General features: G+C 65.8%; 64 protein-coding genes (2 of these 64 running past the window's edge). 32 read left to right on the forward strand and 32 right to left on the reverse strand.

All coding sequences use genetic code 11. The annotated features are described in order from the left end of the window. The 7 genes from C6A82_RS10725 to C6A82_RS10755 form a co-directional block, all read left to right on the forward strand. Positions 1-839, forward strand: the 3' portion of a protein-coding gene (locus C6A82_RS10725; RefSeq protein ID WP_105346017.1) for a bifunctional riboflavin kinase/FAD synthetase. 136 nt of this gene lie to the left of the window's left edge; 839 of the gene's 975 nt are visible here — the last part of the coding sequence; its start codon lies off the left edge, out of view; it ends in the stop codon at positions 837-839. Positions 840-968: 129 nt separating this feature from the next. Then, positions 969-1238, forward strand: coding sequence for a 30S ribosomal protein S15 (rpsO, locus tag C6A82_RS10730; protein ID WP_105346015.1), 270 nt, complete (start codon positions 969-971; stop codon positions 1236-1238). Positions 1239-1295: 57 nt separating this feature from the next. Continuing rightward, positions 1296-2111 (forward strand): class I SAM-dependent methyltransferase, encoded by an 816-nt coding sequence (locus C6A82_RS10735; protein WP_105346013.1) that lies wholly within the window; start codon positions 1296-1298, stop codon positions 2109-2111. Positions 2112-2406: 295 nt separating this feature from the next. Further along, the gene (locus tag C6A82_RS10740) at positions 2407-4659 is read left to right on the forward strand and encodes a polyribonucleotide nucleotidyltransferase (protein WP_105346012.1); all 2253 of its coding nucleotides are present in this window, start codon (positions 2407-2409) and stop codon (positions 4657-4659) included. Then, positions 4640-5992, forward strand: a complete 1353-nt coding sequence (locus tag C6A82_RS10745) for a pitrilysin family protein (protein WP_105346010.1) — start codon at positions 4640-4642, stop codon at positions 5990-5992. Before C6A82_RS10740 ends, C6A82_RS10745 begins: the two co-directional genes overlap by 20 nt. 18 nt (positions 5993-6010) lie before the next feature. After that, complete coding sequence (gene bla / locus C6A82_RS10750; protein ID WP_105346008.1) at positions 6011-6913, forward strand: class A beta-lactamase; 903 nt, start codon at positions 6011-6013, stop codon at positions 6911-6913. A gap of 7 nt (positions 6914-6920) precedes the next feature. Beyond that, a complete protein-coding gene (locus tag C6A82_RS10755) occupies positions 6921-7742 on the forward strand; it encodes a rhomboid family intramembrane serine protease (protein WP_105346006.1) in 822 nt (273 codons plus the stop codon). On the opposite strand, the gene C6A82_RS10760 is transcribed toward C6A82_RS10755, so the two are convergent. Further along, positions 7739-8293, reverse strand: coding sequence for a DUF4334 domain-containing protein (locus C6A82_RS10760; protein WP_105346004.1), 555 nt, complete (start codon positions 8291-8293; stop codon positions 7739-7741). The genes C6A82_RS10755 and C6A82_RS10760 overlap by 4 nt on opposite strands. A gap of 54 nt (positions 8294-8347) precedes the next feature. Here C6A82_RS10760 and C6A82_RS10765 point away from each other — a divergent pair, with 54 nt between their 5' ends. After that, a complete protein-coding gene (locus tag C6A82_RS10765; RefSeq protein WP_105346003.1) occupies positions 8348-8734 on the forward strand; it encodes a YchJ family protein in 387 nt (128 codons plus the stop codon). A gap of 4 nt (positions 8735-8738) precedes the next feature. Here C6A82_RS10765 and ald read toward each other — a convergent pair whose 3' ends face one another. After that, the gene (gene ald, locus C6A82_RS10770) at positions 8739-9854 is read right to left on the reverse strand and encodes an alanine dehydrogenase (protein ID WP_105346026.1); all 1116 of its coding nucleotides are present in this window, start codon (positions 9852-9854) and stop codon (positions 8739-8741) included. Positions 9855-9947: 93 nt separating this feature from the next. Between ald and C6A82_RS10775 the strand changes: the two genes are divergently transcribed. Together C6A82_RS10775 and C6A82_RS10780 are read left to right on the forward strand one after the other, a co-directional pair. Next, the gene (locus tag C6A82_RS10775) at positions 9948-10463 is read left to right on the forward strand and encodes an Lrp/AsnC family transcriptional regulator (RefSeq protein ID WP_105346001.1); all 516 of its coding nucleotides are present in this window, start codon (positions 9948-9950) and stop codon (positions 10461-10463) included. Between the two features lie 132 nt (positions 10464-10595). Further along, the gene (locus C6A82_RS10780) at positions 10596-11387 is read left to right on the forward strand and encodes a DUF4239 domain-containing protein (RefSeq protein ID WP_105346000.1); all 792 of its coding nucleotides are present in this window, start codon (positions 10596-10598) and stop codon (positions 11385-11387) included. Here the strand turns inward: C6A82_RS10780 and C6A82_RS10785 are convergent, their stop codons facing one another. Beyond that, positions 11388-11855: a hypothetical protein gene (locus C6A82_RS10785; RefSeq protein ID WP_105345998.1), complete on the reverse strand. Its 468-nt coding sequence runs from the start codon at positions 11853-11855 to the stop codon at positions 11388-11390. It abuts the gene before it with no gap. Positions 11856-11924: 69 nt separating this feature from the next. On the opposite strand from C6A82_RS10785, the gene dapB reads away from it, so the two are divergent. The 4 genes from dapB to C6A82_RS10805 all read left to right on the forward strand — a co-directional run bounded on the left by dapB (position 11925) and on the right by C6A82_RS10805 (position 14277). Then, positions 11925-12662 (forward strand): 4-hydroxy-tetrahydrodipicolinate reductase, encoded by a 738-nt coding sequence (gene dapB, locus C6A82_RS10790; RefSeq protein WP_105345996.1) that lies wholly within the window; start codon positions 11925-11927, stop codon positions 12660-12662. Positions 12663-12788: 126 nt separating this feature from the next. Then, entirely contained in the window at positions 12789-13259 is a 471-nt protein-coding gene (locus C6A82_RS10795) for a tetratricopeptide repeat protein (RefSeq protein WP_105345994.1), read from the forward strand. Further along, positions 13256-13711: a flavodoxin family protein gene (locus C6A82_RS10800; protein WP_105345992.1), complete on the forward strand. Its 456-nt coding sequence runs from the start codon at positions 13256-13258 to the stop codon at positions 13709-13711. Before C6A82_RS10795 ends, C6A82_RS10800 begins: the two co-directional genes overlap by 4 nt. Before the next feature lie 86 nt (positions 13712-13797). After that, positions 13798-14277, forward strand: a complete 480-nt coding sequence (locus C6A82_RS10805; protein WP_105345990.1) for a hypothetical protein — start codon at positions 13798-13800, stop codon at positions 14275-14277. On the opposite strand, the gene C6A82_RS10810 is transcribed toward C6A82_RS10805, so the two are convergent. Both C6A82_RS10810 and C6A82_RS10815 read right to left on the reverse strand, forming a co-directional pair. Further along, on the reverse strand, positions 14271-15191 hold the full coding sequence (locus tag C6A82_RS10810; RefSeq protein ID WP_105346025.1) for a CoA ester lyase: 921 nt from the start codon (positions 15189-15191) through the stop codon (positions 14271-14273). The two genes, C6A82_RS10805 and C6A82_RS10810, sit on opposite strands and share 7 nt — an antisense overlap. Positions 15192-15245: 54 nt before the next feature. Further along, positions 15246-15983, reverse strand: coding sequence for a dienelactone hydrolase family protein (locus C6A82_RS10815; protein WP_105345989.1), 738 nt, complete (start codon positions 15981-15983; stop codon positions 15246-15248). Between the two features lie 43 nt (positions 15984-16026). On the opposite strand from C6A82_RS10815, the gene C6A82_RS10820 reads away from it, so the two are divergent. From C6A82_RS10820 to C6A82_RS10835, 4 genes are all read left to right on the forward strand, one after another. Continuing rightward, positions 16027-16827, forward strand: coding sequence for a thymidylate synthase (locus tag C6A82_RS10820; protein WP_105345987.1), 801 nt, complete (start codon positions 16027-16029; stop codon positions 16825-16827). 28 nt (positions 16828-16855) lie between these two features. Next, positions 16856-17338 carry a dihydrofolate reductase gene (locus C6A82_RS10825; RefSeq protein ID WP_105345986.1) on the forward strand — a complete coding sequence of 161 codons (483 nt, stop codon included), beginning with the start codon at positions 16856-16858 and terminating at the stop codon, positions 17336-17338. After that, the gene (locus C6A82_RS10830) at positions 17335-18546 is read left to right on the forward strand and encodes a DNA glycosylase AlkZ-like family protein (protein ID WP_311101783.1); all 1212 of its coding nucleotides are present in this window, start codon (positions 17335-17337) and stop codon (positions 18544-18546) included. The genes C6A82_RS10825 and C6A82_RS10830 overlap by 4 nt, the downstream gene beginning before the upstream one ends. A 292-nt stretch (positions 18547-18838) precedes the next feature. Continuing rightward, entirely contained in the window at positions 18839-19471 is a 633-nt protein-coding gene (locus C6A82_RS10835) for a zinc permease (protein ID WP_311101784.1), read from the forward strand. A 65-nt stretch (positions 19472-19536) separates the two neighbouring features. On the opposite strand, the gene C6A82_RS10840 is transcribed toward C6A82_RS10835, so the two are convergent. Continuing rightward, positions 19537-20124 carry a nucleoside deaminase gene (locus tag C6A82_RS10840; protein WP_105342484.1) on the reverse strand — a complete coding sequence of 196 codons (588 nt, stop codon included), beginning with the start codon at positions 20122-20124 and terminating at the stop codon, positions 19537-19539. An 83-nt stretch (positions 20125-20207) separates the two neighbouring features. Here C6A82_RS10840 and thyX point away from each other — a divergent pair, with 83 nt between their 5' ends. From thyX to C6A82_RS10855, 3 genes are read left to right on the forward strand one after another with little or no spacing between them, the layout of a single operon-like run. After that, complete coding sequence (thyX, locus tag C6A82_RS10845; RefSeq protein ID WP_105342486.1) at positions 20208-20960, forward strand: FAD-dependent thymidylate synthase; 753 nt, start codon at positions 20208-20210, stop codon at positions 20958-20960. Positions 20961-21019: 59 nt separating this feature from the next. Then, complete coding sequence (gene dapA / locus C6A82_RS10850; protein ID WP_105342487.1) at positions 21020-21922, forward strand: 4-hydroxy-tetrahydrodipicolinate synthase; 903 nt, start codon at positions 21020-21022, stop codon at positions 21920-21922. Continuing rightward, positions 21922-23598 carry a ribonuclease J gene (locus tag C6A82_RS10855; RefSeq protein ID WP_105342489.1) on the forward strand — a complete coding sequence of 559 codons (1677 nt, stop codon included), beginning with the start codon at positions 21922-21924 and terminating at the stop codon, positions 23596-23598. Before dapA ends, C6A82_RS10855 begins: the two co-directional genes overlap by 1 nt. A 24-nt stretch (positions 23599-23622) precedes the next feature. Here the strand turns inward: C6A82_RS10855 and C6A82_RS10860 are convergent, their stop codons facing one another. The 4 genes from C6A82_RS10860 to C6A82_RS10875 all read right to left on the reverse strand — a co-directional run bounded on the left by C6A82_RS10860 (position 23623) and on the right by C6A82_RS10875 (position 26210). Further along, entirely contained in the window at positions 23623-24045 is a 423-nt protein-coding gene (locus tag C6A82_RS10860; RefSeq protein WP_142405875.1) for a hypothetical protein, read from the reverse strand. A 141-nt stretch (positions 24046-24186) separates the two neighbouring features. Continuing rightward, positions 24187-25059 (reverse strand): SAM-dependent methyltransferase, encoded by an 873-nt coding sequence (locus C6A82_RS10865; protein WP_105342491.1) that lies wholly within the window; start codon positions 25057-25059, stop codon positions 24187-24189. Continuing rightward, positions 25059-25862: a mycofactocin-coupled SDR family oxidoreductase gene (locus C6A82_RS10870; RefSeq protein WP_105342493.1), complete on the reverse strand. Its 804-nt coding sequence runs from the start codon at positions 25860-25862 to the stop codon at positions 25059-25061. The genes C6A82_RS10865 and C6A82_RS10870 overlap by 1 nt, the downstream gene beginning before the upstream one ends. A gap of 30 nt (positions 25863-25892) precedes the next feature. Next, entirely contained in the window at positions 25893-26210 is a 318-nt protein-coding gene (locus tag C6A82_RS10875) for a putative quinol monooxygenase (protein ID WP_105342494.1), read from the reverse strand. 135 nt (positions 26211-26345) lie between these two features. On the opposite strand from C6A82_RS10875, the gene C6A82_RS10880 reads away from it, so the two are divergent. Next, complete coding sequence (locus C6A82_RS10880) at positions 26346-28847, forward strand: DNA translocase FtsK (RefSeq protein WP_311101785.1); 2502 nt, start codon at positions 26346-26348, stop codon at positions 28845-28847. A gap of 58 nt (positions 28848-28905) precedes the next feature. Beyond that, complete coding sequence (locus tag C6A82_RS10885) at positions 28906-29445, forward strand: peroxiredoxin-like family protein (protein WP_105344562.1); 540 nt, start codon at positions 28906-28908, stop codon at positions 29443-29445. 55 nt (positions 29446-29500) lie between these two features. On the opposite strand, the gene C6A82_RS10890 is transcribed toward C6A82_RS10885, so the two are convergent. Next, on the reverse strand, positions 29501-30025 hold the full coding sequence (locus C6A82_RS10890; RefSeq protein WP_199193718.1) for an amino-acid N-acetyltransferase: 525 nt from the start codon (positions 30023-30025) through the stop codon (positions 29501-29503). Positions 30026-30067: 42 nt separating this feature from the next. Here C6A82_RS10890 and pgsA point away from each other — a divergent pair, with 42 nt between their 5' ends. The 4 genes from pgsA to C6A82_RS10910 all read left to right on the forward strand — a co-directional run bounded on the left by pgsA (position 30068) and on the right by C6A82_RS10910 (position 32842). Next, a complete protein-coding gene (gene pgsA / locus C6A82_RS10895) occupies positions 30068-30664 on the forward strand; it encodes a CDP-diacylglycerol--glycerol-3-phosphate 3-phosphatidyltransferase (RefSeq protein ID WP_105344556.1) in 597 nt (198 codons plus the stop codon). A 97-nt stretch (positions 30665-30761) separates the two neighbouring features. After that, positions 30762-31094, forward strand: coding sequence for a transcriptional regulator ClgR (clgR, locus tag C6A82_RS10900; RefSeq protein ID WP_105344559.1), 333 nt, complete (start codon positions 30762-30764; stop codon positions 31092-31094). A 77-nt stretch (positions 31095-31171) separates the two neighbouring features. Then, entirely contained in the window at positions 31172-31999 is an 828-nt protein-coding gene (pspA, locus tag C6A82_RS10905) for a phage shock protein PspA (RefSeq protein WP_105344554.1), read from the forward strand. An 18-nt stretch (positions 32000-32017) separates the two neighbouring features. Beyond that, a complete protein-coding gene (locus C6A82_RS10910; RefSeq protein WP_105344552.1) occupies positions 32018-32842 on the forward strand; it encodes a phage shock envelope stress response protein PspM in 825 nt (274 codons plus the stop codon). Here C6A82_RS10910 and C6A82_RS10915 read toward each other — a convergent pair whose 3' ends face one another. Further along, the gene (locus C6A82_RS10915) at positions 32843-33280 is read right to left on the reverse strand and encodes a limonene-1,2-epoxide hydrolase family protein (protein WP_105344551.1); all 438 of its coding nucleotides are present in this window, start codon (positions 33278-33280) and stop codon (positions 32843-32845) included. A gap of 41 nt (positions 33281-33321) precedes the next feature. On the opposite strand from C6A82_RS10915, the gene C6A82_RS10920 reads away from it, so the two are divergent. Beyond that, positions 33322-34494 (forward strand): glycosyltransferase, encoded by a 1173-nt coding sequence (locus C6A82_RS10920; protein ID WP_105344549.1) that lies wholly within the window; start codon positions 33322-33324, stop codon positions 34492-34494. Here C6A82_RS10920 and C6A82_RS10925 read toward each other — a convergent pair. After that, positions 34491-35048 carry a hemerythrin domain-containing protein gene (locus C6A82_RS10925; RefSeq protein WP_105344548.1) on the reverse strand — a complete coding sequence of 186 codons (558 nt, stop codon included), beginning with the start codon at positions 35046-35048 and terminating at the stop codon, positions 34491-34493. The two genes, C6A82_RS10920 and C6A82_RS10925, sit on opposite strands and share 4 nt — an antisense overlap. 92 nt (positions 35049-35140) lie before the next feature. On the opposite strand from C6A82_RS10925, the gene C6A82_RS10930 reads away from it, so the two are divergent. Further along, on the forward strand, positions 35141-35335 hold the full coding sequence (locus C6A82_RS10930; protein ID WP_105344546.1) for a DUF3046 domain-containing protein: 195 nt from the start codon (positions 35141-35143) through the stop codon (positions 35333-35335). A gap of 4 nt (positions 35336-35339) precedes the next feature. On the opposite strand, the gene C6A82_RS10935 is transcribed toward C6A82_RS10930, so the two are convergent. The 17 genes from C6A82_RS10935 to C6A82_RS11010 form a co-directional block, all read right to left on the reverse strand. After that, positions 35340-35801, reverse strand: a complete 462-nt coding sequence (locus tag C6A82_RS10935) for a hypothetical protein (protein WP_105344544.1) — start codon at positions 35799-35801, stop codon at positions 35340-35342. After that, complete coding sequence (locus C6A82_RS10940) at positions 35801-36511, reverse strand: DUF6390 family protein (protein WP_105344543.1); 711 nt, start codon at positions 36509-36511, stop codon at positions 35801-35803. The genes C6A82_RS10935 and C6A82_RS10940 overlap by 1 nt, the downstream gene beginning before the upstream one ends. Beyond that, complete coding sequence (gene hypE, locus C6A82_RS10945) at positions 36512-37573, reverse strand: hydrogenase expression/formation protein HypE (RefSeq protein WP_105344541.1); 1062 nt, start codon at positions 37571-37573, stop codon at positions 36512-36514. Beyond that, on the reverse strand, positions 37566-38666 hold the full coding sequence (gene hypD / locus C6A82_RS10950; protein ID WP_105344539.1) for a hydrogenase formation protein HypD: 1101 nt from the start codon (positions 38664-38666) through the stop codon (positions 37566-37568). The genes hypE and hypD overlap by 8 nt, the downstream gene beginning before the upstream one ends. Continuing rightward, positions 38663-38974, reverse strand: coding sequence for a HypC/HybG/HupF family hydrogenase formation chaperone (locus tag C6A82_RS10955; RefSeq protein WP_105344537.1), 312 nt, complete (start codon positions 38972-38974; stop codon positions 38663-38665). The genes hypD and C6A82_RS10955 overlap by 4 nt, the downstream gene beginning before the upstream one ends. A gap of 14 nt (positions 38975-38988) precedes the next feature. After that, entirely contained in the window at positions 38989-41277 is a 2289-nt protein-coding gene (hypF, locus tag C6A82_RS10960) for a carbamoyltransferase HypF (RefSeq protein ID WP_199193717.1), read from the reverse strand. Continuing rightward, positions 41274-41528: a HypC/HybG/HupF family hydrogenase formation chaperone gene (locus tag C6A82_RS10965; protein WP_105344535.1), complete on the reverse strand. Its 255-nt coding sequence runs from the start codon at positions 41526-41528 to the stop codon at positions 41274-41276. Before C6A82_RS10965 ends, hypF begins: the two co-directional genes overlap by 4 nt. Before the next feature lie 3 nt (positions 41529-41531). Then, on the reverse strand, positions 41532-42014 hold the full coding sequence (locus C6A82_RS10970) for a hydrogenase maturation protease (protein WP_105344534.1): 483 nt from the start codon (positions 42012-42014) through the stop codon (positions 41532-41534). Between the two features lie 16 nt (positions 42015-42030). Next, positions 42031-42150 (reverse strand): DUF6893 family small protein, encoded by a 120-nt coding sequence (locus C6A82_RS26955; protein ID WP_396836791.1) that lies wholly within the window; start codon positions 42148-42150, stop codon positions 42031-42033. Further along, entirely contained in the window at positions 42138-43508 is a 1371-nt protein-coding gene (locus C6A82_RS10975) for a hypothetical protein (protein WP_311101786.1), read from the reverse strand. Before C6A82_RS10975 ends, C6A82_RS26955 begins: the two co-directional genes overlap by 13 nt. Then, complete coding sequence (locus tag C6A82_RS10980) at positions 43505-44149, reverse strand: DUF6084 family protein (RefSeq protein ID WP_105344100.1); 645 nt, start codon at positions 44147-44149, stop codon at positions 43505-43507. The genes C6A82_RS10975 and C6A82_RS10980 overlap by 4 nt, the downstream gene beginning before the upstream one ends. Before the next feature lie 91 nt (positions 44150-44240). Continuing rightward, positions 44241-44888 carry a DUF5947 family protein gene (locus tag C6A82_RS10985; protein ID WP_105344102.1) on the reverse strand — a complete coding sequence of 216 codons (648 nt, stop codon included), beginning with the start codon at positions 44886-44888 and terminating at the stop codon, positions 44241-44243. Between the two features lie 67 nt (positions 44889-44955). Continuing rightward, positions 44956-45879, reverse strand: coding sequence for a NifU family protein (locus C6A82_RS10990; protein ID WP_105344103.1), 924 nt, complete (start codon positions 45877-45879; stop codon positions 44956-44958). Between the two features lie 3 nt (positions 45880-45882). Further along, positions 45883-47679 (reverse strand): nickel-dependent hydrogenase large subunit, encoded by a 1797-nt coding sequence (locus tag C6A82_RS10995; protein WP_105344105.1) that lies wholly within the window; start codon positions 47677-47679, stop codon positions 45883-45885. A gap of 91 nt (positions 47680-47770) precedes the next feature. After that, positions 47771-48826: a hydrogenase expression protein HypE gene (locus C6A82_RS11000; RefSeq protein WP_105344106.1), complete on the reverse strand. Its 1056-nt coding sequence runs from the start codon at positions 48824-48826 to the stop codon at positions 47771-47773. Positions 48827-48911: 85 nt separating this feature from the next. Further along, the gene (hypB, locus tag C6A82_RS11005) at positions 48912-49751 is read right to left on the reverse strand and encodes a hydrogenase nickel incorporation protein HypB (protein WP_105344107.1); all 840 of its coding nucleotides are present in this window, start codon (positions 49749-49751) and stop codon (positions 48912-48914) included. Positions 49752-49753: 2 nt separating this feature from the next. Then, on the reverse strand, positions 49754-50083 hold the full coding sequence (locus C6A82_RS11010; RefSeq protein ID WP_105344108.1) for a hydrogenase maturation nickel metallochaperone HypA: 330 nt from the start codon (positions 50081-50083) through the stop codon (positions 49754-49756). A gap of 206 nt (positions 50084-50289) precedes the next feature. On the opposite strand from C6A82_RS11010, the gene recA reads away from it, so the two are divergent. The 3 genes from recA to C6A82_RS11025 are packed head-to-tail and all read left to right on the forward strand — an operon-like array spanning position 50290 to position 52681. Next, the gene (gene recA / locus C6A82_RS11015; protein ID WP_105344109.1) at positions 50290-51330 is read left to right on the forward strand and encodes a recombinase RecA; all 1041 of its coding nucleotides are present in this window, start codon (positions 50290-50292) and stop codon (positions 51328-51330) included. Continuing rightward, a complete protein-coding gene (gene recX / locus C6A82_RS11020) occupies positions 51296-51826 on the forward strand; it encodes a recombination regulator RecX (protein WP_105344110.1) in 531 nt (176 codons plus the stop codon). The genes recA and recX overlap by 35 nt, the downstream gene beginning before the upstream one ends. A 24-nt stretch (positions 51827-51850) precedes the next feature. Next, complete coding sequence (locus C6A82_RS11025) at positions 51851-52681, forward strand: TIGR03560 family F420-dependent LLM class oxidoreductase (RefSeq protein WP_105344111.1); 831 nt, start codon at positions 51851-51853, stop codon at positions 52679-52681. Here C6A82_RS11025 and C6A82_RS11030 read toward each other — a convergent pair. After that, positions 52678-53571: an amino acid ABC transporter permease gene (locus C6A82_RS11030; RefSeq protein WP_105344112.1), complete on the reverse strand. Its 894-nt coding sequence runs from the start codon at positions 53569-53571 to the stop codon at positions 52678-52680. The two genes, C6A82_RS11025 and C6A82_RS11030, sit on opposite strands and share 4 nt — an antisense overlap. Then, positions 53568-54143, reverse strand: partial view of an amino acid ABC transporter permease gene (locus tag C6A82_RS11035; RefSeq protein ID WP_105344113.1) — the 3' portion only. It continues 114 nt past the right edge of the window; 576 of the gene's 690 nt are visible here — the last part of the coding sequence; its start codon lies off the right edge, out of view; it ends in the stop codon at positions 53568-53570. Before C6A82_RS11035 ends, C6A82_RS11030 begins: the two co-directional genes overlap by 4 nt.

Here is a 54143-nt window from a genome sequence, read left to right on the forward strand (position 1 = left end):
GCGTGCCGACGGTGCTGATGACGTTCGATCCGCATCCCATGGAGGTCGTGTTCCCCGGCAGTCACCCCGCTCAGCTGACCACCCTGACCCGACGCGCTGAGCTGGTCGAGGAGCTGGGCATCGACGTGTTCCTGGTCATGCCGTTCACCTCCGACTTCATGAAGTTGACGCCCGAGCGCTACATCCACGAACTGCTGGTCGAGAACCTGCACGCCGTCGAGGTGGTGGTCGGCGAGAACTTCACCTTCGGCAAGAAGGCGGCGGGCAACGTCAACCTGCTGCGCAAGGCGGGCGAGCGGTTCGGTTTCGCGGTGGAGGGCATGTCGCTTGTCTCCGAGCATCACCGCGACGAGACCGTCACCTTCTCGTCGACATACATCAGAGCTTGCGTCGACGCGGGCGACGTCGTCGCCGCCGCCGAGGCGCTCGGCCGGCCGCACCGCGTCGAGGGTGTGGTGGTCCGCGGCGAAGGTCGCGGCAAAGTCCTGGGCTATCCGACCGCCAACGTGGCTCCGCCGATGTACTCCGCCATCCCCGCCGACGGCGTCTACGCCGCCTGGTTCACGGTGCTCGGCCACGGGTCCGTGATGGGAACCGTCGTCCCGGGTGAGCGCTATCAGGCCGCGGTCTCGGTGGGCACCAACCCGACCTTCTCCGGACGCACCCGCACCGTGGAGGCATTCGTCCTGGACACCGACGCGGACCTCTACGGGCAACACGTGGCGGTGGACTTCATCGCCCGGATACGCGGCCAGGAGCGCTTCGACTCGGTGGAGGACCTGATCACGGCCATGGGCGGCGACACAGAACGGGCCCGCACCATCCTCGCTGCGCAGTAGGATTCGGCTTCGGCCCAGATCCGCTGCTAGACTTCACGCCGACCAAGCGTGTGCTGCAGTTCGCGGCGGCTACGTCTTTCGGGGCACCAACGCCCTTCCTCGCGGACCGATTGATGGAGAGATTGTTTCGTGGCGCTCACTGCCGAACAGAAAAAAGACATCCTGGGCTCGTACGGCCTTCACGACACCGACACCGGTTCGCCGGAGGCGCAGGTCGCGCTGCTCACCAAACGCATCGCCGACCTGACCGAGCACCTCAAGGTGCACAAGCACGACCACCACTCGCGGCGCGGTCTGCTGCTGCTGGTCGGCAGGCGCCGCCGGTTGCTCAAGTACGTCGCCCAGGTCGATGTGGCGCGCTACCGCACCTTGATCGACCGCCTCGGCCTGCGTCGCTGACGCAGCCAGTTTCGTCGAACGCAGCTGTGTTTGCTGGAATCGCGCTACGGTCGGCACATGGCAACGTCAAAGTACGTCCTGGGTAGCGAAGACGCCGAAATCGAGCGATTGCAGGCGCAGGCGGCAATCATAGCCGAACCGACAGCGTCGCTTCTTGTGCGCGGCGGAATTCAGCCCGGCATGAGAGTCCTCGACCTTGGGAGCGGCCCTGGCGACGTGGCCTTTCAGGTCGCCGAGATCGTCGGTCCGTCGGGTTCCGTGGTCGGCGTCGAGCAGGACCAGGCGCAGATCGCGGTGGCGACACGGCGACGGGACCACCTCGGCCTGAGCAACGTCGACTTCCGCCAGGGCGATGCCCGCACCTTCGTCGGCGCGGAGTCCTTCGATGCCGCAGTCTGCCGCCTGCTGCTGATGCATTTGCCCGACGCCGCAGCCGTGCTCGCCCACCAGATGCAGAACCTGCGTCCGGGGGGTGTCTTCGTCGCCGTGGACTACGACATGGGCGGCGCGCGTGCTCTGCCCGCGGTCGAGTTGTACTCACGCGTCCGCGAGTGGCTGAGAGCGGGCTTCGAACACGCCGATGTGGACCCGTTCGTGGGCATGCGCCTGCTCGCGATCTTCAACGAGGCGGGCTATGACGAGGTCGGGTCACTCGGGCTGCAGTCCTACTGGGCGCCGGGGAACCCGCAGGCGGCAGGTTACGTCGTCGGTGTGGTGCGTGCGATGAAGGACGCCATTGTCGCCTCGGGCGCGGCAACCGAGGACGAGTTGGGTCTCGATACGCTCGAGCAGCGGCTCGCAGAGGCCATCAGCGCTTCGAATGCGGTGTACACCGTGCCGACGATTGTCGCCGGATGGGGTCGTCGCCCCTGATCGTGGGTGTTTCGGAGCTGTACCTGCGGCAATGTAGGATGGGTCCGTTCGCCTGCCGAATCGGCTCGAACAAATGGGTGCGGTTTCCGCAATTCCGCGTGCACCGCTCCCGCGCGTCCCTGGCGGACCCGCCTGATCGGGCGGTCTTCGGTAGTGGCTGCCGGGGTTTTCACTCCGGCCGCTTCGATCGACGGCCGTAGCCGTATCAAGGCCCGTGGTCTGACAGGCTGCTCAGCGTAATGAGCGCGACGCCGCAAAACAGCTGAACAGATCCAGAGAGGCCATACGGACGTCTATGTCTGTAGTTGAAATCGAAGAAGGCGTGTTCGAATCCACCGCCGTTATCGACAACGGGAGCTTCGGCACCCGCACCATCCGTTTCGAGACAGGTCGGCTTGCCAAGCAGGCCGCCGGCGCCGTCGTCGCCTACCTCGACGACGAGACCATGCTGCTGTCGGCCACGACGGCCAGCAAGACCCCAAAAGACCATTTCGACTTCTTCCCCTTGACGATCGACGTCGAAGAGCGGATGTATGCCGCCGGGCGCATTCCCGGCTCGTTCTTCCGGCGTGAGGGCCGCCCCTCCACGGACGCGATCCTGACGTGCCGGCTGATCGACAGGCCCCTTCGTCCCACCTTCATCTCGGGTCTGCGCAACGAGATTCAGGTCGTTGTCACCATCCTGAGCCTCGATCCCAAGGATCTGTACGACGTGCTGGCGATCAACGCCGCGTCTGCGTCCACACAGATCTCGGGAATTCCGTTCTCCGGCCCCGTCGGCGGCGTGCGCGTCGCGCTGATCGACGGCACCTGGGTCGCGTTCCCGACTGTCGAGCAACTCGAGCGGGCGGTGTTCGACATGGTCGTCGCGGGCCGCAAGACGGCTGACGACGTGGCCATCATGATGGTCGAGGCCGAAGCCACCGACAACGTCATCGAGCTGATCGCCGGCGGTGCCGGTGCACCCACCGAAAGCGTTGTCGCCGAGGGCCTCGAGGCCGCCAAGCCGTTCATCGCCGCACTGTGTGCCGCTCAGCAGGAATTGGCCGAGAAGGCCGCCAAGCCCACCGCCGAGTACCCGGTGTTCCCGGACTACCAGGACGACGTGTTCTACGCGGTGTCCTCGGTGGCCACCGACGAACTCTCCAAGGCGCTGACGATCGCAGGCAAGGAAGAGCGCAACGATCGCACCGACGAGATCAAGGTCGAGGTGCTCGAGCGGTTGGCCGAACAGTATGCGGGCCGCGAGAAGGAGATCGGCGCCGCGTACCGCTCGCTGACCAAAAAGCTTGTGCGTCAACGCATCCTGACCGACCACTTCCGCATCGACGGGCGTGGCATCACCGACATTCGCGCGCTCTCCGCCGAGGTGGCCGTGATTCCGCGGGCGCATGGCAGCGCGTTGTTCGAACGTGGCGAGACCCAGATCATGGGTGTCACCACGCTGGACATGGTGAAGATGGCCCAGCAGATCGACTCGCTGGGGCCCGAGACCAGCAAGCGCTACATGCACCACTACAACTTCCCGCCGTATTCGACCGGTGAGACCGGTCGCGTCGGCTCGCCGAAGCGGCGCGAGATCGGGCACGGCGCACTGGCCGAGCGGGCCCTGATGCCCGTGCTGCCGAGTGTCGAGGAATTTCCCTACGCCATCCGCCAGGTCTCCGAGGCGTTGAGCTCCAACGGCTCGACGTCCATGGGGTCGGTGTGTGCGTCCACCCTGTCGCTGCTGAACGCGGGCGTGCCGCTGAAGGCGCCGGTAGCGGGCATCGCTATGGGTCTCGTGTCCGACGACGTCGAGATCGAGGGTGGCGGCACGGAGCGTCGCTTCGTCGCGCTCACCGACATCCTCGGCGCGGAAGACGCGTTCGGCGACATGGACTTCAAGGTGGCGGGCACCAAGGACTTCGTCACCGCGCTGCAGTTGGACACCAAGCTCGACGGCATCCCGTCGAAGGTGCTTGCAGGTGCGCTGGCGCAGGCCAAGGACGCCCGCACCACCATTCTCGAGGTGATGGCCGAGGCCATCGACGAGCCCGACGAGATGAGCCCGTACGCGCCTCGTGTCACCGCGATCAAGGTTCCCGTCGACAAGATCGGCGAGGTCATCGGGCCGAAGGGCAAGATGATCAACTCGATCACCGAGGAGACCGGCGCATCGATCTCCATCGAGGACGACGGCACAGTGTTCGTCGGCGCTACCGACGGTGCATCCGCACAGGCCGCGATCGACAAGATCAACGCGATCGCCAACCCGCAGTTACCCAAGACCGGTGAGCGTTTCCTCGGAACCGTGGTCAAGACAACGGATTTCGGTGCATTCGTGTCACTGCTGCCGGGCCGCGACGGGCTGGTGCACATCAGCAAGCTCGGCCGGGGCAAGCGCATCGCCAAGGTCGAGGACGTGGTGAAGGTCGGCGACAAGTTGCGTGTGGAGATCGCCGACATCGACAACCGCGGCAAGATCTCGCTCGTCCTGATTGCGGAGGACGACGAGAGCTCAGCAGCTCCTGCTGATTCGCCTGTCGATGCCACGACAGGCAGTTAGCGGGAAGGCGGGCCTGCGACAGGTCCGCCGCGGCGCCGAGTCCGCGACGAAGTCCACAGTGCGACGCACCACCCTGCCGGGTGGTCTGCGCGTCGTCACCGAGTACATCCCGTCGCTGCGCTCGGCGTCGGTCGGTGTCTGGGTGGGCGTCGGCTCGCGCGACGAAGGGCCAAGTGTCGCAGGCGCCGCGCACTTCCTCGAGCATCTGCTCTTCAAGTCCACTCCGACCCGCACTGCGGTGGAGATCGCCCAGGCGGTGGACGCCGTCGGCGGTGAGTTGAACGCGTTCACCGCGCGCGAGCACACCTGCTACTACGCGCATGTGCTCGACACCGACCTGGAACTGGCGGTCGACCTCGTCGCCGACGTGGTGCTGCGGGGCGTGTGTGCGGCCGAGGACGTCGAGCTCGAACGCGCCGTCGTGCTCGAGGAGATCGCGATGCACGACGACGATCCGGAGGACACGCTCGGCGACGTCTTCCTGTCCGCGGTCTTCGGGGCACACCCGGTCGGGCGACCCGTGATCGGCAGCGCGGCATCGGTTTCGGCGATGACGCGGTCGCAGCTGCATTCGTTCCACGTCCGCCGCTACACACCGGAACGAATGGTGATGGCGGTCGCGGGAAACGTCGATCACGATGAGGTGGTCGCGCTGGTGCGCGAGCACTTCGGCGCGCACCTGGTGCGCGACCGCACGGCGGTGTCGCCGCGGAAGGGCACGGGCCGGGTCACCGGCCGGCCGTCGCTCGAGGTGGTCAACCGCGACGCCGAGCAGACACACATGTCGCTCGGCGTTCGCGTCCCCGGTCGGCACTGGAAGCACCGGTGGGCGCTCTCGGTGCTCAACACCGCACTGGGCGGCGGCTTGAGTTCCCGCCTGTTCCAGCAGATTCGCGAAACACGAGGCTTGGCGTACTCGGTGTACTCGACGGTGGACACCTTCTCCGACAGCGGAGCGCTCTCGGTGTACGCCGCCTGCCTGCCCGAGCGCTTCGCCGAGGTGGCCCGGGTGACCACCGACGTGCTCGAGACGGTGGCGCGTGACGGCATCACCGAAGGCGAGTGCCGGATCGCCAAGGGTTCGTTGCGCGGTGGGCTGGTACTGGGCCTGGAGGATTCCGGCTCGCGGATGAACCGCATCGGACGCAGCGAACTGAACTACGGCGAGCACCGCACCATCGACGAGACGCTCGGGCTGATCGACCAGGTCACCCTCGAGGAGGTCAACACAGTCGCGCGCCGCCTGCTGACCAGGCCTTACGGTGCAGCGGTGCTTGGACCGTACACCACCAAAAGGTCTCTGCCGCAGCCGCTTCGGGCGATCGCAGGCTGATCACCTACCGTGGGAGCAGTGAACCGACTCTCCCGACGCGGCGTGCTGGTCGGCGGCTTGGCCGTGGCCGGCCTCGCCGCATGCTCCCAGAAACCCGTACTCGCCGACCCCGCCGAACCCGTGCCGCCGTTGTACGACCGCATCCAGGCATTGCAGCGCAGGTACAACACGAAGATCGGCGTGTATGCCGTCGATTTCGCCTCCGGGCGCACCGTGTCCCATCTCGACGGCGAACCGTTCGCGATGTGTTCGACGTTCAAGGGCTACGCAGCGGCGCGGGTCCTGCAGATGGTGGGCAACGGCGACCTTACGTTGGACCAGCAGGTCTTCGTCGACCCGACGTGGGCGGCGCTGCCGAACTCCCCGAGGACTGCGCCGAACTCCGGTGACCGGATGACATTGGGTGCGCTGTGCGCGGCGGCAGTGCAGGTCAGCGACAACTGCGCGGGCAACCTGCTCTTGCAGACGATCGGCGGGCCTTCTGCCATCACCGGTTTCGCGCGCAGCATCGGCGACGACCGCACCCGGCTGGACCGGTGGGAGATCGAACTCAATTCGGCGATCCCCGGCGACCCCCGTGACACCAGCACGCCGCACGCACTCGGCGACGGCTATCGCACCCTGCTGACCGGCGATGCGTTGCCGCCGCCGCAGCGGCAGCAGCTCGAGGACTGGATGCGCGCCAACGAGACGTCGAGCATGCTCGCCGGCCTCCCCGCGGGCTGGACGAGCGCCGACAAGACCGGCAACGGCGACTACGGCAGCACCAACGACGTCGGCATCGCCTACGGGCCGGCCGGGCAGAAGCTGGTGCTGGCGATCATGACGCGGTCGCAGGGCGACGATCCGAATGCGCCGAACAATCGCCCGCTGATCGGTGAGGTCGCCTCGGTGCTGGTGCCGTGGCTACGGGAAAACTGAGCGACAGATGACCAACCCCGCGCCGACGTGTTACCGCCATCCGGACCGGACGACCTATGTGCAGTGCACCCGGTGTCAGCGCTACATCTGTCCGGAGTGCATGCGCGACGCCGCCGTCGGCCATCAGTGCGCGGAGTGCGTCAGCGCGGGAGCCAAGACGGTACGCCGGCCGACGGCTCGGTCCGGCGGGCCATGGGGTTCGACGACCCCGGTGGTCACCTATGTGCTGATCGCGGTCAACGTGATCGCCTTCGTCGTGCAGATGGCGTCGTCGCGCGTGGAGGCGGAGTTCGTCATGTGGTCGCCCGCCGTGGCGCACGGCGAGCTGTACCGCCTGCTGACGTCGGCGTTCCTGCACAGCGGGATCACTCACATCCTGTTCAACATGTTCGCGTTGTTCGTGGTGGGCCCGCCGCTCGAGATCTGGCTTGGCCGAGCGCGTTTCATCGCGCTGTATTTCCTGAGCGCCATCGGCGGCTCGGTGCTGATCTACCTGTTCTCGCCGCTGGATGTGCCGACTCTCGGAGCGTCCGGGGCCGTCTTCGGGTTGTTCGCCGCCACTTTCGTGGTGGGGAGGAAGGTCAACGTCGACATCCGCTGGGTCGTCATCATGATCGCGATCAACCTCGTCATCACGTTCACCGTGCCCTCGATCAGCTGGCAGGGACACCTAGGCGGGTTGGTGACCGGTGGCGTGGTGGCCTTCGCCTATGCCTACGCGCCTGCGAAGGTCCACATCCAGGTGCAGGTGGGCGCGACGGTCGCGATGGTCGCCCTGTTCGCGGCGTTGATCTGGTGGCGCACAAGCCACCTGCTCGCGTTGGTCTAACGCAGCTGCAGTGAGTTGTCGCGCGTTAGTACGAAGAAGTACGGCTTCTTCGATCCTCGAAGATCCATCGCCCCTATCACCGTCCGGTCGTCCAGCTTGCGGAAGACGTCGTTGACGGGCAGTTGGTCGTAGATCATCGTGGCGGTGTCGACGCCGCGGTAGCGGGTCGTGCGCAGTCTGGCCTTCGGCTCCCTGGTTCTCAGAATGGGGCTCGCGAGGTTGACGATGCCGACGTGCTTACGAGCCCTCAACGCCGGAATCCTCGTCGCGACGCCAAGACCGGAGAAGGCCAGGATCGGGTTGACAGCCCGCAGTTCCCGGCCGTTGGCGGTGGGGAAGAGCAATGGATGCACGGTTTCGGCGTCGACGAACCGCTTTCCCCACCATCCGCTGGCCTCCAGCAGGCCGTCCAGCGGGTGGCCGGTCGGCATCTCGGCACCGTGCCACGTGCCGATCATGAACTCCGGTTCGGTTGCGGCACTGGCGTCGAAGAGGGCGAGGGCGTCGTCCGTCGTCGTCGGGGCGTTCGGGATCACGTCGGCGAGAAGCATGACCTCGACGGTACTTGACAGGTGTCAAGAATCAAATCGATAAGACTGTGATCCATGTCGGCGACCGATGACTGTCCATGCGGCGGCGAAGAGCGATTCTGCCGGTGCTGCCGACCGCTTCACGCAGGGGAACGGCAGGCATCGACCGCCGAAGAGTTGATGAGGTCGCGGTATTGCGCATATGCCGTCGGAGATCTCGACTACCTCTGGCGGACCTGGCATCCACGCACCAGGCCGGAGGCGCTGACGCCTTCGGATGAGGTGTGGACGGGGCTGGAGATCCTCGACGTGGTCGCGGGACAGCAGGGCGACGACGAAGGCGAGGTGGAGTTCCTCGCTCACTATCTCCTGAACCGACGAAGTGGGACGCTTCGGGAGCGGTCCCACTTCGCCGCGAGAGCCCGTCGTTGGTTCTACGTGGACGGGGAGGTGTTCGGTTGACCGGTCAGACCAGGACAGTGGCCGGATCGGTGAAGGGCAGGTCAAGGTCGGCGGCTACCTGCTCAGAAAGCAGCGCGCCCTCATGCGTCGAAAGACCCTTGGCCAGAGCGGGATCGGCGGCGCAAGCTCCTTTCCAACCGCGCTCCGCGAGCTTGACCACATACGGCATGGTGGCGTTCGTCAGCGCGTAGGTCGACGTGCGCGGCACCGCGCCGGGCATGTTGGCCACGCAGTAGAAGAGCGCGTCGTGCACCGCGAAGGTGGGGTCGTCGTGTGTGGTGGGGCGCGAGTCTTCGAAACAGCCGCCCTGGTCGATCGCGATGTCGACAAGCACTGAACCCGGCTTCATGTGCGCAACAGTCGCATTGCTGACGAGCTTGGGCGCCTTGGCGCCTGGTACCAAGACCGCGCCGATGACCAGGTCCGCCTCCTTGACTGCGTCCTCGAGATCAAGGCGCGACGAGTAGCGGGTCTCGATGCTGCCGCCGTACTCGGCGTCGATCTTGCGCAGGGTGTTGATGTTCAGGTCGAAGACGGTGACGCGAGCGCCCATACCCTTGGCCACGGCGGCGGCGTTATCGCCGGCCATTCCACCGCCGATCACCACGACGTTGGCAGGGGCCACCCCCGGGACGCCGCCCATCAGGACGCCGCGCCCCCCGTGGGTGCGCATCAGGTGGTAGGCGCCGACCTGCGCCGCGAGTCGGCCCGCGACCTCGCTCATCGGTGCCAGCAGCGGCAGCGCGCCGTCGGCGGTCTGCACGGTCTCGTACGCGATCGACGTGGTCCCCGACGACATCAGCGCATCGGTGCACGGCGCCGAGGCAGCGAGATGCAGATAGGTGAAAAGCGTCTGGCCCTGGCGTAGCCGGGTGTACTCGGCCCCGATGGGCTCCTTGACCTTGAGCAGAAGGTCGGCCTCTGCCCAGACCTCGTCGACGCTGTCGATCATCTGGGCGCCTGCGCGCTTGAAGTCGGCGTCGGAAATGGAGGAGCCCTCGCCGGCGTCGGCCTGAATCAGCACCTCATGGCCGCGGTGGACCAACTCGGCGACACCGGCGGGGGTGAGGGCAACACGGAACTCGTTGTTCTTGATCTCGGTCGGGACGCCGACGCGCATGATCACTCCTGATCGTCGATGGAATGCCTAAAATTGTGAAGAAAATTCGATAACTAGGCAATAGCAGCGAGGATTGTTCGATACAGTGCCTATATGACTGAAGAATCATCGATCTCGATGGCGGGTCGGCCGCGTTCGCCGAAGTATGTTCGAGCGGCCGATATCGACGACATCGATCGGCGGATTTTGATCCTTCTGCACCGCGACGCCCGCATGCCCAACAGCACGCTGGCGGATGCGGTCGGTATCGCGCCGTCGACCTGTCACGGGCGCGTGCGCAGGCTGCATGAGCTCGGCGTCATCCGCGGGTTCCACGCCGACATCGATCCCGCTGCGATCGGTCTGTCGCTGCAGGCGATGATCTCGGTCACCCTGCAGGCCAACGCCCGCGCGAAGATCCGCAACTTCATCGCTCAGATCCGGGGCAAGCCCCAGGTGATGGATGTGTACTTCCTCGCGGGAGCCGACGACTTCATCCTGCACGTGGCCGCGCGCGACACCGAGGACCTGCGGGCCTTCGTGGTCGAGAACCTCAACGCCGACGCGGATGTGGCGGGCACGCAGACGTCGTTGATCTTCGAGCACCTACGCGGCGCCTCGCCCCTGTAACCCCCGGCCCTACCTAGGGCATGGGAAGAACGTACGGCAGGGCCGGACTTTTGCGGACGGACTCCGGCGCGGGGAAATCGCCACGCTGGCCGCCGGGGCACCGAAGCGTCCACGGAGGCGCATGCTGTAAGGGTGGGCACCTTCGGAATAGCCGGTCTGTGGTTGGTTTTGGCCCTCGTCTTGGTGGTGTCGATCCTCATTGGGGCCGCCAGCATCTGGCTGGCTCACCGCACGCTTCCGGAACATGTCGACGCAGGGCACAACGGCGCCCTGTCACCGTTTTTGACCTGCGTCGGGCTGGTTTATGGCGCTCTGCTCGGATTCACGATCGTCGTGGCCTGGGAGCAGTTCTCCTCTGCTGAGGCCAACGTCTCGAACGAGGCGTCCACGCTGACAACGATGTACCGCCAGACCGTCGGCATGCCCATTTCCGAGCAGACACGGATGCGGCAACTGCTTCGGAATTACACGACGGCGGTCGCAGGCCCTGAATGGGAGAAGGCGGTCCGCGCCGGTGGTGGCACCGAAGGCGCGCGAGATGCGCTCAACGAGATGTACCGGGTGCTGGGTATCGAGCAGTCCAACGTCGAGTCGAACCCGATAAGTCAGCGATTTCTGGACAAGGTGGACACGCTTGCGTCGCAACGGAGTCAGCGCATCTTGGATGCCGAACCGCGAATACCTGGGCTGCTGTGGGCAGGTCTGCTTTTCGGCGGTGTTGTCCTGGTGGCGCTCGGCGGTTTCTTCAACCTGGGGAGCAAACGGGCGCATCTGCTGTTGCTGGGTGCGGTCGCGGCCCTGCTCGGCCTGCTGCTGTTCCTCGTTTTCTGGCTCGACCATCCCTTCGGAAACCAACTGGGCGTCACATCCGAACCGTTTGAGCAATCCCTGACTGTTTTCGACTCGATCGACCGTGGAACGTGATCAGGCGTTCGGCGAACCCGTCCGTCGGGACAGCGTCAGCCAGTAAGCCTGCATCACCGCGAAGATGAACGCGGAGCTGATGCCGAACAGGAGCACGCCGTTGACGGCCTCCAGCGCGCCGAGCATTCGCCACCGGGACGGCAGCATCAACCCCGGCATTTCGAGCGTCGTCATGGTGCCGAGCGAATACAGCGATGCCTCGGTGAACGAATCGAACGCGCCGAGCCATCGATAAGCCGACGCCCAGAGCGTGCTCGCCACCCCGTGCAGAGCGGCCAAGATCAGCGCGACCGCGCCGATGTGGCCGATCACGACCGGGATCGCGCGCCGAGGCTCATGCAGGTGCCTGTCGCCGCCGACCCGAATCCTCCTCTGGAGACCGAACGCGAGCATCACGACTCCAGTCGTGTGGATCGCGATGGTCAGCACGATGAGCAACAGGCCCAGCGTCCAACTCGACAGATCCACGATTGAGAAACTACGCCCCGGCAAAGAGCGCGGCCGGGGAATCAACGCCGCCGGGACTAGTGTGAGCGCATGCGTGTGGCGGTGCTGGGCAGCAAGGGCAAGGTCGGCGCGACCATGGTCGCAGCGGTTGAGGACGCCGACGATCTGACGCTGTCAGCCGCGGTCGATGCCGGCGATCCGCTCAGCCGGCTCACCGAGGCGGATACCGACGTGGTCATCGACTTCACCCACCCCGACGTCGTGATGGACAACCTGCAGTTCCTGATCGACAACGGCATCAACGCCGTCGTCGGCACCACCGGGTTCGACGACAAGCGGATCGGCCAGGTGCGCAGCTGGCTCACGGAGAAGCCCGACCTTGCGGTTCTCATCGCCCCGAACTTCGCGATCGGGGCGGTCCTGTCGATGCATTTCGCACAGCAGGCCGCGCGCTTCTTCGAGTCGGTGGAAGTCATCGAGCTGCATCATCCGCACAAGGCCGACGCGCCTTCGGGAACCGCGGCCCGTACCGCGCGGCTGATCGCCGAGGCACGAAAAGACCTGCCGCCCAACCCCGATGCCACCAGCACAGGGCTCGACGGAGCCAGGGGCGCCGACGTCGACGGCATACCGGTGCACTCCATACGGCTTGCCGGATTGGTGGCACACCAGGAGGTGCTGTTCGGTACCAAGGGCGAGACCTTGACGATTCGGCACGACAGCCTCGACCGCACATCGTTCGTACCCGGTGTGCTACTCGCCGTCCGGAAGGTGCAGCAACACCCGGGTCTGACCATCGGCATCGAGCAGCTGCTCGACCTGACCTGACATGCCGCACCGAAGGCGAACGTGAGTGAGGATCGCTGGGCCCACGCCCGCAGGGCAGGGGACGAGGAACGAGCGAGGACCGGTGGGCCCACGCCCGCAGGGCAGGGGACGAGCGAGAGTCGAGGCATGAGCACAGAGGCCGGGCGCTCGCCGCGCATTCAACTGCTCATCGGCTTCATGTGTGTGGCGATGGTCGTGTACTTCCTGCTGCTCGGCCGCATCGCCTGGGCCTTCATCACATCGGGCAGCGGTGCGGCGATCGGGCTCGGCCTGGCGATCCTGGTCATGCCGCTCATCGGAACGTGGGTCATGGTGAGCACACTGGCGGCCGGTCTCGCGCATCAACGGCTGGCGCGACTTGCGCGCGAGGTCGGAATGGAGCTCGACGTGAGCGAGCTGCCACGGATGCCGTCGGGCCGAATTCAGCGCGACGCGGCCGATGAACTGTTCGAGACCGTGCGCGATGAGCTGGAGAAGGACCCGGACAACTGGCTGCGGTGGTACCGGTTGGCCCGCGCCTACGACTACGCGGGCGACCGCGGCCGTGCGCGGGAGACGATGCGAAAGGCTGTCGAACTACAGGAGTCGAAGCGATGACCAAGAGGCTGTTGTTCGTTCACCACACGCCATCGCCGCACACGCACGAGATGTTCGAGGCGGTGGTGTCGGGTGCGACCGACCCTGAGATCGAGGGGGTCGAAGTGGTGCGGCTGCCTGCGCTGACGGTGTCGGCGACCGACATGCTCCAAGCCGACGGCTATCTGCTCGGCACGCCCGCCAACCTCGGGTACATGAGCGGTGCGATGAAGCATGCGTTCGATGTCTGTTACTACCCGTGCCTCGACGCGACGCGCGGGCGTCCGTTCGGACTGTATCTGCACGGCAACGAAGGCACCGAAGGCGCCGAGCGCGGAATCGACTCGATCACGACCGGCCTCGGCTGGGCCAAAGCCGCCGATACCGTCGTCGTGTCCGGCAAACCGAGCAAGGACGAGCTGGAAGCCTGCTGGAATCTCGGCGCCACAGTTGCGGCTGCGCTGATGGAATGAGCGACATGGCGGAGATGACGAACATTCGCCGAAAACCGTCAACAACCGTAGTCTCGATGCGCCCATGACTTTTGAAGGAGCGTGCTATGCCAGGTATCGCCGAACTCGCCTTGGGCGCAGCGCCGATCGCAGGTGGGGCATTGTTGGGTGCCGCCGCGGGAAATTTCAAGGGACCCGACGTTCGCGTGGTGATCGCCAAGGACATGGACCTGCTCGAGCGGATTCCGGATGACCAGCCTGAGCTGAAGGCCAGGCTCAAGGCCAGCATCGACGAGCGGATCAACGATCTCATCGAAGCGACGGAAAAAAGCCGGGCACTCCGCGAGGCCGCGATTTCCTATGGCGGCAACTGGCGCGACATCGTGGTTTTCATCTGCGCCGTGTTGTTCACGATCATCTGGTGGAATGTGAGCCACAGCCGCAGCAACTGGCTCGTGATGTTCGTCGTGATGATCATCTTGTCGGTGGTGGCCGCCATTTACGCCGGCCGCGGTATAGCGCGCGCGGTCGGTAATTTCCTGCACCGCAAAGATCAAGAGAATCCCGCGGGCGCACCTGATCAGTAGTGGTAGGTGTCCGACGGGGCGGGGATGTGCCCGGGGTCGTCGACGTCGTCGAACTCCGACGGCTCGATGCCGTATGCGCGGGCCAGGTCGAGGATCTTGTTCGCACGGGCGATGCGGGGAAGGTCGGAGCCGTTGCGGATCTCGCCGCCGTCGCGCTCGAACTCGGTGAAGAACTCTTTCGCCCAGGCGATCTCCTCGACCGACGGCGACAGCCCTTCGTTCACGGTGGCGCACTGGTCGGGCGTGAGGCAGATCTTGCCGGTCATGCCGAATTCCGTGGAGACCGCGGTGGCTTCGCTGAGCTTCAGCGCGCTGGCACCGACGGTGGGACCGTCGATGGCGCTGGGTAGGTGGGCGGCCTTTGCGGCGATCGTGAACCGCGACCGCGCGTAGGCCAGCGTCATCGGGTTGTCGCCGAATCCGGTGTCGCGGCGGAAGTCGCCGATGCCGAACGCCAGCCGGAACGTGCCCTTCGCCGCGGCGATCTCGGTGATCCGCTCGAGGCCGCGAGCCGTCTCCACCAGCGCCACGATCGGTACTCCGGGGAGCCGCTTCGCTGTCTCGGTGACGTGGTCGACGGACTCGACCATTGCCAGCATCACCCCGCCGATCGAGGTACCCGACAGCAGGTCGAGGTCGTCCTGCCACCATTGCGTGCCGAAGCCGTTGACACGGACCCAGTCGCTGTTGCCTTCACCGAGCCACTTGATGACGTTGCTGCGCGCGGCGGCCTTGTCCTTGGGCGCGACGGCATCCTCGATGTCGAGGACCACGATGTCGGCGCGGGAATGGACGGCGGGCGCGAACCGCTCGTACTGGGCGCCGTTGACCAGCAGCCAGCTCCTGGCGAGCACGGGATTGATCCGCGACCCGACCTCAGCGGCGTCTTGGGTGGTGCTGACCTCGTTGTCCACGCGAACATCGTCGCGCACTTCGCCCGCCGGACCAACAGCGGGGGTCTGGCCAGGTCAGACCAGCGAGGCGTCGAACAGTCGCTCTAGTGCAGCCCAATGCCGGTCGGCGGCCGCCTTGTCGTACGGCGGGTTGTCGGGAACCGCAAAACCGTGGCCGGCCGGGTAGAACTCGACCATGTGCTCGACTCCGGCCGCGGTCAGCGCCTTGTCGAGCGTTTCGGCGTGCTCGGTGGTGAAGCCGCCGTCGTTCTCCGCGCCGGCCACGTAGACGGTGGCCGTCATCTTGTCGGCCAGCAGGTGCGGGCTGTTGGGGTCGTCGGTGACAAGGCCCCCGCCGTGGAAGGACGCCGCGGCGGCGACGCGGTCGGGCTGGCGTCCGGCCACGATCACCGACGCCCGCCCGCCCATGCAGTAGCCGAAGACGCCGAAGCGCGAACCCTTCACATCGGGATGCTGTTCGAGGAAGTCGAAGAACGCGGCGGCGTCGCTGGAGATCATGTCTGGTGTCACCGAGCGCACCATACCCATGAGCCGGGTGCGCTCCACCTGGTCGCTGAACGCGGTGCGCATGTCGAAGGGTTTCCAGTCGCCGTGGCGGTAGTACACGTCGGGCAGCAGAACGGCATAGCCCTGGTCGGCGAGGTGCTGGGCCATCTCGCGCATGGTGTCGCGTACGCCGCCTGCGTCGACGTACATGACGACCCCTGGCCACGGGCCGCTGCCCTCCGGGGTGTGCAGGGTGGCGGGACAGGTGCCGTCCGGCGTGCTGACGGAAGCTGAGACACTCGGCATGCTTGTAGTTCTACGCCACCGGTCTGGACGTAAGCTGAACGGCGTGCCGATCGCCACTCCGTACGAAGATCTCCTGCGCGTAGTGCTCGACCGTGGCACCCCCAAATCCGACCGCACCGGTACCGGAACCCGCAGTTTGTTCGGCCACCAGTTGCGCTACGACCTTTCCGCGGGCTTTCCGTTGATCACCACCAAAAAGGTGCACACCAAGTCGGTGATCTACGAGCTGCTGTGGTTTCTGCGCGGCGACTCGAACGTACGCTGGTTGCAGGAGCGCGGGGTCACCATCTGGGACGAATGGGCCAGTGAGACCGGCGATCTCGGCCCGGTATACGGGGTGCAGTGGCGGTCCTGGCCGACGCCGTCGGGGCAACACATCGACCAGATCAGCGCGTCTGTCGAGCTGCTGAAGAAGGACCCGGACTCGCGGCGCAACGTCGTCTCGGCCTGGAACGTCGGCGAGATCCCGCAGATGGCGTTGCCGCCCTGCCACGCGTTCTTCCAGTTCTATGTCGCCGCCGGCAGGTTGTCCTGCCAGCTCTACCAGCGCAGCGCCGACCTGTTCCTCGGCGTTCCGTTCAACATCGCCAGCTACGCGCTGCTCACCCACATGATGGCGGCGCAGGCCGGGCTGGATGTCGGCGAGTTCGTGTGGACCGGCGGCGACTGCCACATCTACGACAACCATGTCGAGCAGGTCACCGAACAGCTCAGTCGTGACCCGAGGCCGTACCCGGAACTTGTTCTGGCGCCCCGAGATTCGATTTTCGACTACACCTACGACGACATCGTCATCAAGAATTACGACCCACACCCCGCGATCAAGGCCCCCGTAGCGGTATGAGGCCTGCTTGCGGGGCCGAATCGTGGGCATGACGCTGGGCCTGATCTGGGCCCAGTCGCCCTCCGGTGTGATCGGCCGCGCCGGCGGCATCCCGTGGCGACTGCCGGAGGACCAGGCCCGCTTCAAGGAACTGACGCTGGGCCACACCGTGGTGATGGGGCGGCTGACCTGGGAGTCGTTGCCGAGCACGGTGCGTCCGCTGCCGGGCCGCAGAAATGTCGTAGTCACCCGGCAAGCTGACTACATGGCCGAGGGAGCGACAGTGGCGGGCAGCCTCGATGCGGCGCTCACCGGGGACGAAGCATGGGTCATCGGCGGCGAGCAGATCTACCTGCTGGCGATGGCTGCGGCGACACGCTGTGAGGTCACCGAGGTCGAGGTCGATCTGCGACGCGAGGACGGCGACGCCGTCGCGCCGGTGCTCGACGAGTCATGGGTGGGGACCACAGGGGAGTGGTTGAAAAGCGGCTCCGGGCTGCGCTACCGCTTCCACAGCTATACCCGGGCATGAGCAGGCTGACCGCGGGCCAGGCGCGCCGCATCGGTGTCGCTGCGCAGGGCTTCGGTGAACCGAAGCCGCGCGGTGCCGTGACGCGCGCGCATCTGCGGCGGCTGATCTCTCGTATCCAGGTTCTGCAGCTCGACTCGGTGTCGGTGGCTGTGCGCGCGCACTACGCCCCGGTATTCAGCAGGCTCGGGCCGTACGACCGTGATGTGGTGGACCGCGCCGCGTGGAGCCACAGCTCGCGGTCTCCTCGGTTGTTGGTGGAGTACTGGGCGCACGAGGCGGCGTTGATGTCGGTCGAGGACTGGCCGCTGCTGCGGTGGCGGATGCGGGAGTACGCCGACGGCCGGTGGGGCAAGGAGATCGTCAAGAAGAACCGGCGGCTGGCCGACGACATCGTCGCCGCCATCGCGGAGCTTGGTCCGTCGACCGCAGGCCAGATCGAGGCGTATCTCGAGTCGGAGCCGCGGGGCAAGAAGGGCCCGTGGTGGGATCGCAGTGAGACAAAGTGGGTTGCCGAGGCGCTGTGGTCGGCGGGTGTGCTGACGACTGCGACCCGGTTGGGGTTCGCGCGGCACTACGACCTGACCGAGAACGTGCTGCCACCGGAGGTGCTGGCGCGGGAGGTCGACGACGCCGAAGCGATGCGCGAGCTGGCGCTACGCGCAGCAGGTGCGCTGGGCGTCGGGACCGAAGCCGACATCCGCGACTACTTCCGGCTGGGTGCAGGGCAGATCAAGCCGGCTCTCGCCAAGTTGGTCGCGGATGGCGAAGTCGAACAGGTCGAGGTCGACGGCTGGAAGGCCCCCGCGTATCTGCGTGCCGGCCAGGTCATTCCGCGGTTCGAGCGGGGCGCGGCGCTGCTGTGCCCATTCGACCCGCTGGTCTGGTTCAGGCCGCGGGCCGAGCGGATGTTCGGTTTCCGCTACCGCATAGAGATCTACACGCCGGCGCCCAAACGCGAATTCGGTTACTACGTCTGGCCGTTCCTGCTGGACGGTCAGTTGGTGGGCCGCGTCGACCTGAAGGCCGAGCGAGCGACGGGTGCGCTCAACGTGGTCGGCGCGTTCACCGAACCGGAGCGGGACGCGGTGCGTGTCGCCGAGGCGCTGGCGGGGGAGCTGCGGTCGATGGCGTCGTGGCTGGGCTTGAGCGATGTGACGGTGGGTACGCGCGGTGATCTGGTTGACGAGTTGCGTCGCGCTCTCGGGTGATCCTTCCGCGACTGTGCGGTCACTGACGCCGTCACGGCGTGTCGTATGAGTACACGCACAGTCGAGTTGGCGACGAGAGTTGTAGTCACGTCGCACTTGTCGTATCCGAGGTCGCGCAGCCCTGCTGTAGCGCGATCAAACGCCGGCGCCTGCGTGCGGGTTTCAGAAGCCGCTGATCGGGGCACTGTTTCGCTGTGCTGACTGCAGTGCTGTTCGGCTTGGCTGCATCAAGCGCGTTGGTCATCGGTTCGGTTGTGGGCGCAAATGGAGCCCGCCCAAACGCGTGACCGGCGTGCTGCTCGCTTTCGCCAGCGGGGCGCTCATCTCCGCGTTGGCATTCGAATTGTTCGAAGAAGCGTTCGCGCTGGGTGGTCCGTTCCGCGCTGGGCTTGGCCTTCTCGCCGGAGCCGCGACATTCGTAGTTGTCGACACCGCGCTGGACAAATTCATCAGCGGTAAGTCGGGACCCGAGGAACGTGAAGTCGTCGCCTCCGGGGCGCGAGGCGGGGTGGGCTTGGCGCTGCTCGCAGCGGTGACGCTGGACGGTGTACCTGAAAACGTCGCGCTGGGGGTGTCGCTGGTTGAGGGCGCCTCGCTTTCCCTGCTGGTAGCGATCTTCTTCTCCAATCTGCCCGAGTCGCTGGTCGGTGCGGTGGCCATGCGGAACTCCGGAACCAGCCCACGCGCTGTTGTCGTGACCTGGACACTGTGTGCGGTGCTGCTGGCGGCGGCAGTCGTGGTCGGTCGGGCGACAGCAGCAGGAATGGGCGAACACGTGCTGGCGGTCGCGTTGTCGTTCGCCGGCGGAGCAGTACTGGCGTCACTGGCCGACACGCTCATGCCGGAGGCCTTCGAGCATGGTCGTCCGCTCAACGCCTTCGCCACCGCAGGCGGATTCTTCCTGTCGTTCGTCCTTGCTGCCTGAGTCAAAGTCGGCAGAACACGCAAATCGGTCAGCGCCGACATCTAAGGCGGTTCATTCGAGACTAGTCAGCGAAACGGGATGTCGTTGTCGGCCTTGGAAGCCTGATATTGCTCCGACAGCGCGGCGTAGACGTCGCGAATGCGCCTGTCCTGCTCGAGCAGCTCGGTGCGCGACGGTTCGGCCTGGGTCTCGACGAGCGCGCGGATCGAGTACGCGGTCCAGAACGCGTTGCTTCGTCGGTACGCGCCGTCGTCGACGCCGAACACTTCGGAGAGGATCTTCAAGTCGTGCGGTATGCCGAAGGCGTCGCGGGAGTCCTCGTAGGTGAAGAAGTAGTAGAAGTTGTCGAAGCCGCACCAGGTGATGGCCGACAGGCACAGGGGACACGGCTCATGGGTGGACAGGAAAACCAGATCGCTGGTCGGCGGCCGCTCGGACCGTTCGTAGAACTGGTTGAGCGTGCTGATCTCGCCGTGCAGCAACGGATTGTCCGTTTCGCTGTTGGTGCCTGCGATGACGACCGAGAAGTCGGACTTGCGCAGCAGCGCCGCACCGAAGACCTTGTTGCCCGCGGCGACACCGCGTTCGGTCATCGGCAGGATGTCGTGTTCCATGACATCGAGGAGGCGGGAGGCCACGGTGTTTTCCCCCATCGCACAACGGTAGCTCCGGCTAATCGTCTCCCGGTGTGTAACGCCGCAAAGCTTCCGCAGAGTGACTCGCGTTAGGGTGAGCCGTGGCCGAGACCGCGCCGCTGCGCGTGCAGTTGCTAGCCAAGACCGAGTTCTTGGCCCCCCCTGACGTGCCGTGGAGCACCGACGCCGACGGCGGGCCCGCTCTGGTGGAGTTCGCCGGCCGGGCGTGCTACCAGAGCTGGTCCAAGCCGAACCCGCGCACCGCGACCAACGCGAGCTACCTGCGGCACATCATCGACGTCGGACACTTCTCGGTGCTCGAGCATGCGGCGGTGTCCTTCTACATCTCCGGAGTGTCGCGGTCGTGCACCCACGAGCTGATTCGCCATCGGCACTTCTCCTACTCGCAGCTGTCGCAGCGCTACGTGCCCGAGCACGACTCACGCGTCGTGCTGCCCCCGGGCATCGAAGACGATCCGGAACTGCAGGACATCTTCACCGCGGCCGCTGATGCCAGTCACGCGACGTACTGCGAGCTGCTGGCCAGGCTGGAGGCCAAGTTCGCCGACCAGCCGAACGCGTCGATCCGGCGCAAACAGGCCCGTCAGGCGGCCCGCGCCGTGCTGCCCAACGCCACCGAGACCCGCATCGTCGTGACCGGCAACTACCGGGCCTGGCGACACTTCGTCGCGATGCGGGCCAGCGAACAGGCCGATGTGGAGATTCGCAGGCTGGCGATCGCCTGCCTGCGCCAGCTCATCGACGTCGCCCCCCAGGTGTTCGCCGACTTCGAGATCGCCACGCTGGCAGACGGCACAGAGGTGGCTACGAGCCCGCTTGCCACGGAGGCTTGACGGACCTGGCCAGATCCAGTCCACGGAAGCATGAACGCAACCGGGTAATCTTGGTGGCCGTGAGCACCAGCGGATTCGACGTGCAGGCCCGGTTGGGCACCGTGCTGACCGCGATGGTGACGCCGTTCAAGCCCGACGGCTCGCTCGACACCGCAACCGCCGCACGTCTGGCCACCCACCTGGTCGACTCGGGCTGCGACGGCCTGGTGCTGTCGGGCACCACCGGTGAGTCGCCGACTACGACCGATGAAGAGAAGATCGCGCTGGTGCGCGCCGTGCTGGACGCCGTCGGCGACCGCGCCCGCGTCATCGCAGGCGCAGGTACCTACGACACCGCACACAGCGTGCACCTGGCGAAGGCGTGCGAGGCCGAGGGCGCGCACGGACTCCTCGTCGTCACCCCGTATTACTCGCGCCCGTCGCAGGCCGGCCTGGCGGCGCACTTCACCGCGGTCGCTGACGCGGTATCCGTGCCGATCCTGCTCTACGACATCCCGGTGCGGTCGGGTATCCCGATCGAATGGGACACGATCCGCGCGCTCGCCGCGCACCCGAACATCGTCGGGATCAAGGACGCCAAGGGTGACCTGAACGGCGGCGGGCTGATCATCGCCGAGACGGGATTGGCGTATTACTCGGGCGATGACGCGCTCAACCTGCCGTGGCTGGCGATGGGAGCTGTCGGGTTCATCAGCGTATGGGGGCATGTCGCCGCCAGCCAACTGCGAGAGATGTTGTCGGCGTTCAATTCCGGTGACGTCGCCACCGCCCGCAAGATCAACGTGACACTCGCCCCGCTCGGCGATGCACAAACGCGGCTCGGCGGTGTGACGATGTCGAAGGCCGGTCTGGGACTGCAGGGCTTCGAGGTCGGTGATCCCCGGCTCCCGCAAATCCCCGCCACCCAGGACCAGATCGAGGCGCTGGCGGCCGACATGCGGGCCGCCGCGGTACTTCGGTAGTGGACATCGACATCGAGCCGCCGGGGCCATTGGCCCCTGGAGGTTTGCGGGTCACCGCGCTTGGTGGCATCAGCGAGATCGGCCGCAACATGACGGTGTTCGAGCACCTCGGCAGGTTGCTGATCGTCGACTGCGGGGTGCTGTTTCCCAACCACGACGAGCCGGGCGTCGATCTGATCCTGCCCGACCTGCGTCTCGTCGAGGACCGTCTCGACGACGTCGAGGCGCTGGTGCTGACCCATGCGCACGAGGACCACATCGGCGCGATCCCGTTCCTGCTCGAACTGCGGCCCGACATTCCGCTCGTCGGCTCGAAGTTCACCCTCGCGCTGGTGGCGGAGAAGTGCCGCGAGCACCGCATCAAGCCGGCGTTCATCGAGGTGTCGGAGGGTCAGAAGTCAACGCACGGAGTGTTCGAATGCGAATACTTCCACGTCAACCATTCGATTCCGGGATGCCTTGCGATCGCGATCCACACCGGCGCAGGCACCGTCCTGCACACCGGCGACATCAAGCTCGATCAGTTGCCGCTCGACGACAACCCCACCGACCTGCCGGGGATGTCGCGGCTCGGCGACAAGGGGGTGGATCTGTTCCTCTGCGACTCGACGAACTCCGAGATCCCCGGCGTCGGACCGTCGGAGAGCGAGGTCGGCCCGACGCTGCACCGGCTGATCCGCGGCGCTGAGGGCCGCGTCATCGTCGCGTGCTTCGCCTCCAATGTCGATCGCGTGCAACAGATCATCGACGCCGCCGTATCCCTCGGGCGTCGCGTCTCGTTCGTCGGGCGATCCATGGTGCGCAACATGGGAATCGCCCGCGAGTTGGGCTATCTGAAGGTCGACGTGGACGACGTCATAGACATCGGCGCGGCCGAAATGATGGCGCCGGAACGAATCGTGCTGATCACCACCGGTACCCAGGGTGAGCCGATGTCGGCGCTGTCGCGGATGTCGCGCGGTGAGCACCGCAGCATCACGCTGACACCCGGCGACCTGATCATCCTGTCGTCCTCGCTGATTCCCGGTAACGAGGAGGCGGTCTACGGCGTCATCGACGCCCTCGCCAAAATCGGTGCCCGCGTCGTCACCAATCAGCAGGCACGCGTGCATGTTTCGGGTCACGCCTACTCCGGTGAGTTGCTGTTTCTCTACAACGGCGTGCGGCCCCGCAACGTGATGCCCGTGCACGGCACATGGCGGATGCTGCGGGCCAATGCGGCTTTGGCCATCCGGTCCGGCGTCGAGCCGGAGGGGATCGTGCTCGCCGAGAACGGTGTCAGCGTCGACCTGGTGGGGGGGAAGGCGAGCATCGCGGGAGCGGTTCCGACCGGGAAGATGTTCGTCGACGGGCTGATCACCGGCGACGTCGGCGAATCGACCCTGGGCGAGCGGCTCACTCTGACTTCGGGTTTCGTCGCGGTCACCGTAGTCGTGCACAAGGGTACCGGCCGGCCGGCCGCGCCCGCACACCTGCACTCGCGCGGCTTCTCGGAGGATCCGAAGGCGCTGGAGCCTGTTGCTCTCAAGGTCGAGCAGGAGCTGGAAGTGCTTGCCGGTGACAACATCACCGATGTCACCCGCATCGCCCAGGCGGTGCGCCGGATTGTCGGCAAGTGGGTTGGGGAGACCTACCGCCGTCAGCCGATGATCGTGCCGACGGTCATCGAGATCTGAACCCGCGCGAGCGAGAAGCCATGGTCATGAATTCGTGTGAGTCACGACCATGGCTTCTGATTCGCAGTCAGGTGCTGCGGTGAACGGTTGTACGCCGCCGCCATCTACGACGCGCGGAGTGGCCGGACGCGCCGGCTCGAAAACACCGACCGGTATGCGCCCGGGAGTTCTCGTCCACCCGGCTTCGGCGGGCTCTGCGGGTGGAGCCACGCACTTGCCGCCGGACCAAATACCGCCGGAGTTCTCGCAGCAGTAGCGGATGTGATCCTCTTGCGCGTTCGGCTTGTCCGGTAATTGATTCTCTCCGGAGTTGACACAACGATCGAATGCCCCGATATCCCACTCACCGGGAGTGTCCGGCAGGGCGCTGGCAACTGCGGGGAGGGCGAGAGCGATGCCTGCGGCGGCGAGTGCCACGGATGCCGCGGTCGAGATGATGGTCTTCATTTCTTCGTTCCTTTCGGTCGACAGGATGTGTCGTGGGAACGAGTCTGTGCGGCACGGCGCCGCGGGGTAAGGGGACGCATGCCCCGCATTTGTGCACAGCAATGCGGGAAGTGACCGCCGGTCGCGCTGGGGGATTAGGGGTCAGCGCTTCTCGCAGTATGCGGTCCATTCCAGATCCGAGGCGGTCAGATCCCGTCCGGCGGGCCGGATGTAGTGCTGCTGGTAGTAGTCGGGGCCAGCCTGTTCGACGAGTCGCCACCCGTGAGTCCGGACGAACGCGTCGATGTCGTCGGGCTCGAGGCCGAATTTCCACACCTGCCGTCGGCGCCGAAAACGGTTGTACAGCACCGCTGCGCCGTACATGTTGGTGCCGTCGATGAAATCTCTGCGGACATAGGTGAAAGTTAGCCGGCTCCCGGCGGGAGCGCCCTGCAGCGCTGCGAGTGTGGTGCGTACGGCGTCCTGGGTCAGATACTGCGTCACGCCTTCCCAGACGAAGAACGTGCGCGCGTCGGAGCGATAACCGTTCTCGGTCAGCGTGCCGATGAGATCGTCGCGCTCGAAGTCCAGCGGCACCAGGTGAACCGAAGCGGGAATCTGGCCGATCGCGCGTTGCGCCGCGGCCTCCTTGCGCGCGATGCTCACCGGCAGGTCGACTTCGAAGACCGCTATATCGGACCGGCGTGTGATGCGGAAGGCCCTGGTGTCCATACCGGATCCGAGGATGACCACGGCATCGACGTCCGCCAGCGCCTCATTTATTTTGTCGTCGATGAAGCGTTTGCGGCATGTGACGATGGTCCACGAGCCGGACACTGTCTTCTCGCCGGCGCGAATTGTCATGCGGCGCAGCAACGGCCAGCGCATCACGCGAACGACCGCGCGTTGCCCCGCGGGCAGGATCGCGGCGGCGAGGTCGTCGTCGACGAGTCGACGGCCCGGCGGTTCGTACTGCTCGATCGCCACCTGCACTATGGGGCCGAAGGCGGTCTGAGCGGCGGGATTTCGCGCCATCAGTGCTTGACTACCGCTCCCGCGTCCACGGGCAGTGTCACGCCTGTGACGTAGCGGGCGGCATCGGATACCAACCATGCCACGGCGTTGGCGATGTCCTCTGCCTCGACCGCAGGCACCGGCATCGCGTTGCCTCCGGCACCGCCGCCCATGCGCTGTAGCCAACTTCGGACGTAATCGTTGTCGATCATGGGGGTGTTGACACCGGTTGGGTGAACGGTATTAACCCGAATGCTATGTCGAGCGAGGATGTTCGCGTACTGCCGCATCAGCCCGACCATGCCGTGTTTGGCGGCGGTGTATCCGAGCCCGCCCGGATCAGGGCTGTTCATGGGCACCAGGCCCGCGACCGAACTGATCAGCACGATCGCACCGCCGTCGCCTTGTTCGACCATCGTCGGGATCGCGACCTCGACGGTGTGGAAGGCGCCGGTGAGGTTGACATCGATCACGTCACGCCAGCCCGCGTCTCCTGTTTCCATCGGAGCGATGCCGGCGTTCGCGATGACGATGTCGAGCCTGCCGAACTGGTCGAGGCCGGCCTGCAGTGCGGTGCTCAAGGCATCGCGATCGCGGACGTCGGCCTCTCGTGCCACGATGCGTGCACCCGCGTCCTCGACGAGTTTGACGGTCTGAGCGAGATCGTCGGGCGTGGCCATCGGATAGGGCACCGACGCGATCTGGTCACAGATGTCGACTGCGATGACGTCGGCGCCGTCGGACGCCAGCCGCACGGCTTCCGCCCGCCCTTGCCCCCGAGCGGCACCGGTGATGAATGCAACCTTGCCGTCGAGAGATGCCATCGGTGTTTCGCCTCCTCGCGTGAGCGTTCGTCAGGGACGCAACTGCGCCTTGGCCGGGTCGCCGCCGACGACGGTCTGGAGCAGCTTGATGTCCGGTGCGCCGTCGAGGTGCTCGCCGATCTCGCCGAAGAACGCTCCGACGGCCGGGGCGGTGCTGTGGGCTTTGAGGGCATCGGCGTCGGCCCACTGCTCGACGAAGATGAAAGTTCCGTCCTCGGCCTCGTGCAGGGAATACAGATCGCAACCGGGTTCCTCGTGCACCCCGGCGAGCGCCTTTTTGCCCGCCTCCCGGACGGCCTCGACGGACTCGGCTTTGGCCTTCAACGTGGCGACGACGACAACAGGCATGGGTGATGTACTCCTCGATGAGTGGGACCGGTCAATTGAGCACCCTACTGAAGCGGACTAACTAAATTTCGACGCCGAACTGTGACCCGTGTGGCAGATGGTAAAATTGGGGCGGCTGCGACTAGGCTGGAGTCCATGCCAAGTAAGACCGCTGCGCGCTCCGGTGCCCGTTCGAGCAGGTCAAAGGCCAGTTCGCGGTCGGGGTCCCGGCCAGCTCGGCCCGCGCCGCGCCGCAAACCCGCCAAACGGCGGACCGCGTCACCCGTCCCGGCCGCCGGGCTGGCCATTGGCCGGGGCGCGCGCGCCGGCTGGTTCATGCTCGCCAGGGGGGCCGGCTCGACGGCCCGATCGGTGGGTCGGGCCCGCGATATCGACCCCGGACACCGCCGCGACGGGCTCGCGCTCGCGCTGCTCGGCGTCGCAGTCATCGTCGTGGCCAGTTCGTGGTTCGACGCCGCCCGGCCGGTCGGCGGCTGGATCGACAACTTCTTGCGCGTGCTGATCGGCTCGGCCGTTCTGCTGCTGCCCATCGCTCTCGTCGCGATCGCGGTCGTCCTGATGCGCAGCGAGCCCGATCCCGACGCCAGGCCGCGGCTGATCCTCGGCGCGGCGATGATCACCCTGCCGATGCTCGGCCTGTGGCATTTGTGGTCCGGTTCCCCCGACAATCCGGCCGGACGCCAGCACGCCTCCGGTTTCCTCGGATTCGCGATCGGCGGCCCGTTGGCGGAGGGGCTGACCCAGTGGATCGCCGCGCCGCTGTTGTTCATCGGCGCACTGTTCGGTCTGCTGCTGATCACCGGCACGACGATCCGCGAGGTCCCCGACACCGTGCGGGCGATGTTCGGCACCCGCATGCTGCGCGACGAGGACGAGTACTACGACGACGAGGAGTTCGACGGCCGTGCCGGAGCGGAACCGGAGGACTTCTCCGACGGCTACTACGACGATCCCGCGGCATTCAGCGACAGCGAGGCCCATGCCTGGCCGGCAGGATCCGCAGCGGCGGCGACGTTGCGTTCCGGCACGCCGATGGAGAACTACCCGCTCGACGAAGAGGCGCCGACGGTGCCTGAGCCGACCCGCGCAGCCAAGCGCAAGAAGACAAAGCCGGCCAAGCCGGTGTCCGATCGAGTCGTCGAGGGCCCCTACAACCTGCCGTCGCTCGAGCTGCTGGCCAAGGGCGATCCGCCGAAGCGACGCTCCTCGGCCACGGACCACACCGCCGAGGCGATCTCCGAAGTGCTGCAGCAATTCAAGGTGAACGCCTCGGTCACCGGGTGCACGCGCGGGCCCACCGTCACCCGATACGAGGTCGAACTCGGCCCGGGCGTCAAGGTCGAGAAGATCACCCAGCTGCAGAAGAACATCGCGTATGCGGTCGCCACCGAAAGCGTCCGGATGCTCGCGCCGATCCCCGGCAAGTCCGCCGTCGGCATCGAGGTGCCCAACACCGACCGCGAGATGGTGCGCCTCGCCGACGTGTTGACCGATCCGTCGACCCGCAGCGACCATCACCCACTGGTGATCGCGCTCGGTAAAGACATCGAGGGCGAGTACATCTCGTGGAACCTCGCGAAGATGCCGCACCTCTTGGTCGCCGGTTCGACCGGTTCGGGGAAGTCGAGCTTCGTCAACTCGATGCTGGTGTCGCTGCTGGCGCGCGCCACCCCGGAGGAGGTCAGGATGATCCTGATCGACCCGAAGATGGTGGAACTCACTCCGTATGAGGGCATTCCGCACCTGATCACCCCGATCGTCACGCAACCCAAGAAGGCCGCCGCGGCGCTGGCGTGGTTGGTCGAGGAGATGGAGCAGCGCTACCAGGACATGCAGGCGTCGCGGGTACGCCACATCGACGATTTCAACAAAAAAGTGAGATCCGGAGAAATCTCGGCGCCGTTGGGCAGCGAGCGGGTGTACCGGCCCTACCCCTACGTGGTGGCGATCGTCGACGAGTTGGCCGACCTGATGATGACGGCGCCGCGCGACGTCGAGGACGCCGTCGTGCGGATCACCCAGAAGGCCAGGGCCGCCGGCATTCACCTGGTGCTGGCCACCCAGCGGCCCTCGGTCGATGTGGTCACCGGCCTGATCAAGACAAACGTGCCGTCGCGGTTGGCGTTCGCGACGTCGTCGCTGACCGACAGCCGCGTCATCCTCGATCAGCAGGGCGCCGAAAAGCTGATCGGCATGGGCGACGGGCTGTTCATCCCGATGGGCGCCAACAAGCCGATCCGGCTGCAGGGCGCCTACGTGTCCGACGAGGAGATCCAGGCCGTCGTCAGCGCGTGCAAGGACCAGGCCGAGCCCGAGTACACCGAGGGAGTCACCGCCGCCAAGCCCAACAGCGAGCGCACCGACGTCGACCCCGACATCGGCGACGACATGGACGTCTTCCTGCAGGCCGTCGAACTCGTGGTGTCCAGCCAGTTCGGTTCCACGTCGATGTTGCAACGCAAGCTGCGGGTGGGTTTCGCCAAGGCGGGGCGGTTGATGGACCTCATGGAAACCCGCGGAATCGTCGGTCCCAGTGAGGGTTCGAAGGCGCGCGAGGTCTTGGTGAAACCCGACGAGCTGGCGGGCACGCTCGCGCTGATCCGCGGCAACGGCGCCGGCGACGACGAGATTGACTGATCAGCGGACGTGAGTTCCATCCACTCCTAGAGTGGGCCTCCTCGATGTGGAGGGTGCGATGTTCAGGGTCGGCGACAAGGTCAACGCGCGAACGCTGACCACATTTACCGGCACGCAGATGCGCCTGCCGGCTTCAGATCGGACCGTTCATCTGCAGTTCCGGCGCTTTGCAGGATGCCCGATCTGCAACCTCCACCTCCGTGAGGTGGCGAGCCGAAGCGTCGAGATCCAGGACGCCGGTGTCGTCGAGATGGTCGTCTTCCACTCGTCCGCAGGACGACTTCGCCAATATCAGGCCGACCTGCCTTTCGCGGTGATTGCCGACCCGGAACGCAAGCTGTACAAGGAGTTCGGCGTCAATTGGTCGCTGCGCTCGCTGTTCCATGTCGACGCCGCCCGCGCCGCAGTTCGCGGCATGCGTCAGACCACATCGCTCATCGGTGGCCTTGCGCCCAGAGAAAACCACCTGGGCAAGCCAGCTGACTTCCTCATCGACCCGGACGGCACGATCAAAGCATGTAAATATGGCGCCCACGCTGACGACCAGTGGTCGGTCGACGAACTGCTCGACCTCGCCTCCCAGAAACGTCCAACGTGAACTCGCTGCGAAAGCGGTCGGGATTTCGCAGTGGGCGCACGTTCGGAGCGAAGAGTTATTTGAGAGTCAGCAGCATTCGGGAGTTTCCGAGGATGTTCGGCTTGACGTAGGACAGGTCGAGGAACTCCGCGACGCCGGTGTCATACGAGCGGCACATCTCCTCGTAGACCTCGGCGGTCACCGGGGTGCCCTCGATCTCTACGAACCCGTGCCTGCTGAAGAACTCGGTTTCGAAGGTGAGCACGAAGATGCGCCCCAGGTGCAGTTCGCGGGCCACGTCAAGCAACCGGTCGACGATCAGGTGTCCCACGCCCTGACCCGTCACCTTCGGATGCACCGCCACGGTGCGCACCTCGCCGAGGTCGGCCCACAGCACGTGCAGGGCGCCGCAGCCGATCAACTCGCCGTCGCGCTCGGCGACCCAGAACTCCTGGATCCCCTCGTACAGGGTGACCAGGTTCTTCTCCAGCAGGATGCGGCCGGAGTAGATGTCGACGAGCGCCTTGATCGCGGGCACATCCGACGTGGTGGCGCGGCGCAAGACGAGCCCGTCGGCGCGCGAATCCCACCTATCGCTCACAGGTGCGAGGGTATCGGCTCGAGCAACCGATATTCTTTAGCGGTGTCGGGCCAACCCTCCACCGATCCGGTGATCCCCCAGGCGAAGGTGGCGAACGTCGCCAATGTCCTCACCGGGCTGCGGTTGGTGTTGGTGCCGGTCTTCCTGATCGCGCTCTTCGCCGGCGACGGCCACGAAACAGCATGGCGCGTCACCGCTTTCGTCATCTTCGCGGTCGCGGTGATCACCGACCGGTTCGACGGCGCGCTGGCCCGCAGCTACGGAATCGAGACCGACTTCGGCCGGCTGGCCGACCCCATCGCCGACAAGACGTTGATCGGCGCCGCGCTGATCGGCCTGTCCATGCTCGGCGAGCTGCCGTGGTGGGTGACCGTGGTGATCCTTGTCCGCGAGATCGGGATCACGGGCCTGCGCTTCGCGGTGCTGCGGCACGGGGTGATCCCGGCCAGCCGCGGCGGCAAGCTCAAGACGCTCGTGCAGGCGGTCGCAATCGGGCTGTTCGTTTTGCCGCTGTCGGGCCCGTGGCTGACCGGCGCATGGGTCGTGATGGCCGCCGCGATCCTGCTCACCGTGCTCACCGGCATCGACTACGTAGTGTCCGCGATCCGCGATTCTCGCCGGCGAGTCGCAGGTCAGTGACACCGGCACGGCCAATTCCCGCTGGAGTTGGCCCGCCGGGAACCATCTCGGGAGTCCCTGGCGTTGCTCTAGTACCACCCAAGTGAAGGAGACCACGATGGGGACATTGCTGCGCGAGGTCATCGGCGACGTGCTGCGTCGTGCCCGCATGGACCAGGGCCGCACGCTGCGCGAGGTGTCCGACGCCGCGCGCGTGAGCCTCGGCTACCTGTCGGAGGTCGAGCGGGGCCGCAAGGAAGCCTCGAGCGAACTCCTCGGCTCCATCTGCGGCGCTCTGGAGGTCCCGCTGTCGCGGGTGCTGTCCGACGCGGGCGACGAGATGGCCCGCGAGGAGCTCAAGGCGTTCATCCGCGAGTCGGCGACCGCCGCGAATATCGACGCCACCACCAAGGTCGTCATCCCGCACGCCGTGTCGATGGCGGTCGCCTAACTGTTCTGATCTGGGCCGAACCGATAGGTTGGCATTAGCAGTCGGCAGCAATTCCAGACACGAAGGCGGAACGAACCATGGCCAATCCGTTCTCCAAGGCGTGGCGCTATCTGATGGCGCTGTTCAGCTCCAAGGTCGACGAGTACGCCGATCCGAAGGTGCAGATCCAGCAGGCCATCGAAGACGCGCAACGGCAGCACCAGGCGTTGACGCAGCAGGCGGCCCAGGTCATCGGCAACCAGCGCCAGCTGGAGATGCGGCTGAACCGCCAGCTCGCCGATATCGAGAAGCTGCAGGTCAACGTCCGTCAGGCGCTGACGCTGGCCGATCAGGCCACGTCCGCCGGGGACGCCGCCAAGGCCACCGAGTACAACAATGCCGCTGAAGCGTTCGCCGCCCAACTTGTCACCGCCGAGCAGAGCGTGGAAGACCTCAAGGGCCTGCACGATCAGGCGCTGCAGGCCGCGGGTCAGGCCAAGAAGGCCGTCGAGCAGAACGCGATGATGCTGCAGCAGAAGATCGGCGAACGCACGAAGCTGCTCAGCCAGCTGGAGCAGGCCAAGATGCAGGAGCAGGTGAGCGCTTCGCTGCAGTCGATGAGCGAGCTCGCCGCCCCTGGTAACACCCCGACCCTCGACGAGGTCCGGCAGAAGATCGAACGTCGCTACGCCAACGCGATGGGCGCCGCCGAGCTCGCGCAGAACTCCGTGCAGGGCCGCATGATGGAGGTGCAGCAGGCCAGCGTGCAGATGGCGGGTCACTCTCGGCTGGAGCAGATCCGGGCGTCCATGCGCGGCGAGGCGTTACCCTCTGGGGGCGCGTCCGGCGTGACGCCCGGCGCTGCGGCCCCCGCCACCCCCGCCTCGACGCCGGAGGCGACGCCCGAGAAGCCGATCGGCCAGTAGCCGGTTTCGGAGGATGCCGTGAAGCAGCGCTCGACATCGAGTAGGCCGGAGGCCTGGCGATCGCTGGTGCAACGCGGGGTTGACACCGCCGCCGAGCTGTCCGATGTGCTGGCTCAGAAGCTCAATTCCGCGGCCGACCCGCGCGCCAAGCAACTGCGCAAGCGCAAATGGGCGCTGTGGTTGACGCTGTTCTTCACGGCGTCGTGCCTGTTCCTCATCTTCGTGACGTGGCTGCTTGCGACGTGGAACACGCCGGCGTGGGCGCTGTTCATCCCCGCGCCGATCGCCGTCGGCGCCGGTTTTCTGGCCACGCTGGCGTTTCTGCGCTACCGCTGGTTGCGAGGAGAGCCGTTGCCTCCGCAGCGGTCGCGCGCGACGCGCCGGCCGCCGCCGTTCGGCTCGGCCGCCCGGCAGCCGATGGCCGCACTCGCTGCGTCGGAGCGCGGGCTGTTCTCGCTCGTCAGCGTGATGGAACGCGGTGCAATGCTGCCCGACAGCGAGTTGCGTGAACTGATCGCGGTCGCCAACCGATCCGCCGCGACCATGGCGGCGACCGCCAACGAGGTGGTGTCGATGGAGCGGGCGATCGCCAACGCGCCCGGGTCACGCGCACATCTCTCACCGACGATCAGCGCGTTCACGGCACAGCTCGACAACGGCGCCCGCCAGTACAACGACATGGTCACCGCCGCAGCGCAACTGGTGTCGGCCGCCAACACCGGGCCGATGTCGAGTTCGCCGATGTCGCAGCAGCGCTACCGAGACGAACTGGGTAACGCCACCGACCGGCTCACCGGCTGGGCGCAGGCTTTCGAGGAACTCGGCCAGCTCAGAAGGGCGTAATCACATCGTCGGCCGCAGCGCCGGCACGAATGTGCCGACAAGTCCGCGCACCGTTCCCTTCACGACGTCGAGCAGATCGAAATAGTCCCGCCACAGGGTGATCTTGCCGCCGTGCACCTCGAAGACACCGCACACCCAGAACTGCATGCGAACGGGGCCGAAGATCAGCGCGTCGGTGCGCTCGGTCAGCACCGCGTTGCCTTCGGCGGCGATCCGGTGAAACTTGACCTCGAAGCCGACCCGTCCTTGCCCGCGGCGGAAGATGCCGACAATGCGCTTGCGACCCCGCATGGTGGGGTAGCCGACGTTCTCCCAAACGATGTTGTCGGCCAGGCTCGCGTCAGCCGTATCGAAATCCTGGTCCTGTAGCGCGTAGAGGAACGTCTCGACTACCCGTGCGTTGGCCGTGGTGTCCACTGCTGGTGTGCTCGCCGTCATGGCCTCAGCCTAGTGGCGGCACGCTGTGGCAGGGTAGCCCCATGCGCGTCGCCGTGGTCGCAGGACCGGATCCCGGGCACGCCTTTCCCGCGCTCGCGCTGTGCCGGAAGTTCCTCGCTGCAGGCGACTCGCCGACGTTGCTGACCGGTACGCAATGGCTGGACACCGCCCGCTCGGTGGGGGTCGACGCAGTCGAGCTGATCGGGCTCGACCCCACCGCGCTGGACGACGACACCGACGCAGGCGCGAAGATCCATCAACGAGCGGCGCGAATGGCGGTGCTCAATGTTCCGGTGCTGCGCGATCTCGCGCCGGACCTCGTGGTGTCGGACGTGATCACCGCCTGCGGCGGGCTCGCCGCAGAGCTGCTCGGCATTCCGTGGGTCGAGCTGAACCCCGCCCCGTTGTATCGGCCGTCGAAGGGGCTTCCGCCGATCGGCAGCGGGCTGGCGCCTGGCGTGGGGATACGCGGCAGGCTGCGCGATGCCGTGCTGCGGGCGCTGACCGCACGGGCATGGCAGGCGGGCATTCGCCAGCGTTCGACGGTCAGGGTCGAGATCGGCTTACCCGCAACCGATCCCGGGCCGCTGCGCCGGCTCATCGCGACATTGCCCGCGCTGGAGGTGCCGCGCCCGGATTGGCCCGACGAAGCGGTGGTCGTTGGTCCGTTGCACTTCGAACCGACCGATGCGGTGCTGGATATCCCGCCGGGCGACGGCCCCGTCGTGGTCGTCGCACCGTCCACAGCGGTCACCGGCGCAGTCGGTCTGACCGAGATCGCGCTGTCGACCCTGAAGCCGGGAGCGGTACTGCCCGACGGCGCGCGTGTGGTCATCTCGCGGCTCGGCGGCGATGACATCGACGTCCCGCCCTGGGCGGTCGTCGGACTGGGCAGACAGGACCAGCTGCTGTCGCAGGCCGACCTGGTGATCTGCGGCGGCGGCCACGGCATGGTGTCGAAAACCCTGATGGCCGGGGTGCCGATGGTCGTGGTGCCCGGCGGCGGCGATCAGTGGGAGATCGCGAACCGCCTTGTGCGACAAGGAAGTGCACAGCTGATACGGCCGCTTGGGCCGGAGGCGTTGGCGGCGGCGGTCACCGCGGTGCTGTCGTCCGCGCGTTACGCCGAGGCGGCTCGGCGGGCGGCGGCCAGCATCGCCGACGTCGCAGACCCCGTGCGGGTATGTCACGACGCAATGGCGACGCCGGCCTAGGTATTGCGTCCGCTGAGCGCGTCGCGCATCCGGTCGATCAACCCGACACCGGGGCCAAGGATCTTGTTGGCCGGCGGCTTGTCCGGCGCCGACGGGTGGGGCCGCGTCGGCGCCAGCTTCTTTGCGGTTTCGAACTTCTGGCCGAGCTCGGTCAGCTCCTCCACGGTGCACTCCTTCCGCAGCTTCGGCAGCAGATCGCCTTCCTCGTCCTCGATGTGATGTCGGATTTCTTTGATCAATTCGGCGACGAGCTTGTCGAACTCGGCACCCTCGTCATCGGTTTTCTCGATCTTCTTCATGATCTCTTCGGCTTCGGCGTGTTCGTGCAACTCGTGATCGGCGATCTTGTCACCGTCCGGCACCACCCGGCGCGCGGTCGGATAGAGGTACATCTCCTCGCCGACCGAGTGCCGTACCAATTCGGTGATCGCATGCTCGACGAGTTGACGACGGGTGGCCGGGTCGTGATCGCTCTCAAGCTCTTTGAAGATGTCTTCGACCTCACGGTGGTCGGTGATGATGTCGTCAACGATGTCTTTGTGGGGTGTGTTCATGGTGGTTCTACTTAGGGCTGAAGGTGTTATACCGCCCCGGGATACCCCGCCTGGCCGCGCTGACACCGGAGTGCGTCGGTACGTTGGCAAGTGTGCGGTTGACCGAATTCAATGAGCTTGTCGAGGGCCACTTCGGGCCCGTGCGGGGGCGGTCTCTGCTCATCGACCACGTACTGACCGGGTTGGGCGGGCGTACCGCAGCGCAGGCGATCGAGGACGGCGTCGATCCCCGTGACGTCTGGCGGGCGCTGTGCGCCGACTTCGACGTCCCGCGTGATCAATGGTGACTGCCTAGCGCCGATCCTCGGCGCGGTGTGTTCCTCCTGTGTGCGAGGGGCCTACCCGGTCGTCGGCGGTGTCGGATTCCGACGCTTGAGAAGCGGGCTGCTCGTCGGCCGGAGACGCCGTAGCACCGCCCGGAGTACTGCCGGGCGCCTGCGACTTGTAGTCCGAATCCGTGGTCGGGGCAGTCGCACCCCCGGTTCTCGCGCCTGCTCCCTCGCCGCTGCCCGGCTTCGCTTCCGTCTGACGTCCCTCGTAGGGCGGTGTCTCCGGCTTCACGTCGTGGGGTGGCTCGTTGGTGAATTTCGTTTCGAAGTCCGCTTCGTCGCCGTGGGTGGGCACCGATTCATCACCTTCATAGGTACCCGATGGGCGATCCTCGCCACCCGACGGCGCGTCTGATCCGGTGTCCCGCGCGCCGGGCGCCGGCTCTCCGGCGAAGCGATCTTGTGGGTCTTGTGGGCTGCTCATCAGTACTCCTCACTCTTTTCGTTGCTTCTCGCCTCATTGACGAAGTCCAACGTTCTTTGCGTCGCCTCGGCGAGCGCGTCGCGTTCGGCAGCGGTAATGCTCGCGCACACCCAGTCCCAGTGAGCGCCGACGAGATCGCCCGCTGCGGGCCCAGGCATCAACGATGTCCCGTCCTTGCGCCATCGCACTCGCTCCCGACCGGTGCTTCCGAGCCCGAGCGTGCCGGAGTCGAACACCAAGGGGGCCGACGTGATCACCACATGGTCACCGTCGACGAACTCCACAGTGCCCCAACGGATGCGGCAGTCCTGCAGCACCCTCAGCGGTGTCGTCGCGTCGCGATCAAGGAATCGCACCCACGGATATACGACGAAGACGTGGAAACTGTGGTGGGCCAGAGCGGTTGCCACGGGAATGTCGTCGAGCATGCCGGTGACCTGACCGGCGAAGGCGCTGCGCAGCCGCGTCAACAGCTCATCGGGGTCGACCTGGTCGAGCAGCGGGCCGCCCACCCAGTAGTTGCGCACCACATCGTCATCGAGCGGGTCGGCGAGGCCCGCCGCGCTGGCGATGGCCTGCAGATACGGCCATGCGCCATCGAAATCCTCCGCGTGAGAGGCGAGTTCGCCCGCAGGGGTGTCGGCCGGACCGCAGTACCCGAGCTCGTTCGGCGGGAACGCATAGCGGGCGAACAACTCGCGGCCGGACATTCAGCAGATCCGCGGTAGCTGTTCGCCGATGGGCAGGTCCACGACACGGGTTCCGCCCAGCGCCGTCTTCGCCGAGACCATCCCAGGGTGCTCGTTCACGCATTCGCCGATGATCGTGGCGCGCGCACCCAGTGGGTGCCCGCGCATCGCGGCCAGCACCCGCTCGGCATCGGCGGCGGGGACGAACGCCAACAGCTTGCCCTCATTCGCCACATACAGCGGATCGAGGCCAAGCAGGCCACACGCGTCGCGCACCTGCGCGGGAATCGGGAAGGCGCGCTCATCAAGCGCGACACCGACCTTCGCGGTCCTTGCGATCTCGTTCAGTGTCGCTGCGACGCCACCCCTCGTGGGGTCGCGAAGCACGTGGATATCGGCGCCGGTGTCGAGCATCGCCGCGACCAGCCCGTGCAGCGGCGCAGTATCGCTTGCGACGGTTGTCGCGAATTCCAGTCCCTCCCGGCAACTCATCACCGCAACGCCGTGCACCCCGATATCGCCGCTGACGATGACGACGTCGCCGGGGGCGGCACGCTGCGGACGGATGTCGGCACGCTCGTCGACCAGGCCGATCCCCGCTGTGTTGATGTACACGCCGTCGCCGTGACCGGAGTCGACGACCTTGGTGTCTCCGGTCACGAGTTTGACGCCGGCGGCCATCGCGGCCGTGCCGACGGCCTGAGCCACACGGGCGAGCGCGTCGAGGGGAGTGCCTTCTTCGAGGATGAACGCGGTCGACATCACCATCGGCTTGGCGCCCGCCATCGCCAGATCGTTGACCGTACCGTTGACGGCGAGATCCCCGATCGTGCCGCCGGGGAACACCATCGGCTTGACGACGAAGGAGTCGGTGGAGAAGGCCAGGCGGGTGTTTCCGATGTTCACCACCGCCGAATCGCCCATCCCCGCGTCGGCCGCAGGCCCGAACGCAGGCAGGAAGAGATGCTCGATCAGTTCACCCGACATCGCCCCGCCGCCGCCGTGCCCCATCACGATGTTGGGCGCGTCACGCAGCGGGGCGGGACACACCCACGACTCCATGTCTATCTGTGCATCAGGCATTGGTCACCTCGAGCCGCCGGTAAAGGTAGTACGCCGCGCATGCACCCTCGGAAGAGACCATGGTCGCGCCCAACGGATTTCGAGGTGTGCACAGTGTGCCGAACGCCGAGCACTCATGCGGTTTGATGTGACCCTGCAGCACCTCGCCGGAGCGGCACACCGCTGACTCCTCGGTATGTATGTCGGTGACGGCGAACCGGTGTTCGGCGTCGAATTCGCGGTACGCATGAGACAGCCGCCAGCCACTGCTCGGAATCATGCCTATACCTCGCCAGGCCCGGTCAGTGACGTCGAAGACGTCGAGCAGCATTGCTTTGGCTGCCGGGTTGCCCGTGTCCTGCACTGCGCGCGGATAGGCATTCTCCAGTTCGTGCCTTCCGGACTCCAGTTGCAGAACCGTGCGCCGGATACCCTCCAGGATGTCCAGAGGCTCGAATCCGGTCACGACGATCGGGATGCCGTATTTGTCGCACAGGGGTGGGTACTCGTCGGTTCCCATCACAGTGCAGACATGGCCTGCGGCAAGGAATGCCTGCACGCGGCACGTCGGGGACTCCATGATCGCCGAGATCGCGGGCGGCACCAGCACATGGGACACCAGCAACGAGAAGTTCTCGATACCACGCCGTTTCGCCTCGTACACGGTCATCGCGTTGGCAGGCGCCGTCGTCTCGAACCCGATGCCGAAGAACACCACCTGCTTCGTCGGGTTGTCCCGCGCGATGTTGAGCGCGTCGAGCGGGGAGTACACCACCCGCACGTCGCCGCCCTCGCTCTTGACCCGGAACAGGTCCTTGTCGCTTCCGGGCACCCGGAGCATGTCGCCGAACGAACAGAAGATCACGTCGGGACGCGAGGCGATCTCCAGCGCCTTGTCGATCACCTCCAGTGGCGTGACGCAGACCGGGCAGCCCGGCCCGTGAATCATCTCGATGGTATCGGGAAGCAGTTGGTCGATGCCGTGCCGGATGATCGAATGCGTCTGGCCGCCACATACTTCCATGATCGACCACCGCCGGCTGGTCGCCGCCCTGATCTCGTCGACCAGCTTGCGGGCCAGCTCAGGATCGCTGAATTCGTCAAGGTACTTCATGACAACACCTCAGAACTTCCATTGGGGTTCGCCGTCCCGGCCTGCTTGGCGGCGAGTTCGAACCCGTCGCCGAATTCCTCCTTGAGCACGCCCAGGTGCTCGAATTCCGCCAGTGTGCGCTTCGCCGATTCCTCGTCGAGCACCTGCAACGCGAAACCCACATGGACCACGACGTACTGCCCGACTCGAGCATCGGGTATGTACTGCAGGCAGACTTCCTTCTGAATGCCGCCGAAGTCGACGATGGACATCATCGTCCCTTCGCGGTCCTCGATGCTGGTGATCTTCCCCGGTACCGCCAGGCACATGAGTGCCTCCCTTCCTAGCCGAAATTCCCCACGAGTAATTGACCCAACGCCAGGCCGCCGTCGTTCGGCGGAACCAACCGGTGTGTGATGACCTCGAAATCCCGCTCCCGCAACGCCGCGGTGACCAGTCGCAGCAGCAGCGCGTTCTGAAAAACACCTCCGGACAGCGCCACGGTCTGCCGTCCATGCGCGACTGTTTCGGCGAGTTCGACCACCAGTGCAGCGACCGCGTCGTGGAACCGTGCGCCGATGACACCGGCCGTGACACCGGAACGAACGTCGGCGACGACGGCCGCCAGAACCGGGCCCGGGTCGATCACCGCAGGGCAGCGGCGCTTGTCGACGCCGAATGTGTACACCGTCGTACCGCGATCGACACCGCGTGACATGCCCTCCAACTCGATGGCCGCCTGTGCTTCGTACGCGGCCACCTGCCGGACACCCGCCAGCGCCGAGACCGCGTCGAACAACCGGCCCATGCTCGACGTCGGTGCGCAACCGAGCCCGGTCTCGAGTTGATGCAACAGGATTCGGCGTTCATCCTCGCGGCACGCCAGCACCGGTGGCAGGTCGTCTTCCCAGTCGATGCCTGCTGCCCACAGATGTGCCAGCGCCATCCGGTATGGGCGCAGCACGCTGACGTCGCCACCGGCCAGCGGAACGTACTTCAACTGCGCCAGCCGTTGGTACTCCTTGTAGTCGGCGAGCAGCACCTCGCCGCCCCAGATCGCCCCGTCGGGGCCGTAACCGGTTCCGTCGAAAGCAAATCCGAGCACCCGCTGCGTCCCGTCGAGGCCGTGTTCGGCCATCACCGCGGCGATGTGGGCGTGGTGGTGCTGCACCGAACGGATCGGGCGCCCATCGGCGTTGCGGTGCGCCCAGGCGGTCGACCGATATCCCGGATGTGAGTCCGCGACGAGTATCTGCGGTGCGACTCCGGTCAGCGACTCGAGATGGCGCTCGGCGGAGTCGAACGCCGACAGCGTCGCGAGATCGTCCATGTCGCCGATGTGCTGGCTCAGCCAGGCGTACTTCTCGTCGGCCACCGCCAACGTGTTCTTCAAGTCCGCGCCGACGGCCAGCGTCGGCGGCACCGCAACCGGCAGCGCCACCGGCAGCGGTGCGTACCCGCGCGAGCGCCGGATGGGTAGCTCGACGCCGTCGACCACCCGCGCGACCGAGTCGTCACACGGCACGAGGATGGCCCGATCATGCATCAGCCAGCCGTCGGCGAGGTGCGAAAGTCGCCGCAACGCATCGTCATCGGTGAAACAGATGGGCTCACCGCCGAGGTTGGCGGAGGTCATCACGAGTACGGAAGGCCCCGGCTCGTCGCCGGGCATGCCGAACAGCAGTACGTGCAGGGGCGTGTAGGCCAGCATCACGCCGAGGTCGGGGTTGTGTGGGGCGACCGCGTCGGCGACAGGTGCCCCCGGGGCGCGAGGCAGCAGGAGGATGGGGCGTTGTTGGCCGCCGAGCAGTCGCCCTGCCCCTTCGTCGATGTCGGCAACGCGGTGCGCGGTGTACACGTCGGGCACCATGACCGCGAACGGCTTGTCGCCGCGGCGTTTTCGGTTCCGCAGCTCGGCGACCGCTGATTCGTTATTCGCGTCGCACGCCAGGTGGTATCCGCCGATGCCCTTGACGGCGAGTATGCCGCCGCTGCGCAGCAGTCGTCTTGCCTGCAGCAGCGCAGCGTCGCCACTTGTGACCGCGCCGTCGGCGGACCGACAGCTCAGCGTGGGGCCGCAGTTCGGGCAGCAGATCGGTTGCGCGTGAAACCGTCGGTCAGCGGGATCGTGGTATTCGCGGGAGCATTCGGCGCACATCGGGAAGCCGGCCATCGTGGTGGCTGTGCGGTCGTAGGGCAGCGAGGCGATGATGGTGAAGCGGGGGCCGCAGTTGGTGCAGTTGACGAAGGCGTGCCGATAGCGACGGTTGCCCGGGTCGCGCTGTTCAGCGGCGCAGTCATCGCACATCGCGACGTCGGGTGAGGCGAGTGTGCGGCCGCCCTCGGATCGCGACGTGTCGGCGATCACGAAACCGGTGCCGCCGACGACTGGAATGTCGCGCGTATCGACGGATTCGATGGTGGCCAGCGGCGGGGCACGGTCTACGAGGCGGGTCAGGAAGTCCTCGAGATCAGCTGTCTCGCCTTCAATCTCGATGATCGCCCCTGCGCTGTCATTGCGCACCGAGCCGGTCAGGGCGAGCGCCGCGGCGCAGGAGTATACGAACGGGCGGAAGCCGACGCCCTGGACGACGCCACGCACGCAGATTCGCAACCGTCGCCGACCGGTCACGGTGAGACCTCCGAATCCGCACCGCTGCCCATCATCTTGAGTCCCGCCATTGCGGCGTCGGCGCCCGCCTCGTCGGTTTTCTCGATGACGAAACCCATGTGAATGATGACCCAGTCGCCGGCGGTGAAGGTCTCCTCGGGCATCATCCCGATGTTGACCTTGCGATGCTCGCCGGCCACGTCGACCAGCGCGAGTTGGTTGCCGTACCCCTCCAGCATTCGCACGACCTGGCCGGGAATTCCGAGACACACCGTTCAGCCCGCCTTCACATCATCGAGAAGACGACCGACGATCTCCTCGATCGCCGTGGCTGCATCGGCCACGGTGGCCGCGACCGCGGAAGACAGTCCCATGCGCTCGTCGACGTCATCTACCTCGCAGCCGATGACGACGGTGTAGGGCGGGGTGCCACCCAGCGCGGTCAGACTGGCGAAAACGGCGGCAGGGTCCATCGCGTGTGCGTCGAGACCAACACCGCCCGACAGCGTTTCATGGTCGGCCTCGAAGACATGCAGCGTGCCGGGTGCGCCGCGGTCGGGTAGCGCATCCACGAGAACCAACGCGTCGTATCCGTCGAGCAGGTCGTAGGCGAGGTGCATGCCCCGGATGCCGTAGTCCACCACCCGCACCTTCGGGTCCGCGACGCGGTCGGGCACACGCCGAATCACCTCGGGCCCGAAGCCGTCGTCGCCGAGGAAGATGTTACCGATACCGGCTACCAGAATCTGGGACGTGATGTCACCTCGCCATCGCCTACATGCGCCGAATCTTCAGATACCGCTGCAGATCCGGAATTGAGCGGACGCCTATCACGACCGCGCCGAGGACAACCACTCCGGCTATCACGGTCGCTGTCACGCCTACTGCTTGCATGTCGGATTCCTTTCACTCAACGGTTCGACCTCATCCGGTGCGAAGTACAGAAAGCGGCCGTACCACTCGTGCAGGTCGGCGGCCGGGTCGTCCTCGAGGACCACCCCGACGTGCTGGTCGCCGTCGACTGTCTCGTGCACAGAGGTGACCTTGGCGATCTTGTCTGCGAAGAAAAGATCCTGAGCGTCGGCTCGTCGCGACGGGTGCAGTCGGACCCGGCTGCCCCGGCTCACCCGCACCCCGTTGACGAGCACGGCGTCGACGTCGGGTGTCACGGCGTTGTCTGCCAGCGGGTCCCACCAGTCAACCCCCTCGGGAATCTCCGGGATCAGACCCTCGGAGTCGTTGACCGCGTGCGGATTTCTCAGCACGCCATGCAGGTTGAGCAACGCCTCGGGAGACATCGAATCGCAGCGATCGATTATGGCAGCGGCGAGGGGATCGGTGGCGCGAGCGTCGGCCTTCTCCTCGTCGGTCATCGTCATGATGCGCAGCGTGAGAATCTCGTCGATCTCCGTGGAGTCGTAGAGCGCCCCTTCGCTCTGCTCGGCAATTTCGGGATGGTCATAGAGGATGATTGGCGAAACGAGAACCAGCCCAAGATCACCCTGCGGTCCGGCCAGCACGGGAAAGCAGCGATGGTGCCGGCATCGGGCCACGACGTCGTCGGCCGATGCCGGTGGATCGAGGAGCGAGACGAAGTCGCCGTCTCGCACTTCGGCGACGAGGTGGGTACCGATCAGCGATACCGCGATCGCGTCGTCCTTGTCGTCGACGGGTTCCGCGGTGTTTTGCACACACATCGTCAGGCGCACGAAACCGTCGACTGGCTCGCCTGTGATCGACAGTCGGGCATGGAGTGCGCGACGCGTGCGGACCAACCTGCCGCCGTCGACCGTCTCGATATCGGTTCCCGCATCGATATCGATCGGAAGTGTCTGGGGCAGGTCCGATTGGAGATGGAAGGGTCCGAACGACACCTCCCGTTCGACCGCCTCGTCCCACCGCAGCCACGCTTGGCCGCCCGACACCAATTCATCTACCGGCGTGAAATCACCGCTCGCTGTGTGTTCTTCGACGCCGCGATGTTGCAGTTGCAGGAAGCGAACCACGATAGACACTACGGGGTTCTTCCCGGGGGCGACGACGACCTGTGTCGACAGCGAGTCGTCCTCGCCGATACCCGCGTCGGCGGCGCCTGCGGGTCCGAGCACTCCGAACTGCCAACGCGTCTGGTTCTTCCGGGAATTGGCGCGATACGGATAGAGCAGATAACCCTCGTAGAGCACCGCATCCGCGACGGCGCGGGCCCGATCCCAGGACCGGGCCTTTTCGCTCCTCGCGTCCGCGGTGGTCATCGAACCTCTTCCGAGGAGGCGGTCGCCAGCAGCGAGGTGACCGCGTCGTCGAGAGTGAGTAGCCCGCGCGCCGAGCGGTACGCCACCAGCGCCTCGATAGTGTCCTGATCGAGCCGCAGCCAACCGGTGTTCGGATAGTGCGATTGCATCAGCTCACGCCATACCGATACCGGCATCTCGAAGCGATCTTCGCGGTCCCACGGCACCTGCTGCACCGCGAAACCTCGCGTTCCCTTGGAGAAAACCGTTCCGCTGAACAGGAATTGCAACGGCACCGCACCGTCGCGCAGGGCGTGCAGATATTTCGAAGCCGCCACCTCGAAGTCATAGGTGCATTCCAGAGGAAGGTTCACCTGCGTCGCTCCGGTGAATCCCTGGACCATCGCGGTGGTCTGCAGCCACTGAAAGTTGTGCATGGTGGTCGCCCACCGCTCACGCGGACCGAACAAGTCGGCCAGACCAGCGCCCTCATCGTCGGAATAGCCGCGCCGCATCGGCTCGATGCGGACCTGGCAGCGCAACGCAATCGCGTGGATGGGATCGTCGCCGACGGCGGCTATACCCAGCCGCGCGTTCAGAATCGGAGTGACCGCATAGGGTTCCGGTTCTACCCCGACGACGGCGAACGTGACATCTGTCATCGCTGGACTCCCGCTCGTCCCCTGCCCTGCGGGCGTGGGCCCTCCGGTCCTCGCTGCGCTGCGATCCTCACTCGCGTTCGTCTTCGGGAAGTCATCGCTGGACTCCCGCTCGCTCGACGACCTTGCTGCGATCGTCGAGTAAAGCGAAGAAGTGGTCGATGAACTCCCGCACCTGCTGGCCGCCATCGAATCCGTGCCACAGCAGCCGCAGGCGACCGACGAACTCGTAGCAGGCGTCGATTGGCAACAGATAGCTTCGCGGCGCTGCTGATTCGTCGTCGGGCATCCGTACCAACACAGCCTCGGTGTCGTGAGCGAGCATGTCGACGCGGGGGTCGGTGTCACGGATGTCGTTCCACGCCGCCAGATCCAGTTCCGATTCGGCAGCGCCGGCGGGTCCGGGATAGAACGCCACCGTTCGGTCCAACACGGAGTTCTTGAAGAAGAACGCCAGGCCGACCGGGATCTGCAGGGCCTCCCAGTGACTTCGGTCGAGCGCGAAGTCGGGAAACGCGAGGTAGCGATCGGGGATGGCGCGATAGCGCAGTTCGGCGTCGATATCGGTGAACAGCAGGTAGCACCCGCGGCACACACACATCAGTTGTCTACCTTCGACGTTCACCACGTGCTGATGCTCGTCGGCGATCGCCTCCGAGCACATCTCGCAGCGCTCACCCGCCGGTTGCGGCGCCGTCTTGGCGGCGCGGATCCGGGCGAGGACGTCGAAGGCGCTAGTCATGCCTCGACTCCCGCTCGTTCCGGTCCTCGCTGCGCTGCGATCCTCACTCGCGCTCGTCTTCGGGTCGTCATACCTCTACTCCCGCCCCGGCGAGCGCCATCGACAGCACTCCGTCGCGTTTCAAGAGCGGAACCGGCTCGAGGTGTGCGTCTGCGTTGCCATTACCGTCGACGCAGGCGCCCGCGTGTACGACGTCGAAGTGTGCATGACATCGCGGGCAGCGCAGGAGAGCGCCGTCGCCGCCCAGCCTGCGGTGCAGCATCGCGCCCGCGAGCGACTCGCCGCAGGCACCACACCGGTCCCGGTAGGCGAACAGTTGGCCGCCGACCCGGCACGCGAGCACCGTCGTGCCTGCGACCGCGAAACCCCCGACCTCGTCTGCGGCCAGGTCGGCCAGGTCGGGTACCGGATGCCACATGTGCTCGGTGGTTTGCGTCCGCACGCGGCTCATCAGGTTCTCCGCCGGGATGACGGCGGCGGCGGCCGCCTCCGGCTCCGCGGCGACGACCTCGATCGACGAGATCTCAGGGGCCGCCGCGCGCACTGCGTCCTCGACGGCCAACTCGAGGGTGACCGACGACGACGGGCAGCTTTTGCAGCTGCCGGCGAACCGCAAGCGCACGATCTCGCCGTCGACCTCGAGCAGGTGGACGTCGCCGCCGTGCGATCCGAGGTAGGGCCGCACACTGTCGAGCGCGTCCTCGATTCGCCGCTCGACAGTGTGCGGATGTAAGCCGTGCACCAGGAGCAGGCTTGCCAGCAGGTCGTCGGCGGCGAACCCGTCGGCCAGATCGGGTCGGGCGGCAGCCGCGATCGTCATCATCCGTTGCAGCCCTGCGCCGTAGAGGTCGGCTACCTCACGCACCAACTGCTCCGCGCGTTCGTGCACGACGGCGCCGCCCGCTGCGCTGGCGTCGAGGAGGTTCTGTATCCGCTCGCCCGCCGTGCGCCATTGTGCGTCCTGACCGGGGTCATCCGAGCGATGCGGCATGTGTCATTCCCCGGTGACGGACTGGGTGGGGGAGTGCAACCTCTCCAGCGTCTTCCCCTTCCCCAGATACATGTGCACACCGCAGGGCAGGCACGGATCAAAGCTGCGCACCGTGCGCATGATGTCGATGCCCTTGAAGTTCTCGCGGCCGTTCTCCTCGAAGATCGGCTGACCCTGAACCGCGTCCTCGTAGGGGCCCGGCGTGCCGTAGCTGTCGCGTGGATTGGCGTTCCACGGCGTCGGGGGGTACGGGTGGTAGTTCGCGATCTTGCCGTCCCTGATCACCATGTGGTGGCTGAGCACCCCGCGCACCGCTTCGGTGAATCCGCACCCGATGCCTTCGTCGGGGACGTCGAACTTCTCCCACGTCTTGGTGCGGCCTGCGCGGATCTCGACGAGCGACTTCTCGGCGAAATGCAGCGCGCACGCGGCGGCATAGGCCTGGAAGTACGTCCTGGCGCGGTTGCGCTCGATTGTGTTGCTGCCGTAGTGCGGCACCTTCCATTCCAGCGAAACCGGGCCCTTGAGAGCGGTTTTCGGCAGATTGATCTGCACGCTGTTACCGGTGGCCTTCACGTAGCCGATGTCAACCAAGCCGGCGAGCGCGGTCGACCACAGACGGGCAAGCGGTCCGCCGCCGGTGTCCAGTGCCAAATGGTCCTTGCCGTCGAACCACCGCGGCGACATCACCCAGCTGTAATTCGAATCGAAGTCACGTTTCTGCGGGCGCGGGTTGGTGTGCTGGTTCCACGGATGCCTCCGGTCCACCGAATTGCCAAGCGGATCGGTCTTGACGAACATCTCCTGATCGGTCCAATCGTCGTAATACGAGTGGCCCAACAGGATTCGAATGCCCAGGTTGATGTCGACCAGCGAATGGGTGTGCAACTTCCCGTCGACCACGACGCCCGGCGTCACGAACATGGCGTTGCCCCAGGCCTCCATGTCCTTGTAATCGAAGTTGCATACTTCGGGATCCTGGAACGAGCCCCAGCAGCCGAGCAGGGTGCGGCGCAGGCCGACCTGGTCGTAGCCGGGTAGCGCCTCGTAGAAGAAGTCGAACAGGTCGTCGTGCATCGGCACGACCTTCTTCATGAACTCGACATAGCGCATAAGCCGGGACATGTAGTCCGTCATCAACTGGATGGTGGCGGTGGTGCCGATCCCGCCCGGATACAGCGTGGACGGATGCACATGCCGACCCTCCATCAGGCAGAACATTTCTCGTGTCCATCGGCTGACCTGCAGCGCCTCTCGGTAGAACTCCCCGGTGAACGGATTGAGGGCGCGCATGATGTCGGCGATGGTCTTGTAGCCGTGCGCCTCGGCGTTGGGCGACTGGGTGTTCTCTGCCTTGGCCAAGACGCTCGGGTTGGTCTCGGACACCATTTTCTCGCAGTAGTCCACCCCGACTAGGTTCTCTTGAAAGATGTTGTGGTCGAACATGTATTCCGCGGCCTCGCCGAGGTTGATCAGCCACTCACCGAGGTGCGGCGGCTTGACGCCGTAGGCCATGTTCTGCGTATAGCATGAGCAGGTGGCGTGGTTGTCACCGCAGATACCGCAGATGCGGCTGGTGATGAAGTGGGCGTCGCGAGGATCTTTGCCCTTCATGAAGATCGAGTAGCCACGGAAAATCGACGACGTGCTGTGACACTCGACGACCTCGCGGTTCTCGAAGTCGATCTTGGTGTAGATGCCGAGGCTGCCGACGATGCGGGTGATGGGATCCCAGGCCATTTCGACGAGCTGGCCGGGATCGCGCTTGACGTGTGACGGCTCGGGGATGATCGTTGTCATCGCAAATTCTCTTTCTATCTAGGGTGCACTGCGCCACAGGGCATTTCGCCAAACCGGGCCACGCCCGCCGTGTGCGCCGAAGCACCCGCACCTACCAGGTGCGGGTTGCTCCGGTGGTGAGTTTGGTGCCGGGTGTCCGCCACTTCGGTTCTTTGTCGACCGTCTTGCCGGTCACATTGCGCAGGCTGCGGATCATCGATCCGTACAGTCCCGACGCGGCCGTCGACACGAGCGCGCCCGGTGGCTCATCCATGAACGGCATGAACTTGTCAGGGAAGCCGGGCATCGTGCAGCCGATGCAGATCCCGCCCACGTTCGGGCAGCCACCGATGCCGTTGATCCATCCCCGCTTGGGCACGTTGCACTTAACGACGGGGCCCCAGCAACCAAGTTTCACAATGCATTTCGGCGATCCGTACTCGGTCGCGAAATCGCCCTGCTCGTAGTAGCCGGCCCGGTCGCAGCCTTCGTGCACGGTTGCGCCGAACAGCCACTTGGGTCGCAGGGCTTCGTCGAGCGGAATCATCGGTGCTTGGTCGGTGGCCATGTACAGGAGATAGGTCAGCGTCTCGGACAGGTTGTCCGGCTGGATCGGGCATCCGGGCACGCACACGATGGGGATGCCTGCCTTGCTCTTCCAGTCCCACCCGAGGTAGTCGGGCACGCCCATTGCTCCGGTCGGGTTCCCGGCCATCGCGTGAATGCCGCCGTATGTCGCGCAGGTGCCGACGGCGACGATCGCGGTGGCCTTGGGAGCGAGCCGGTCGAGCCACTCGCTGGTGGTCATCGGCTGGCCGGTAGCAGGATCGTTGCCGAACCCGCACCAGTAACCCTCGTCATGCAGCTGCTCGTTGGGGATGGACCCCTCGACGACCAGCACGAACGGTTCGAGTTCGCCGCGGTCGGCCTTGAAGAACCACTCGAGGAAGTCGTCCGCCCCCCCGTTTGGTCCGCATTCGAAATCGATCAGGGGCCAGTGCACGGCGATTTTCGGTAGCCCGGGGAGCGCGCCAAGGGCGATCTCCTCGATGCTGGGTTGCGTGGCGGCAGTCAGCGCCACAGAATCTCCGTCACAACTCAGACCCGCATTGATCCACAAGACATGGATCAAGGTTTCTTCTGCTTTGACTGCTGCCTCTGTTGGCATATGTCACAGCTTTCTGGACCCGGGCTGGGGGTCCCAATCGCCACATTGGACGTCGGCGTACTAAAAACGAACGCTGGTTCTGGGTTTACTCCGGTGCGTTTGTCTTGTCAACGGATCGTCGCGACAAGTTAGCGTTTGCCGAAGCGCTTACCTGCGAATCGATCCAGTCGTACCATTCCTGAACGCCTTCACCTGTTGTCGCGGACAACGGCAGAATATTGACGTTCGGGTTAACCGATTGTGCGTAGCTGCAACATTTTTCAAGATCGAAGTCCACATAGCGAAGCAGGTCGATCTTGTTGATGATGACAAGTCCCGCTGCGGCGAACATGTGTGGATACTTCAGCGGTTTGTCGGCGCCCTCGGTCACCGAGATGACGACGACTTTGCTGTCCTCGCCGAGGTCGAACATAGCCGGGCACACCAGATTGCCGACGTTCTCGATGAACAGCAGCGCCCCCGCCTCGGGTTCGAGCGCGTGCAGCGCGCGGTGCACCATGTCGGCGTCGAGGTGGCAGCCGGCGCCGGTGTTGACCTGAACGGCCCGGGCGCCCGCGGCGCGGATTCGCTCGGCGTCGAGCAATGTCTCCTGATCGCCCTCGATGACGACGATCGACCGGTCCGCCGACAGTTCGCGGATGGTGCGCTCCAGAAGCGTCGTCTTGCCCGCACCGGGGGAACTGGTGACATTGAGCGCGAGCACGCCGCGCTCGGCGAGCCACCGCCGGTTCTGCTCGGCGAGTAGGTCGTTCTTCTCGAGGACCTTCTGCTCCAGCGAGATGGTCTCGGTGTGGACGTGGCCGTCGTGGTGGTGGTCGTCATGAACCTGGTCGTCATGAACGTGGTCGTCATGGACGTGGTGGTGGTCGTGGCCTGCAACGGTGATGACGGCGCTGTCGCCGCCGCAGCCGCATGTCGCGCACATGGTCAGCTCACTTCCATCGAGAGGATTCGCAGGTCGCGGCCGCCCAGTACCTCGACATCGGCACTGCCGCACGGGCACAGCAGGATCGGGTCGTGCAACTCGAACTCCTGTCGGCAGGTGCGGCAGCGGGCCGCGCCTGGCCGGACATCGAGATCGAGCAGGGCTCCGTCGGCCACCGTGCCCTGGGTGGCCAGCTCGAAACAGAACTGCATCGAATCGGGCACCACGGCGCACAGCTCGCCGATCTCGAGCCTGACGCTGTGCACACGACGACCCGCGGCATGCTCACACACCGCGTCGACAACACTCTGCGTGATCGCCATTTCGTGCATGTCTGTCCGCTCTGCCGAGCTGGTGATCCCACGATAGGCCGATCCCCGTCGACGCGTCGCCGATCGGCGTGTCAGCTTGAATCGAACAGGTGTTCGTCTACTGTGGGCGACAGCACGCGACGGATTTGTCGGCACCTACCTCTAACGTCACGGCCAACCGATCGAAAACCGATCACTGGAGCATCAAGAGAGATGGAGACCAACCCATGACGCAGGCCCCCGATCGCGAGAAGGCCCTCGAGCTGGCGCTCGCGCAGATCGACAAGAACTTCGGCAAGGGTTCGGTGATGCGGCTCGGCGATGAAGTGCGCCAGCCGATCTCCGTCATTCCCACCGGCTCGATCGCACTGGACGTCGCGCTCGGCATCGGCGGGCTACCGCGCGGTCGGGTCGTCGAGATCTACGGCCCTGAGTCCTCGGGTAAGACCACCGTCGCGCTGCACGCGGTGGCCAATGCCCAGGCGGCCGGCGGTATCGCGGCGTTCATCGACGCCGAGCACGCACTCGACCCTGAGTACGCCAGCAAGCTCGGCGTGGACACTGACTCGCTGCTGGTGTCCCAGCCCGACACCGGTGAGCAGGCGCTGGAGATCGCCGACATGCTGATCCGGTCCGGTGCGCTGGACATCCTGGTCATCGACTCGGTGGCAGCGCTGGTGCCGCGTGCCGAGATCGAGGGGGAGATGGGCGACAGTCACGTCGGCCTGCAGGCCCGGCTGATGAGCCAGGCGCTGCGGAAGATGACCGGTGCGCTGAGCAATTCCGGCACCACGGCGATCTTCATCAACCAGCTTCGCGAGAAGATCGGTGTGATGTTCGGCTCGCCCGAGACGACAACGGGCGGAAAGGCGTTGAAGTTCTACGCCTCGGTTCGTCTGGACGTCAGGCGCATCGAAACGCTGAAGGACGGCACCGATGCGGTCGGCAACCGCACTCGCGTGAAGGTGGTCAAGAACAAGGTGTCGCCGCCGTTCAAGCAGGCCGAGTTCGACATCCTCTACGGCAAGGGCATCAGCAAGGAAGGTTCGCTCATCGACATGGGCGTCGAGCAGGGCTTCGTCCGCAAGTCCGGCTCGTGGTTCACCTACGAAGGTGAGCAACTGGGCCAGGGCAAGGAGAACGCCCGCAATTTCCTGCTCGAGAACCCCGACGCGGCCGCCGAGATCGAGAAGAAGATCAAGGAGAAGCTGGGCATCGGCGCCGTGGTCACCAATGACGAAGTCCTGCCAGCCCCCGTTGACTTCTAAGTCTGCCGAACTTTCTCGCGAGGAGCAGGCTCGGGCGCTCTGCCTGCGCCTGCTCACCGCGAGGGCACGTACCCGCGCCGAGCTCGAGGGCCAGCTGGCCAAGCGGGGCTATCCCGACGACGTCAGTTCCCATGTGCTCGACCGGTTGACCGCCGTCGGGCTGATCGACGATGCCGACTTCGCCGAGCAGTGGGTGCGTTCGCGTCGAGTCAATGCCGGAAAAGGCAAGCGCGCGTTGGCCGCCGAACTCCGCACCAAAGGCGTCGACAACGAGGTGATCACCGCCGCACTGGCCGATATCGACACCGGGGCCGAGCGCGAACGGGCCGAGCAACTCGTCAACGACAAACTGCGCCGCGAACGCAACACCGACGACGAGGCCAAGCTAACCCGCCGACTGGTGGGCATGCTCGCCAGGCGCGGATACAGCCAGACCATGGCCTTCGACGTGGTCAAGGTCGCGCTCGCCAACGAGCACGAGCGTCGCAGGGTCTAGCTCGTCGACGGTAAGTTGGCCGCCATGCTGATTTCGGCCAAACTCGCTCCGACGTTCGGCTACCCGGTGATGGAGCAGTTCTGGCGCACCGCCGACGAACTCGGCTTCCATTCGGTCGCCAACTACGACCACTTCTACGGGCTGATCGACAACGCGGGTCCGACTCTGGAGGGCTGGACCTCGCTCGCCGCGATGGCCACCGTGGTGCGGCGGGCACGGGTCAATTGCATGGTCAGCGGGGTCACCTACCGCAACCCGGCCGTGCTCGCGAAGATGGCGGTGACGGTCGACCACATCAGCGGCGGCCGAATCGATTTCGGGCTCGGTGCCGGCTGGCATGAGGCCGAGCATCACGCTTACGGCATCGAATTTCCCAGTGCGGGAACGCGAGTGGCAATGCTCGACGAGGCGCTGACGCTGATCAAGAGGCTGTGGACCGAGGAGTCGGTCACCTTCGAAGGCCGCTTCTACACCATGCGCGATGCGCTGTGCGAGCCCAAGCCTGTTCAGCGGCCGCGGCCACCCATCCTCGTCGGGGGAGAGAAACCGAAGATGCTCACGGTGATCGCCCGCCACGCCGACGAGTGGAACGTGCCAAGCCATGGCGACGTCGCGGAGTGGGCGAGGGTGAGCTCCGCGCTCGACGAGGCGTGCGTGAAAGTAGGCCGCGACCCCTCCGAGATCAGGCGCTCGGTTCAGCTGTTCGTGCAACCCGCCATGGAGGGGCATGTGAACGAACAACTGGCCACGTTGCCCGAACTGGAGGCACACGGCTGCCAGCACGCGGTGCTGTCGTTCTACCAGCCACCGACGACCCGGCAACTGGAGGACTGTGCCGAGCGCATTCCGCGCTAGATCGTGCCTCCGCCACCCGCGGCGAACGTGCCCTGCGTGACGGGCGCCTGGACGTGCATGGGCGCCGGGCCCTTACGGGATCGTCGCATCCGGCCCTCGAGCCACACCGCGAAATAGGACAGCCCGAAGTTCAGAGCGATCATCAGCACGGCGATGACGATCAGCGCCGGAATGTAGTTGCCGTAGGACGAACCGACCTGCGTACCTTGGCGCACCATCTCCAGAAAGGTGATCTGGTAACCGATCGCCGTGTCCTTCAGCACCACGACCATCTGCGAAACCAGAACGGGCAGCATCGATGTGATCGCCTGCGGCAACAGGATCGCCCGCATGGTCTGGCCCCACCCGAGACCCAGGGATGACGCCGCCTCCGCCTGCCCTCGGGGTAGCGCGTTGACTCCTGCCCGCACGATTTCGGCGATGACGGCCCCGTTGTAGAGCGTCAGCCCCGTGATGACACCCGCCAGCGCGAGATGCTTCGAAGGGAACACGTCGTACGACGCGTACAGGAAGTACGCGAAGATCATCATGATCAGCACCGGCACCGCGCGGAAGAACTCCACGATCACCGAACTGAACCATCGAATCCCGTTGTGCGTCGACAGTCGGCCAACGCCGAGCAGGAAACCCAGCAGTAGCGCGAGCACGATGGATACCGCCGCGGCGGTCAGCGTGCCCTGCACGCCGGGCAGGATGTAGGTCTTCCACAGGTTGGGGGTGAGGAACGGTTCCCACTTCTCGGCGGTGAGCTGGCCCTTCGCCTGCAGCCGTGAGTAGACCACCCAGATCACGAGCAGGGTGACGACGACGGTGACCGCGGAGATCACGTTGTTGCGCAGTCGTGCCCGCGGCCCTGGCGCGTCGAAGAGAACCGACGACCCCGCGTTCATTGGGCGACCGCCAGACGCTTGCCCAGCCAACCGAAGAACAGGCCGGTCGGCAACGTCAGCAGGATGAATCCGCCTGCGAAGATCGCTCCGACGGTGATCAGCGCCGCGGTGTTCTCGATCATCTCCTTCATCAGCAGCGCTGCCTCAGCGACGCCGATCGCGGAGGCGATCGTGGTGTTCTTCGTCAGCGCGATGAGCACCGAGCCCAACGGTGCGATGACGGCACGGAAAGCCTGCGGCAGCAGCACCAAGCGCAGGTTCTGGCCGAACGACAGGCCGAGGGACCGGGCCGCTTCGGCCTGACCGAGCGGAATCGTGTTCACGCCGGAACGCACTGTCTCACAGATGAAAGACGCCGTGTAGACGGTGAAGCCGAGCACGGCCAGCCGGAAGTTGCTGTCCTCGATCGACGTCGCCGACTGGGAGTCGACGAACGTGATGCCCAGCGTCTGCGCGAGGCCGAACGAACAGAATAGGATGATCAGCGTCAGGGGAGTGTTGCGCACCACGTTGACGTACGTTGTGCCGATCCAGTTGAGCATCGGAACCGGCGCCAGCCGCATCGCGGCCAG

This window comes from Mycobacterium sp. ITM-2016-00318 (genome assembly GCF_002968285.2).
In the GTDB taxonomy this organism is placed as follows: domain Bacteria; phylum Actinomycetota; class Actinomycetes; order Mycobacteriales; family Mycobacteriaceae; genus Mycobacterium.

What these genes read in the sequence shown, in the direction of transcription:
- C6A82_RS10920 (WP_105344549.1), top strand. Translation starts at nt 33,322, where the DNA reads ATGCGCGTCGCCGTGGTCGCAGGACCGGATCCCGGGCACGCCTTTCCC.
- C6A82_RS26955 (WP_396836791.1), bottom strand. Translation starts at nt 42,150, where the DNA reads ATGCAAGCAGTAGGCGTGACAGCGACCGTGATAGCCGGAGTGGTTGTC.
- C6A82_RS10800 (WP_105345992.1), top strand. Translation starts at nt 13,256, where the DNA reads ATGACCAAGAGGCTGTTGTTCGTTCACCACACGCCATCGCCGCACACG.
- C6A82_RS10775 (WP_105346001.1), top strand. Translation starts at nt 9,948, where the DNA reads ATGACTGAAGAATCATCGATCTCGATGGCGGGTCGGCCGCGTTCGCCG.
- C6A82_RS10990 (WP_105344103.1), bottom strand. Translation starts at nt 45,879, where the DNA reads ATGCCGCATCGCTCGGATGACCCCGGTCAGGACGCACAATGGCGCACG.
- C6A82_RS10995 (WP_105344105.1), bottom strand. Translation starts at nt 47,679, where the DNA reads ATGACAACGATCATCCCCGAGCCGTCACACGTCAAGCGCGATCCCGGC.
- dapB (WP_105345996.1), top strand. Translation starts at nt 11,925, where the DNA reads ATGCGTGTGGCGGTGCTGGGCAGCAAGGGCAAGGTCGGCGCGACCATG.
- C6A82_RS10840 (WP_105342484.1), bottom strand. Translation starts at nt 20,124, where the DNA reads ATGGGGGAAAACACCGTGGCCTCCCGCCTCCTCGATGTCATGGAACAC.
- C6A82_RS10830 (WP_311101783.1), top strand. Translation starts at nt 17,335, where the DNA reads ATGAGCAGGCTGACCGCGGGCCAGGCGCGCCGCATCGGTGTCGCTGCG.
- C6A82_RS10880 (WP_311101785.1), top strand. Translation starts at nt 26,346, where the DNA reads ATGCCAAGTAAGACCGCTGCGCGCTCCGGTGCCCGTTCGAGCAGGTCA.
- C6A82_RS10985 (WP_105344102.1), bottom strand. Translation starts at nt 44,888, where the DNA reads ATGACTAGCGCCTTCGACGTCCTCGCCCGGATCCGCGCCGCCAAGACG.
- C6A82_RS10935 (WP_105344544.1), bottom strand. Translation starts at nt 35,801, where the DNA reads ATGAGCAGCCCACAAGACCCACAAGATCGCTTCGCCGGAGAGCCGGCG.
- C6A82_RS10940 (WP_105344543.1), bottom strand. Translation starts at nt 36,511, where the DNA reads ATGTCCGGCCGCGAGTTGTTCGCCCGCTATGCGTTCCCGCCGAACGAG.
- C6A82_RS10955 (WP_105344537.1), bottom strand. Translation starts at nt 38,974, where the DNA reads ATGTGCCTGGCGGTACCGGGGAAGATCACCAGCATCGAGGACCGCGAA.
- C6A82_RS10870 (WP_105342493.1), bottom strand. Translation starts at nt 25,862, where the DNA reads ATGGCATCTCTCGACGGCAAGGTTGCATTCATCACCGGTGCCGCTCGG.
- C6A82_RS10860 (WP_142405875.1), bottom strand. Translation starts at nt 24,045, where the DNA reads ATGAAGACCATCATCTCGACCGCGGCATCCGTGGCACTCGCCGCCGCA.
- C6A82_RS11010 (WP_105344108.1), bottom strand. Translation starts at nt 50,083, where the DNA reads ATGCACGAAATGGCGATCACGCAGAGTGTTGTCGACGCGGTGTGTGAG.
- C6A82_RS10915 (WP_105344551.1), bottom strand. Translation starts at nt 33,280, where the DNA reads ATGACGGCGAGCACACCAGCAGTGGACACCACGGCCAACGCACGGGTA.
- C6A82_RS10980 (WP_105344100.1), bottom strand. Translation starts at nt 44,149, where the DNA reads ATGACAGATGTCACGTTCGCCGTCGTCGGGGTAGAACCGGAACCCTAT.
- C6A82_RS10865 (WP_105342491.1), bottom strand. Translation starts at nt 25,059, where the DNA reads ATGGCGCGAAATCCCGCCGCTCAGACCGCCTTCGGCCCCATAGTGCAG.
- C6A82_RS10805 (WP_105345990.1), top strand. Translation starts at nt 13,798, where the DNA reads ATGCCAGGTATCGCCGAACTCGCCTTGGGCGCAGCGCCGATCGCAGGT.
- hypE (WP_105344541.1), bottom strand. Translation starts at nt 37,573, where the DNA reads ATGCCTGATGCACAGATAGACATGGAGTCGTGGGTGTGTCCCGCCCCG.
- C6A82_RS10765 (WP_105346003.1), top strand. Translation starts at nt 8,348, where the DNA reads ATGTCGGCGACCGATGACTGTCCATGCGGCGGCGAAGAGCGATTCTGC.
- C6A82_RS10795 (WP_105345994.1), top strand. Translation starts at nt 12,789, where the DNA reads ATGAGCACAGAGGCCGGGCGCTCGCCGCGCATTCAACTGCTCATCGGC.
- C6A82_RS11030 (WP_105344112.1), bottom strand. Translation starts at nt 53,571, where the DNA reads ATGAACGCGGGGTCGTCGGTTCTCTTCGACGCGCCAGGGCCGCGGGCA.
- C6A82_RS10815 (WP_105345989.1), bottom strand. Translation starts at nt 15,983, where the DNA reads ATGCCGAGTGTCTCAGCTTCCGTCAGCACGCCGGACGGCACCTGTCCC.
- C6A82_RS10740 (WP_105346012.1), top strand. Translation starts at nt 2,407, where the DNA reads ATGTCTGTAGTTGAAATCGAAGAAGGCGTGTTCGAATCCACCGCCGTT.
- hypD (WP_105344539.1), bottom strand. Translation starts at nt 38,666, where the DNA reads ATGAAGTACCTTGACGAATTCAGCGATCCTGAGCTGGCCCGCAAGCTG.
- C6A82_RS10825 (WP_105345986.1), top strand. Translation starts at nt 16,856, where the DNA reads ATGACGCTGGGCCTGATCTGGGCCCAGTCGCCCTCCGGTGTGATCGGC.
- recA (WP_105344109.1), top strand. Translation starts at nt 50,290, where the DNA reads ATGACGCAGGCCCCCGATCGCGAGAAGGCCCTCGAGCTGGCGCTCGCG.
- C6A82_RS10755 (WP_105346006.1), top strand. Translation starts at nt 6,921, where the DNA reads ATGACCAACCCCGCGCCGACGTGTTACCGCCATCCGGACCGGACGACC.
- C6A82_RS10745 (WP_105346010.1), top strand. Translation starts at nt 4,640, where the DNA reads ATGCCACGACAGGCAGTTAGCGGGAAGGCGGGCCTGCGACAGGTCCGC.
- C6A82_RS10760 (WP_105346004.1), bottom strand. Translation starts at nt 8,293, where the DNA reads ATGCTTCTCGCCGACGTGATCCCGAACGCCCCGACGACGACGGACGAC.
- clgR (WP_105344559.1), top strand. Translation starts at nt 30,762, where the DNA reads ATGGGGACATTGCTGCGCGAGGTCATCGGCGACGTGCTGCGTCGTGCC.
- recX (WP_105344110.1), top strand. Translation starts at nt 51,296, where the DNA reads ATGACGAAGTCCTGCCAGCCCCCGTTGACTTCTAAGTCTGCCGAACTT.
- hypB (WP_105344107.1), bottom strand. Translation starts at nt 49,751, where the DNA reads ATGTGCGCGACATGCGGCTGCGGCGGCGACAGCGCCGTCATCACCGTT.
- C6A82_RS10925 (WP_105344548.1), bottom strand. Translation starts at nt 35,048, where the DNA reads ATGAACACACCCCACAAAGACATCGTTGACGACATCATCACCGACCAC.
- ald (WP_105346026.1), bottom strand. Translation starts at nt 9,854, where the DNA reads ATGCGCGTCGGCGTCCCGACCGAGATCAAGAACAACGAGTTCCGTGTT.
- C6A82_RS11000 (WP_105344106.1), bottom strand. Translation starts at nt 48,826, where the DNA reads ATGCCAACAGAGGCAGCAGTCAAAGCAGAAGAAACCTTGATCCATGTC.
- C6A82_RS10875 (WP_105342494.1), bottom strand. Translation starts at nt 26,210, where the DNA reads ATGCCTGTTGTCGTCGTCGCCACGTTGAAGGCCAAAGCCGAGTCCGTC.
- pspA (WP_105344554.1), top strand. Translation starts at nt 31,172, where the DNA reads ATGGCCAATCCGTTCTCCAAGGCGTGGCGCTATCTGATGGCGCTGTTC.
- C6A82_RS10975 (WP_311101786.1), bottom strand. Translation starts at nt 43,508, where the DNA reads ATGACCACCGCGGACGCGAGGAGCGAAAAGGCCCGGTCCTGGGATCGG.
- C6A82_RS11025 (WP_105344111.1), top strand. Translation starts at nt 51,851, where the DNA reads ATGCTGATTTCGGCCAAACTCGCTCCGACGTTCGGCTACCCGGTGATG.
- C6A82_RS10735 (WP_105346013.1), top strand. Translation starts at nt 1,296, where the DNA reads ATGGCAACGTCAAAGTACGTCCTGGGTAGCGAAGACGCCGAAATCGAG.
- C6A82_RS10885 (WP_105344562.1), top strand. Translation starts at nt 28,906, where the DNA reads ATGTTCAGGGTCGGCGACAAGGTCAACGCGCGAACGCTGACCACATTT.